General features: G+C 54.4%; 43 protein-coding genes, 1 tRNA gene and 1 pseudogene (1 of these 45 running past the window's edge). 28 read left to right on the top strand and 17 right to left on the bottom strand.

Annotation, left to right across the window (positions count from 1 at the left end; translation table 11 throughout):
- Positions 1-1,478, top strand: partial view of a carbohydrate binding family 9 domain-containing protein gene (locus F5984_RS21000; RefSeq protein WP_152126184.1) — the 3' portion only. It extends 694 nt beyond the left edge of the window; only the last 1,478 of its 2,172 coding nucleotides appear in the window; its start codon lies beyond the left edge, outside the window; the stop codon is at positions 1,476-1,478.
- 200 nt (positions 1,479-1,678) lie between these two features.
- On the opposite strand, the gene F5984_RS20995 is transcribed toward F5984_RS21000, so the two are convergent.
- The 4 genes from F5984_RS20995 to ligA all read right to left on the bottom strand — a co-directional run bounded on the left by F5984_RS20995 (position 1,679) and on the right by ligA (position 9,827).
- On the bottom strand, positions 1,679-5,158 hold the full coding sequence (locus tag F5984_RS20995; protein ID WP_152126183.1) for a PVC-type heme-binding CxxCH protein: 3,480 nt from the start codon (positions 5,156-5,158) through the stop codon (positions 1,679-1,681).
- 10 nt (positions 5,159-5,168) lie between these two features.
- Positions 5,169-6,401 (bottom strand): GDSL-type esterase/lipase family protein, encoded by a 1,233-nt coding sequence (locus tag F5984_RS20990; protein WP_246169215.1) that lies wholly within the window; start codon positions 6,399-6,401, stop codon positions 5,169-5,171.
- A gap of 324 nt (positions 6,402-6,725) precedes the next feature.
- On the bottom strand, positions 6,726-7,622 hold the full coding sequence (gene dapA, locus F5984_RS20985) for a 4-hydroxy-tetrahydrodipicolinate synthase (RefSeq protein WP_152126182.1): 897 nt from the start codon (positions 7,620-7,622) through the stop codon (positions 6,726-6,728).
- Positions 7,623-7,700: 78 nt separating this feature from the next.
- The gene (gene ligA / locus F5984_RS20980) at positions 7,701-9,827 is read right to left on the bottom strand and encodes an NAD-dependent DNA ligase LigA (RefSeq protein WP_152126181.1); all 2,127 of its coding nucleotides are present in this window, start codon (positions 9,825-9,827) and stop codon (positions 7,701-7,703) included.
- Between the two features lie 244 nt (positions 9,828-10,071).
- Between ligA and rpe the strand changes: the two genes are divergently transcribed.
- Together rpe and F5984_RS20970 are read left to right on the top strand one after the other, a co-directional pair.
- On the top strand, positions 10,072-10,755 hold the full coding sequence (rpe, locus tag F5984_RS20975) for a ribulose-phosphate 3-epimerase (RefSeq protein WP_152126180.1): 684 nt from the start codon (positions 10,072-10,074) through the stop codon (positions 10,753-10,755).
- Positions 10,756-10,795: 40 nt separating this feature from the next.
- Positions 10,796-12,217 carry an alpha-amylase family glycosyl hydrolase gene (locus F5984_RS20970; RefSeq protein ID WP_152126179.1) on the top strand — a complete coding sequence of 474 codons (1,422 nt, stop codon included), beginning with the start codon at positions 10,796-10,798 and terminating at the stop codon, positions 12,215-12,217.
- Between the two features lie 371 nt (positions 12,218-12,588).
- Here the strand turns inward: F5984_RS20970 and F5984_RS20965 are convergent, their stop codons facing one another.
- A complete protein-coding gene (locus F5984_RS20965) occupies positions 12,589-13,263 on the bottom strand; it encodes an ABC transporter ATP-binding protein (RefSeq protein WP_152126178.1) in 675 nt (224 codons plus the stop codon).
- Positions 13,264-13,465: 202 nt separating this feature from the next.
- Here F5984_RS20965 and sucC point away from each other — a divergent pair, with 202 nt between their 5' ends.
- Complete coding sequence (gene sucC, locus F5984_RS20960) at positions 13,466-14,683, top strand: ADP-forming succinate--CoA ligase subunit beta (protein WP_019986885.1); 1,218 nt, start codon at positions 13,466-13,468, stop codon at positions 14,681-14,683.
- A 109-nt stretch (positions 14,684-14,792) separates the two neighbouring features.
- Here sucC and F5984_RS20955 read toward each other — a convergent pair whose 3' ends face one another.
- Together F5984_RS20955 and F5984_RS20950 are read right to left on the bottom strand one after the other, a co-directional pair.
- Positions 14,793-15,653, bottom strand: a complete 861-nt coding sequence (locus tag F5984_RS20955; RefSeq protein ID WP_152126177.1) for an N-acetylmuramoyl-L-alanine amidase-like domain-containing protein — start codon at positions 15,651-15,653, stop codon at positions 14,793-14,795.
- A gap of 36 nt (positions 15,654-15,689) precedes the next feature.
- Positions 15,690-17,396: an alpha-amylase family glycosyl hydrolase gene (locus tag F5984_RS20950; protein ID WP_152126176.1), complete on the bottom strand. Its 1,707-nt coding sequence runs from the start codon at positions 17,394-17,396 to the stop codon at positions 15,690-15,692.
- 149 nt (positions 17,397-17,545) lie between these two features.
- Between F5984_RS20950 and F5984_RS20945 the strand changes: the two genes are divergently transcribed.
- From F5984_RS20945 to F5984_RS20930, 4 genes are all read left to right on the top strand, one after another.
- A complete protein-coding gene (locus F5984_RS20945) occupies positions 17,546-19,408 on the top strand; it encodes a glycoside hydrolase family 13 protein (RefSeq protein WP_152126175.1) in 1,863 nt (620 codons plus the stop codon).
- A gap of 420 nt (positions 19,409-19,828) precedes the next feature.
- The gene (locus F5984_RS20940; RefSeq protein ID WP_152126174.1) at positions 19,829-21,169 is read left to right on the top strand and encodes a TolC family protein; all 1,341 of its coding nucleotides are present in this window, start codon (positions 19,829-19,831) and stop codon (positions 21,167-21,169) included.
- 11 nt (positions 21,170-21,180) lie between these two features.
- A complete protein-coding gene (locus F5984_RS20935) occupies positions 21,181-22,287 on the top strand; it encodes an efflux RND transporter periplasmic adaptor subunit (protein WP_152126173.1) in 1,107 nt (368 codons plus the stop codon).
- A gap of 104 nt (positions 22,288-22,391) precedes the next feature.
- On the top strand, positions 22,392-25,574 hold the full coding sequence (locus tag F5984_RS20930) for an efflux RND transporter permease subunit (protein WP_152126172.1): 3,183 nt from the start codon (positions 22,392-22,394) through the stop codon (positions 25,572-25,574).
- A 64-nt stretch (positions 25,575-25,638) separates the two neighbouring features.
- Here the strand turns inward: F5984_RS20930 and F5984_RS20925 are convergent, their stop codons facing one another.
- On the bottom strand, positions 25,639-26,073 hold the full coding sequence (locus F5984_RS20925) for a response regulator (RefSeq protein ID WP_185155602.1): 435 nt from the start codon (positions 26,071-26,073) through the stop codon (positions 25,639-25,641).
- A 279-nt stretch (positions 26,074-26,352) separates the two neighbouring features.
- On the opposite strand from F5984_RS20925, the gene F5984_RS20920 reads away from it, so the two are divergent.
- Positions 26,353-27,072, top strand: coding sequence for a glucosamine-6-phosphate deaminase (locus tag F5984_RS20920; RefSeq protein ID WP_152126171.1), 720 nt, complete (start codon positions 26,353-26,355; stop codon positions 27,070-27,072).
- A 33-nt stretch (positions 27,073-27,105) separates the two neighbouring features.
- A complete protein-coding gene (locus F5984_RS20915) occupies positions 27,106-28,440 on the top strand; it encodes an NCS2 family permease (RefSeq protein WP_152126170.1) in 1,335 nt (444 codons plus the stop codon).
- A 1-nt stretch (position 28,441) separates the two neighbouring features.
- On the opposite strand, the gene bla is transcribed toward F5984_RS20915, so the two are convergent.
- Together bla and menD are read right to left on the bottom strand one after the other, a co-directional pair.
- Positions 28,442-29,170, bottom strand: a complete 729-nt coding sequence (gene bla, locus F5984_RS20910; protein ID WP_152126169.1) for a subclass B1 metallo-beta-lactamase — start codon at positions 29,168-29,170, stop codon at positions 28,442-28,444.
- A 96-nt stretch (positions 29,171-29,266) separates the two neighbouring features.
- The gene (menD, locus tag F5984_RS20905; RefSeq protein WP_152126168.1) at positions 29,267-31,003 is read right to left on the bottom strand and encodes a 2-succinyl-5-enolpyruvyl-6-hydroxy-3-cyclohexene-1-carboxylic-acid synthase; all 1,737 of its coding nucleotides are present in this window, start codon (positions 31,001-31,003) and stop codon (positions 29,267-29,269) included.
- 221 nt (positions 31,004-31,224) lie between these two features.
- Here menD and F5984_RS20900 point away from each other — a divergent pair, with 221 nt between their 5' ends.
- From F5984_RS20900 to F5984_RS20860, 9 genes are all read left to right on the top strand, one after another.
- Positions 31,225-31,944, top strand: coding sequence for a TetR/AcrR family transcriptional regulator (locus F5984_RS20900; RefSeq protein WP_152126167.1), 720 nt, complete (start codon positions 31,225-31,227; stop codon positions 31,942-31,944).
- Positions 31,945-32,029: 85 nt separating this feature from the next.
- Entirely contained in the window at positions 32,030-33,358 is a 1,329-nt protein-coding gene (locus tag F5984_RS20895; RefSeq protein ID WP_152126166.1) for an ABC1 kinase family protein, read from the top strand.
- Positions 33,359-33,545: 187 nt separating this feature from the next.
- Positions 33,546-34,049, top strand: coding sequence for a deoxycytidylate deaminase (locus tag F5984_RS20890; protein ID WP_152126165.1), 504 nt, complete (start codon positions 33,546-33,548; stop codon positions 34,047-34,049).
- Positions 34,046-34,657 (top strand): acyl carrier protein phosphodiesterase, encoded by a 612-nt coding sequence (locus tag F5984_RS20885; RefSeq protein ID WP_185155601.1) that lies wholly within the window; start codon positions 34,046-34,048, stop codon positions 34,655-34,657. Before F5984_RS20890 ends, F5984_RS20885 begins: the two co-directional genes overlap by 4 nt.
- A 22-nt stretch (positions 34,658-34,679) precedes the next feature.
- Positions 34,680-35,342 (top strand): hypothetical protein, encoded by a 663-nt coding sequence (locus F5984_RS20880; RefSeq protein ID WP_152126164.1) that lies wholly within the window; start codon positions 34,680-34,682, stop codon positions 35,340-35,342.
- Between the two features lie 101 nt (positions 35,343-35,443).
- Positions 35,444-36,478, top strand: a complete 1,035-nt coding sequence (holA, locus tag F5984_RS20875; RefSeq protein WP_152126163.1) for a DNA polymerase III subunit delta — start codon at positions 35,444-35,446, stop codon at positions 36,476-36,478.
- Between the two features lie 16 nt (positions 36,479-36,494).
- Entirely contained in the window at positions 36,495-37,424 is a 930-nt protein-coding gene (locus F5984_RS20870; RefSeq protein WP_152126162.1) for a D-2-hydroxyacid dehydrogenase, read from the top strand.
- A gap of 18 nt (positions 37,425-37,442) precedes the next feature.
- A complete protein-coding gene (locus tag F5984_RS20865; protein WP_152126161.1) occupies positions 37,443-40,679 on the top strand; it encodes a WD40/YVTN/BNR-like repeat-containing protein in 3,237 nt (1,078 codons plus the stop codon).
- Between the two features lie 166 nt (positions 40,680-40,845).
- Positions 40,846-41,388: a hypothetical protein gene (locus F5984_RS20860; protein ID WP_152126160.1), complete on the top strand. Its 543-nt coding sequence runs from the start codon at positions 40,846-40,848 to the stop codon at positions 41,386-41,388.
- A 128-nt stretch (positions 41,389-41,516) separates the two neighbouring features.
- Here the strand turns inward: F5984_RS20860 and F5984_RS20855 are convergent.
- Positions 41,517-41,590, bottom strand: a tRNA-Met gene (locus F5984_RS20855).
- Between the two features lie 109 nt (positions 41,591-41,699).
- On the opposite strand from F5984_RS20855, the gene F5984_RS20850 reads away from it, so the two are divergent.
- The 5 genes from F5984_RS20850 to F5984_RS20830 all read left to right on the top strand — a co-directional run bounded on the left by F5984_RS20850 (position 41,700) and on the right by F5984_RS20830 (position 47,520).
- Positions 41,700-42,092, top strand: a complete 393-nt coding sequence (locus F5984_RS20850) for an START-like domain-containing protein (RefSeq protein ID WP_152126316.1) — start codon at positions 41,700-41,702, stop codon at positions 42,090-42,092.
- A gap of 94 nt (positions 42,093-42,186) precedes the next feature.
- The gene (locus F5984_RS20845; protein ID WP_152126159.1) at positions 42,187-43,695 is read left to right on the top strand and encodes an LptF/LptG family permease; all 1,509 of its coding nucleotides are present in this window, start codon (positions 42,187-42,189) and stop codon (positions 43,693-43,695) included.
- Between the two features lie 266 nt (positions 43,696-43,961).
- Complete coding sequence (gene rpsO, locus F5984_RS20840) at positions 43,962-44,237, top strand: 30S ribosomal protein S15 (protein ID WP_152126158.1); 276 nt, start codon at positions 43,962-43,964, stop codon at positions 44,235-44,237.
- Positions 44,238-44,438: 201 nt separating this feature from the next.
- Positions 44,439-46,574, top strand: a complete 2,136-nt coding sequence (locus F5984_RS20835; protein WP_152126157.1) for a polyribonucleotide nucleotidyltransferase — start codon at positions 44,439-44,441, stop codon at positions 46,572-46,574.
- 82 nt (positions 46,575-46,656) lie between these two features.
- On the top strand, positions 46,657-47,520 hold the full coding sequence (locus F5984_RS20830) for a sigma-70 family RNA polymerase sigma factor (protein ID WP_019986912.1): 864 nt from the start codon (positions 46,657-46,659) through the stop codon (positions 47,518-47,520).
- Positions 47,521-47,587: 67 nt separating this feature from the next.
- On the opposite strand, the gene F5984_RS20825 is transcribed toward F5984_RS20830, so the two are convergent.
- Together F5984_RS20825 and F5984_RS20820 are read right to left on the bottom strand one after the other, a co-directional pair.
- On the bottom strand, positions 47,588-50,089 hold the full coding sequence (locus F5984_RS20825; RefSeq protein WP_152126156.1) for a cation-translocating P-type ATPase: 2,502 nt from the start codon (positions 50,087-50,089) through the stop codon (positions 47,588-47,590).
- Positions 50,090-50,283: 194 nt separating this feature from the next.
- Complete coding sequence (locus F5984_RS20820) at positions 50,284-51,912, bottom strand: NADP-dependent glyceraldehyde-3-phosphate dehydrogenase (protein WP_152126155.1); 1,629 nt, start codon at positions 51,910-51,912, stop codon at positions 50,284-50,286.
- A gap of 157 nt (positions 51,913-52,069) precedes the next feature.
- Between F5984_RS20820 and F5984_RS20815 the strand changes: the two genes are divergently transcribed.
- Complete coding sequence (locus F5984_RS20815) at positions 52,070-53,026, top strand: tryptophan 2,3-dioxygenase family protein (RefSeq protein ID WP_246169213.1); 957 nt, start codon at positions 52,070-52,072, stop codon at positions 53,024-53,026.
- A 139-nt stretch (positions 53,027-53,165) separates the two neighbouring features.
- Here the strand turns inward: F5984_RS20815 and F5984_RS20810 are convergent, their stop codons facing one another.
- A complete protein-coding gene (locus tag F5984_RS20810; protein WP_152126154.1) occupies positions 53,166-53,573 on the bottom strand; it encodes a hypothetical protein in 408 nt (135 codons plus the stop codon).
- Between the two features lie 150 nt (positions 53,574-53,723).
- On the opposite strand from F5984_RS20810, the gene pgeF reads away from it, so the two are divergent.
- Together pgeF and F5984_RS20800 are read left to right on the top strand one after the other, a co-directional pair.
- The gene (pgeF, locus tag F5984_RS20805) at positions 53,724-54,488 is read left to right on the top strand and encodes a peptidoglycan editing factor PgeF (protein WP_152126153.1); all 765 of its coding nucleotides are present in this window, start codon (positions 53,724-53,726) and stop codon (positions 54,486-54,488) included.
- Between the two features lie 81 nt (positions 54,489-54,569).
- Entirely contained in the window at positions 54,570-54,827 is a 258-nt protein-coding gene (locus tag F5984_RS20800; protein WP_019986918.1) for a GlsB/YeaQ/YmgE family stress response membrane protein, read from the top strand.
- A 74-nt stretch (positions 54,828-54,901) separates the two neighbouring features.
- On the opposite strand, the gene F5984_RS20795 is transcribed toward F5984_RS20800, so the two are convergent.
- The gene (locus F5984_RS20795; RefSeq protein WP_152126152.1) at positions 54,902-55,246 is read right to left on the bottom strand and encodes a transmembrane 220 family protein; all 345 of its coding nucleotides are present in this window, start codon (positions 55,244-55,246) and stop codon (positions 54,902-54,904) included.
- Between the two features lie 96 nt (positions 55,247-55,342).
- Entirely contained in the window at positions 55,343-56,065 is a 723-nt protein-coding gene (locus F5984_RS20790; RefSeq protein ID WP_152126151.1) for a tetratricopeptide repeat protein, read from the bottom strand.
- A gap of 235 nt (positions 56,066-56,300) precedes the next feature.
- Between F5984_RS20790 and galK the strand changes: the two genes are divergently transcribed.
- Positions 56,301-57,470: a galactokinase gene (gene galK / locus F5984_RS20785; protein ID WP_152126150.1), complete on the top strand. Its 1,170-nt coding sequence runs from the start codon at positions 56,301-56,303 to the stop codon at positions 57,468-57,470.
- 91 nt (positions 57,471-57,561) lie between these two features.
- On the opposite strand, the pseudogene F5984_RS26795 reads toward galK, so the two are convergent.
- Positions 57,562-57,671: pseudogene (locus tag F5984_RS26795) on the bottom strand (IS5-like element ISMra2 family transposase); the annotation flags it as partial.

Here is a 57,671-nt window from a genome sequence, read left to right as displayed (position 1 = left end):
CCGGGCCGAACATTTCGGTGATTCCGTACGTGCTGGGCTCTACTGCCCGCGATTTTTCAAAAACTGGTCGGCCGGCCCCAGAAGCTACCATTGGGGGCGACGCCAAAGTGGCTCTGACCTCGTCGCTCAATCTGGACCTGACGGTGAACCCCGACTTTTCGCAGGTGGAGGTAGACCGGCAAGTGACCAACCTCGACCGATTCGAACTGTTTTTCCCCGAACGGCGGCAATTTTTTCTCGAAAACGGTGATCTGTTTGCCAACTTCGGCTATACCAATATCCGGCCGTTTTTCAGCCGTCGGATCGGGTTGGGCGTTCCCATCCGGTACGGCGCCCGCCTGAGTGGCAAGCTGAACAAGGACTGGCGAATTGGGGTCATGCACATGCAAACGGGCGAAGTCGACGATGTAAACCTGCCCCGGCAGAACTTCACGGTAGCGGCTCTGCAACGGCGTGTAGCCGCCCGCTCAAATGTGGGGCTACTGATGATTAATAAGCAGTCGATGAACTACGAGCCTCGGGAGAACTTCCCCAGCTATTCGCAATACAACCGCAATCTGGGGCTCGAATACAACCTGGCATCGGCTAATAATCTCTGGACGGGTAAGGCCCTGTACCTGAAATCGTTTTCGCCCAACAGCCAACCCGACAATGGCGTTATGGCGGGCAACCTCCAGTACAATAACCGCAAATGGCTCATCAACGGTCAGTACGAGTACGTTGGTACCAACTACAACCCTGAGGTGGGATACGTACCTCGGCGCGGCTACCAGAAGTTCAACGCCCAGATTGGCTATCTCTTTTTTCCGAAAGGTGGCAGCATTCTGAGCCACGGCCCTCAGCTCAACACCACCGTGTTTATGAACACGAAGCTGGATCGGCAACTCGACAACGAGCACTACATTTTATACGGTCTGCAATTCCGAAACAAAAGCACCTTTGCAGGCTGGGTAGCCTCCAATTTTGTACGACTCCTGGCCGACCTCGACCCCACCAACAGCGGCAAAGCCCGGTTAGGCACCGGTACGCTTCACTACTGGCGGGCCTGGGGAACCGAGTTTGTGTCACGGCCACAAAGCATGTTCACCTACGGCTTTTCGACCCGGTACGGCGGCTTTTACGATGGCGGCACCCGCCTGAACATTACCACCGACATGGCCTACCGGATTCAGCCTTACGCCAGCCTCGCCCTCACTTCCAGCTACAACCGCATTGATCTGCCCAACCTATCTGGCCTGACGACGTTCTGGCTGGTAGGTCCCCGGCTTGATCTGACGATGACCAACACGCTTTTTGTCACAGCCTTTATGCAGTATAATGAGCAAGCCAAGAACGTAAACCTCAACACCCGCGTGCAATGGCGGTACAAGCCCGCGTCTGACTTGTTCATCGTGTACACCGACAATTACCTGCCCGAAAATTTTCGGGTCAAAAACCGGGCGCTCGTATTCAAGCTGACCTACTGGTGGAATGTGTAAATACCACATCTCTTTCAAAACGGCAACGCCCCCGGCAGACCAAATTGGTTACCGGGGGCGTTGCCGTTTTGAAAGCAGATAAGTACCGAGTTAGAATACAATGAACAATGAACAATTAATAGTTTGACAGTCAAGTTAATAACCTACTCCCTATTTTGCATTGTACATTATCCATTATACGTCTATTGTACATTCACTCATCAACGTCCCATTACTAATCGGGTTTGGGCGGGCGCTTTGTCGGCCTCGCCGAGCTGCACATTGAACATGCCCTCCTTTTGCAGATTCCGGTCGATGGCAAGGGTCACGGTATGCATACCCGCGGGTAGTTCGAGCAGGGTGCCCCGGTCGGTCAGTTTGAGGGGACGGTTGCCCACCCAGGCGGTCAGGCCAGCCGTTGTGCTCAGGTCCAGATTCACATTGCCTTTGGTCAGCACCTCCAGGTCGAACCGGACCACACTGTGCCGACGCCCACCAGCCAGTTCAATAACAGGTAACTCGGCCACGGGAACCGAGCCCGCTACGGTGCTGTAGATTGGTTGAGCGGCCAGTTTGGCATTGTCACGGACCAGATAACCCAGCCCTTCGTCGCGGAGTTTACGGCTCAATTCGGGCGAAGGCGCTACCGTGCTCCACCGACGCACAAACCGCGTATTGGGCACGCGGAACTGCCCGGATTCACCCATTTTGGTCAGAAAACTCACCAGATTCATAAACTCCTCTTTGTCCAGAGTAGCCGTCAGTCCGGCAGGCATGAGCGAGCCCGGCACTTTCTCAATCACGTTGATCTGGCTTTTCGGAACTGATACCTCAGCCCCCGTTACGTCGCGCAGAACAATATCGGAGGTGCCGTTGCTGACCAGATACCCCATCAGCTCGGAGCCGTCTTTTTTGGCCACCCGCTGCAATTCATATCCTTCTTTAATGGACTGGCTGGGGTACAGAATCGAGCGAATAATGGTTTCGGCCGGTGAGCTGGTACCAAGGCTACTCAGGTCGGGGCCAATGCGCCCGCCAGCCCCACCAATGGCATGGCACGACTGACAGGCCAAACCCGCACGCCGGTACACCATCTCACCTTTGACCGGGTCGGCGGTTTCTTTCACCACTTTCGCCATGGCCGCAATATCTGACGCACTCAGCTCCTGCGGCATTTTTTCGGCCGGTAATACCCCGCCCGATGCCTCAATTGCCTTAATGAGCTGCGCCACGGTTTCATCACCGCGCCGATTCCAGGGCACATGGCGCTGCATTGCCTGTCGACCCACCGTAGCCAGAGCGGCCGGAACCTTGCGGGCCGTAAGTTCTTCAGCCAGCATACGAGCCCCCTGTTTGTGCACCAGAAACGCCCTAAACAAATCGGTCACGTCGGTGTCGGCGGGTAAGGTACGCAGCAGGTTGCCCGCTATTGGGGCAGCCTCAGCCGGATTAGCAACAGCCAGTTGAGCCGCTGCCGCCAGCCGCAGCTCGACCGGATTTTTGGCACCGGTCATATCGGCCAGGGCTTGGCGGGCAACGTCGCTATTCATGGCGGCCAGTGAGCTGAGAGCCGCTTTACGCAACGTTTTATCGTCTTTACGAGCCAGAGCCGTGAGCGTAGTGGTTTGGTCTTCCATCTTCCACAGGCCCAGCAGCCGAACGGCACTGGCAGCCACCGCTTCGTCGTCGCTATTCATCAAACCGGTTAGCCGGGCGTTGTTACCCGATGGTTTTTCGCCCCGGCGGGCGGCCTCTTCCAACGCGCCCAACTGGGCAGCCACCGTTTTCGAGTCCGCTGTTTGCTGCAACGCCTTGTCGAATACCACCGACAGATCGGCGGGTTTACCAAATTTTGCCAGGGAGGCCAGCACATCTTTCTGGTACTCGGCAGGCACCTGATTTTGACCGTACATCCGGGCCAATTGCGCTACGGCCTCGGGGCTACTCACCGATTTGAGGGCGAAAACCGTTTTCTGGGGTGACCCGAAAAAGTCGGCATCCGTTTTTAGCCGGGGAGCCCAGTACGTCTCTCCTTCGCGAACGGTTTGCCAGAGCGCAAAATCCAGAAACTCATCCATTGGTTTATCCAATGCCGCCAGAGCCGTCCGCACCGCTTCGGGAGTTTTTATCTGTCGCAGGGCAATCACCGCTTCGAGCCGAACCTGTGGGTGCGGATCGGCCACCGCCTTCGTAAGCAGGGCGGGTACATTGGCAACCTTACCCGGCCATACCTGCAAGGCACGCAGGGCCGCAGCCCGCGCCCGGTGGTTTTGCGCGTTCAGGAGCCGCAACAACAACGGTTCATTGGCCACTTCGAGCGTTTGGTACGTCCAGAGTGCTTCGAGCAGGTGGTGCTCATGGTCAGGGTGATTTTTATCCAGCCCATCCACCCATTGCCGCAGGGCCGGGATTAACTCGGCAGCGCCACGTGCTTTGAGCACCTGTTTGGCCTGTAGGCGGGTCCAGTCTTCGGGAAGTTTGAGCATGTCGAGCAACTCACTCACCGACGCTTTGCTCAGGGGGGGCTTTTTCACCAAAGGCCGGTTTTTAGCCACAATACGCCAGATACGACCATGCTCCTGGTCGCGCCGGGGATCGTGAAAATCAACCTCACCGTGCTGAATAATTGGGTTGTACCAGTCGGCTACGTAGATGGCTCCGTCGGGACCTACCGAAATATCAACGGGCCGGAACGCTACGTTATCCGTCCAGAGCAAATCGTCGAGCTGCCGCGAGGCATAGCCGCTCCCCTGCTCTTCGAGTTTAAACCGGTTGATTCGGTTCGCCCGAAAATCATTGGTAACGAGCGTACCCTGCCACGAATCGGGCATGTGCCGCCCCGACACCACTTCGAGCCCGGAGTGTTTGGGCTGCCCTGGGTTCAGGCCGCGCAAAATACGGGCCGCACCGGGTGCGGTAACAAACGTAGCACCGGGAAACGCGTAGTTGATCCCTTCGCCCCCGGCACCGTCGGTCAAAAACGACTGCCCCCATTTATCGAATTGCAGCCCCCAGGGGTTCACAAGCCCTTTGGCATACACATCAAGCTCGCGCTTTTTGGGGTTCATCTGCCAAACCCCACCGCCTTCGAGCCGCTTGATCCCCGAGGGAGTTTCGACGTGGCTGTAGATGTAAATTGACTGATTGAAATACAGTAGCCCTTCGGGACCCCAGCGGAACGTATGAATGAGGTGGTGGGTATCGGCCGTTCCAAAACCGTTCACAATCCGACGTCGTTGGTCGGCTTTACCATCGCCGTCGGTATCGGCAAAGTGCAGAATTTCGGTCGAATTGGCTACGTACACGCCCCCGTCGCCGGGCAAAATACCCGTGGGGGTGAGCAGCCCTTCGGCAAAAATGGTCGACTTGTCGGCCTTGCCGTCGCCATCGGTATCTTCGAGTACAAAGATTTTATCGTTGGCCTCTTCGCCGGTTTTAAGGTGCGGGTAGGCTGTGCTACTCACAACCCACAACCGCCCGTCGGCATCCCAGTTCATCTGAATGGGCTTGGCCACGAGCGGGTCGGCGGCAAAAAGCGTAACCTCGAAACCATCGGCAATCTTAAACGATTCGAGTTCGCGCTTGATGTCGGGCTTCGGAATATCGGTCAGATTCTCCTGATGAACGGTGGCGGTAAGAATCAGAAAAACCGGGACGCTCAACAGGGTTGAGAGGGGCTTGGGAAACCAGCTTGTTTTCATCACGTTCGGTTTACTTCAAAAGGGTAAGTTGATAAACTCTTGGTTTGGGGGTGCGGGTAAGCGAAATCTGACTTTCAAGCCACCGGATAATAAAGTTCTGCTCTTCGAGTCCTTTCACGTGCCGGCCCTGCTCGTACGAGCGAAAGCCGAGAATATACGTGGTGTTGAGCGGCCGGTACTGAAAGTAAAACAGCTCGTTCTTTTTATTGATCAGGTGACGCAGGTCGCGGGCCTGTTCTACGCTGCTTCCCTGCCGAATTTCGACGCCATTGGCCCAATCATTGGCCGATGCCGTCACGACCTCGGCCTTGTCAATATGGAGGGTGTAATAGCCTTTTCTCAAGCCCTTCACGGTCAGAACATTCCCTTTTTCGGGCACAGCCTGCGGGTCGGTGGGTTTGGGCAGTGGCAACAGGCGTTCATCTACGGTAAACTGAATCCGCTCGGCTTTTGGGTCAGCGGTTGCCGCCCGCACCGGCCCCGACGCATCGACCGAAGCCTTACCCACCGTTACCTGAATGGCCTCATTTCGCGCGGGTAGGCCCAGCCGGTCTTCGAGTAGGGTGGCCAGTCGGTAGTAGCCTGCTTCGTTCAGGTGGATACCGTTTTCGGTGATGGTTCGCTTGTCGGGGATAGCCGCCAACGGACCGAACAGATCAACGTACCGTTTGCCCCGGTCGGTGGCTATTTTGGCAATTGCCCCGGCGTATCGCTGCAACATGGCGTTGTACTCAGCCCGGTTGGGAATAGAGTCAGACAACACCGGAATCGTCGACAGCAGCACTGCCTGCGCCCCCAGTTGGTCTACCTTATCCACCAGTTTATTCAAGCCTTCAACAAACCGGGGCAAACCGGCTTCGCCCTCCTGCGCTTCAATGTTGCCGTAACCAATAAACACAACCGTCGGCTGCGCCTTGGTCAGGTGTTCCATGAGTAGTTCGTAGGCCGTGGGCGGGTTGGTAATAGTGCTGCGGGCTACACCGTACACGTTGTCGCCGGTCCAGCCAATGTTCCGAAACGTAACCTCTTTGTCGGGCCAGCGGGTGGTCAGGGCCAGTTCCAGATACCCGTACTGAACGTCGTTTTCAAAGAGGGAATTGCCTACAAACACCACGCGGTCACCTTTTTTGAGGGTAAACGGAGCCGCCGATGGCGAATTGGTCTGGGCGGTAACGGGTTTGGAAACCAGAAGAGTGAATAGAAAAAAACAAATCAGGGAAGCCCCTGCCTTTAACCTTCTCATACGGTATGTTGTAAAGGGGGTAGTCGGTTGATCGACGTACATGTGGTGATCTTGTGTAAAAAGTTAGGAAAGCCTGCAACTACTTGTTTCGCTTACCTCATCCTTCCTAAGCCTGCCCACCAACTACTCGTCGACCAGCGCTCGAAAGCACATTTTGACAGCAAAAGCCCCCAGCAGGGCGTAACAGAAACCACTTGGGTTGTTACGCTCCGCTGGGGGCTTAAAAATTTTGGCGGCCATTCAACGAGTCGTGCACAAGTCGTGCACATTAAATCTCGGGGTACTTGTCTCACTCTTTGGAAACTCGCTCAATCGCTCTATTACTTACGCGACCAGTTCGAGCAGGTGATCCTGCTGAAGCACGGCCCGCTGCCGCTCGCTCAGGCTATCCGATGCTTTCATCAACGGCAACCGAACATGCCCCTCAATGAGGCCCATAATTTCAAGGATGTTTTTCACCCCAACTGGGTTGCCTTCTTCGTATAACAGGGGATCGATACGCAGGAAATGACCCAGTTCTTTCGACGCAAAAGCGAAATCACCGTGCAAGGCAGCATCGACGAGAGCGCTGAACCGGGCTGGTAAAGCGTTGGCAATAACCGACATCACGCCCACGCCCCCGATACTGATGATGGGCACAGCCTGCACATCGTCGCCCGAGATAAGGAGGAAATCTTCCGGCTTGTCGCGGGCAATTTCCATGCACTGCTCAATAATGCACGAAGCCTCCTTTACTCCGATGATGTTGGGGTGCTGGGCCAGCGTACAAACGGTCTCGGCGGTCATGTTGATGCCGGTCCGGGGCGGAATGTTATACAGAATTACGGGTACCGGCGAGGCATCGGCCACACGGGTGAAGTGTTCGATCACCCCCCGCTGACCCGGTTTATTGTAATATGGACAAACCGACAGGATGGCGTCAACGCCTTCGAGGTCAGTTTCTTTAAGCGTGTTCACAACGTCGGGCGTCACATTTCCCCCTACCCCGTACACGATGGGCAGCTGTTTCGGATTATTCTCCTTCAGGTACTGCAACAACTGTTTCTTTTCCGCTTTCGTCACCGTCGGCGACTCGCCGGTTGTGCCTTGCAGCACGATGTAGCGCACTCCTCCGTCTGAGACGTGCTGAATCAGACGGCCAAAGCCGTCAAAATCAATAGAATGGTCGGCGTGAAATGGCGTGACGATAGCCACTCCGACACCGTGAAAGCGATTGTTCATCAATCAGATTTAGTTGTGCAAAGATGGCTCCGACCTGAACCGGGCCACCCCAGCCGTATTATCACAAAGTTACGTCAATTACGTCAACATCGCCATGAACTCGTCCTCACTAATCATCGGAACGTTAAGGCTTTCGGCCTTACTTACCTTCGAGGGACCCGCATTTTCGCCCACAATAAGGAAGTTCAGTTTTTTTGAAACGCCACTTACCAGCTTGCCTCCGTGTGCGGCAATCTCGGCTTCGAGCTGCTCGCGGCTGAAGTTGGCAAACGTGCCCGTGTAAAGGAAGGTTTTACCAGTAAGCCGATCACTGCGCACCTCTACTACTTTGCGCTCACCCACAAACTGAAGCCCAGCCGCCCGCAACCGTTCCACGTAGTCCCGATTGTCGGGGTCGGCAAACCATTTGGCCACGCTTTGGGCAATCCGGGGCCCTACCTCCGGCACCGTTATCAGCACCTCCAGCGGAGCAGCCATCAGCGCGTCCATGGTCCCGAAATAGTCAACCAGTTTTTCGGCCGTTGTTGCCCCTACGTACCGGATGCCAAGTGCAAACAGCACATTGGTAAACGGTTGCTCCCGCGATCGTTCCACCGCTTTCAGGATATTGTCGACGGTTTTCTGACCAAATTTCACGGTGCGGGCTTTGCCAGGTTCCTCTGCCGGGGACCGCCCCGAACCATCGTCGGGCAAACTGGATGTGGCCGGGTAGGTTTTTTCGAGTCCGAGCAGCTTTTCGGTCGTCAGCTCATACAAATCGGCGGGCGATTGCACCAGCCCCCGCTCAATAAGCAACTCAATTTTTCCTTCGCCCAGGCTCTCGATATTCATAGCCCGTCGCTGAATGAAATGCTCGAACCGGGCCTGCCGCTGCGGAGGGCATCCTTTCTCGTTGGGGCAGTAGAAATGAGCCTGAACGCCCCCCCGTTCGTCTTCCATACGCACCAACGGGGTTTGGCAGGCGGGGCAGTTAGTTGGGTAAATAATGGGCCGCACGGCATCGGTGCGCTTGGTCAGGTCAACACCAGTAACTTTCGGAATAATCTCTCCGCCCTTTTCTACAAATACCGTGTCGCCCAACTGAACCCCTAATCGTTCGATTTCATTGGCATTGTGTAACGACGCCCGTTTGACCACCGTACCCGCCAGCAATACCGGAGTCAGATTAGCCACCGGCGTAACGGCCCCCGTGCGCCCTACCTGATAGGTAACGTGGTTGAGCGTTGTACTGGCGGCCATCGCCTTGTATTTAAAAGCAATTGCCCAGCGGGGACTTTTGGCCGTGTAGCCCAACTCGCGCTGCTGAGCGTAGCTATTCACCTTAATAACAATGCCATCGGTAGCCAATGGCAGCTCGAATCGTTTGGTATCCCAGTCGTTGATAAACTGCATCACCTCCCGAATATCGGCACACTTCCGCCACGTTGGCGACACATTGAAGCCCCAGCCTTTGAGCGCAATGAGGCTTTCCTCATGGGTTTTGAACACCTCCTCGTCGGCCAGAAATGAGTACAGATAACAGTCTAACCGGCGCTGGGCCACAATCCGGGAATCCTGTTGCTTAAACGTACCTGAAGCCGCATTACGGGGGTTAGCCAACAGAGGCTCTCCAATATCCTCACGTTCTTTATTGATCCGTTCAAACTCGGCGATAGGCAAGAACCCCTCCCCCCGAACTTCAAACAAGGCGGGCACCGGTGTAGATGCTTCCGGGCTTTGCCCCATGCGGTCGCTCACCCGAAGCGGCAGGGTACGGATAGTACGAATGTTAGCCGTGATGTCGTCGCCCCGAACACCGTCGCCCCGGGTGGCACCTTGCACCAGCACCCCATTTTCGTAGGTCATACTCAGGGCCACGCCGTCGAACTTCAGCTCACAAACGTATTCAAACGTCTGTCCGTCGAGGCCACGCCGAACCCGATTGTCAAACTCAACCAGTTCGGCTTCGGAATAGGTGTTACCAAGCGAGAGCATCGGAAACCGGTGATACACCGTAGCAAACTCCTTGCTGATACCACCACCCACCCGGTTAGTAGGCGAGTCGGGGCGTTTAAATTCGGGATATTGGGCTTCGAGAGCCGTTAACTGCTCCAGCATCCGGTCGAACGTAAAATCGTCCACTTCCGACACGCTGTTCTGGTAGTATTGGTGATTGTAATAATTGAGCTGGTCTGTTAGCCCATTTATCTGCTCCTGGGGCGACATGTACTAGTGCGTTGTATTGGGTAGGCCGGTACCCAACCGATGGGGCACCTCCGACAACAAAGCTACTACCCAACGGCCAACCTTCCATACCTTCTGCCCCAGTTCAGATGGCCAATATCCGACAGCCCACCTCGGGCTTTTCGGCAAAAAAAGTTAGTTTTACGGACAGAAAACCACTTAGTAACCGCTAAGCACGTTTCGGGGGGTAACAGACTTCTTTTTCGCCGTTGCCCCGTTATGAGCTATGAACCAACCGATTATTGCCCCGTCAATTCTGGCGGCCGATTTTGCCAATCTGCAACGCGATGTGGAATTGATTAACCACAGCGACGCCGACTGGTTTCATATCGATATCATGGATGGCGAGTTTGTGCCCAACATTTCGTTTGGCTTTCCGGTGCTGGAAGCCATCCAGAAACACGCCCGAAAACCTCTCGACGTGCATCTCATGATTGTGCAGCCCGACCGCTACCTGGAGCAGTTTGCTAAAGCGGGAGCCGCTACCATCACGGTTCATTACGAAGCCTGTACGCACCTGCACCGCACGCTTACCCGCATCCGCGAACTGGGTTGCAAGGCCGGTGTGGCCCTGAATCTGCAAACCCCCGTAACCGCTATTGAGGACGTACTCGATTCGATCGATCAGGTGCTGGTGATGACCATTAACCCCGGTTTTGGCGGTCAGAAACTGGTACCAGCCTCGATTCAGAAGGTACGTAAAATGCGCCGGTTGCTGACCGAACATCAGAGCCCCGCCCTGATTGAAGTTGACGGGGGCGTAGACCTGAATACGATCACAGCCCTGGCCGAAGCCGGTGCCGATGTATTTGTGGCAGGTACTTCGGTATTCAAGGCCGACGACCCGGCTGCGGCTATCCGGACCCTAAAAGAACGGCCCTTTGCGCCACAACCTTCTCCGATGGCTTAATATTTGTTCTTACCTACGAACGATCTTGCGACTAACCTATATGACGAAGTACTTGCTGGCCAGTGCGCTGAGCCTGTTGATACTAACCGGAGGCTGTAAAAACTCAACGCAAACCGACCAGACGGAAACGAGCACTACCCCTGCCGATACCACTACGGTTCAGTTTGGGCAGGCTCCACCCGCACCCGATTGGGCCAAAAATGCAACAATCTACGAAGTAAACACCCGGCAGTTTTCGCGGGAGGGGACCTTCAAGGCCGTTACAGCGCAATTGCCTCGGCTGAAAGAGCTGGGCGTCGATATTGTCTGGCTCATGCCGATCTACCCCATCAGCCTAAAAAATAAAAAGGGGCCGCTTGGTAGCCCCTATGCTGTAGCCGATTATATGTCGGTCAACCCGGAGTATGGCACCCTCGACGACTTCAAAGCACTGGTGCAGCGAGCCCACGCGCTGGGCCTGCGGGTTATTCTGGACTGGATTCCGAACCACACCGGCTGGGACCACAAATGGATTACCGAACACCCCGATTACTACACGAAAGTAAAAGGAAAAATGACCACCCCACTCGATCCGAAAACCGGCAAGCCGACTGATTGGACCGATGTGGTGGATCTGGATTACGACAACCCGAATCTGCGTAAGGCCATGATCGACGCCATGTCGTTCTGGGTGCGGGAATGCGATATAGACGGGTTCCGGTGCGATGTCGCGGGGTTCGTGCCCGACGATTTCTGGCAGGAAGTCCGCCCGGCCCTCGATAAGATTAAAACCGTGTTCATGCTGGCCGAATGGGAAGACGAACCCGGTCATTTTTCTAGCTGCTTCAACGCCAACTACGCATGGGGTATGCACACGGTCATGAAGGCCGTAGCGCAGGGAGCCCGCCCGGCTACCGTAATCGACTCCATGATCGTGCTTAACCAGAAGCGGTTTCCGAAATGGTTTTACCAGATGCAGTTTTTGCAGAATCACGACGAAAACTCGTGGAATGGCACCCTCACCGAATCGTTCAAAGAAGGAGCCGACGCCTTTGTGGTGCTGAGCCATACCATCGACGGGATGCCCCTGGTTTACAACGGGATGGAATCGAACCTGAACAAGCGGCTGGCTTTCTTCGAGAAAGACTCGATTCCCTGGGGCACGTACAGCAAAACCGACTTTTTTAAGTCATTGCTAACCCTCAAACACCGAAACCGTGCCCTCTGGAACGGTCAGGCAGGCGGCAAAGCTGTCAAGATTCAAACCGGCGACGACGACAAAGTCTACGCGTTTTACCGCAAAAAAGACAATGATCAGGTTACGGTTGTGCTCAACTTGTCGGATAAACCCGTAACCACCCGGCTCGAAGGAGCAGGCTACGAAGGTACCTTTATGGAAATTTTTACCCGCACTTCATCAGAAATGAAACCGGGGATGACCATTACCCTCAAGCCCTGGGAGTATCGGGTGTATACCAACTAATACAACGGGGGTACTTAAGGTCCAAACAAAAGGAGGCCGGTCAGAGTGTGGTAGTTTTACCCCTTCTGACCGGCCTCCTTTTGTTTGGGTACCCTATAAAAAACGAAAAAGCCAAGCGAGACTCTCTCTTGGCTTTCTGATTTACTCAACGTTATGAAAAACTTTTCTTTTCGACGCAATTATATAACAAAAGGGACTATGAAAGGTTTTCCACACTGTAGAAATTTTTCAACAAAAGTATAACTTCCTGTTTATTAGAATCTTAAAAATAATTAAAATCTAATTAATGGACACAACACAGGTTCAACTTCACCTAAAACCCGGACAAAAACACGCCTGAGGATTCACAAAATGAGTCAGTTAGGCCCCTCCTATTCCACCTCGGGAGGGTTGACCTGCCCATCTCGAATGACAATCTTCCGATCAGCCAAATCAGCGAGGGCTTCGTTGTGCGTGACAATGATAAAGGTTTGCCCAAAATTATCGCGCAGGTTGAAAAAGAGCTTGTGTAGTTCTTCCGCATTGTGCGAATCGAGATTCCCGCTGGGCTCATCGGCAAACACAACGGCTGGCTGATTAATCAGCGCACGGGCAACGGCGGTGCGCTGCTGCTCACCGCCCGACATCTGCGATGGGAAATGCCCTCCCCGGTCGGGCAGGCCAAGCGTTTGTAGCAAGGCCTGCGCCCGCTCGCGCACCTCACGTTCGGGTTTGCCCGCAATAAATCCCGGCAGACACACATTTTCGAGCGCCGTAAACTCAGGGAGCAGATTATTAAACTGGAAGACAAACCCAATCTTCTCGTTCCGAAAACGGGCCAATTGATTATCGTTCAACGCAAATACGTTCTGGTTGGCCAGAACAACATCGCCCGCATCGGGCCGGTCGAGGGTACCCAGAATATGCAGCAAGGTACTTTTGCCGGCACCCGACGCCCCCACAATGGACACAATTTCGCCGGAGTGGATGGTGAGGTCGATGCCCCGCAAAACGGGCAATGTACCGTACGAACGTTGAATATTGGAAGCGGTGAGAATGGGGGTCATAAATGAGTTATACGTGAACAACGAACCGTGAACAGCGAACGGTGTACCCTCGAAAGTTACCGGTGAATACGCGTTTGTTATGCATTGATAACTGAAAAAACTGTTCACTGCCTACTGTTCACTGCTTATTGCGTAGTAAATTGCCGCGCAAAATTAGTGTTTTCAACATTCCTTTCGGGCCGCTAAAGCGGTTGCATCCGTCATGAATATACACGAGTATCAGGGTAAAGAAATTTTAAAGCGCTACGGCGTTCGAATCCAGGAAGGCATTGTTGCCGAATCACCCGACAAAGCCGTTGAGGCCGCCAAGCAGATTATGGCGCAGACCAACTCCAAGTTTGTCGTGGTGAAATCTCAGATTCACGCCGGTGGGCGCGGTAAAGGTAAGGTTCAGGGATCAGAGCAGCGGGGTGTGGCCCTGGCTAAATCGGTCGAAGACGTACGCCAGATTTCCGAAAACCTGATCGGCAAAGTGCTTGTAACGCACCAAACGGGTCCAGAAGGCAAGAAAGTAAATAAGGTACTGGTAGCCCAGGACGTATTCTACCCCGGCGAATCGGAGCCTAAAGAAATGTATCTGGGTATCCTGCTCGACCGCTCGAAGGCCTGCAACGTAATCATGGCCAGCACCGAAGGCGGTATGGACATTGAAGAGGTTGCCGAAAAAACGCCGGAGAAAATTGTGAAAGAGTGGATCGACCCGGCGGTTGGTCTTCAGGCTTTCCAGGCTCGTAAAATCGCGTTCGGCCTCGGCTTGCAGGGCGAAGCATTCAAAGAGATGGTGAAGTTCGTAACGTCGCTTTATAAGGCGTACGTTGATACGGATGCCTCGATGTTTGAGATCAATCCCGTTCTGAAAACGTCGGACAACAAAATCTTGGCCGTTGATGCCAAGGTAAACCTCGACGACAACGCCCTCTACCGTCACCCAGATCTGGCTAATCTCCGCGACATCACGGAGGAAGATCCCCTCGAAGTTGAAGCCTCATCGAACGACCTGAACTATGTGAAGCTCGACGGTAACGTGGGCTGTATGGTAAACGGCGCCGGTTTGGCCATGGCCACAATGGACATTATCAAGCTGTCGGGTGGTGAGCCGGCTAACTTCCTCGACGTAGGGGGTGGTGCCAACGCTAAAACCGTTGAGGCTGGCTTCCGTATTATCCTGAAAGACCCGAACGTAAAAGCCATCCTGATCAACATTTTTGGAGGTATCGTTCGTTGCGACCGCGTGGCAACGGGTGTCGTTGAAGCCTATAAAGCAATCGGTGATATTCCGGTTCCGATCATCGTTCGTTTGCAGGGCACCAACGCGGCCGAAGGCGCAAAGATTATCGACGAATCAGGGCTGAAAGTTCAGTCGGCAGTGGAGCTGAAAGAAGCGGCCGAGAAAGTTCGGGCGGTTGTGGCTAACCTGTAATCGTTCGGTTTTTGGATTCATCGTGCACTTGCAGGTAAATCCAAATCAGCCATAAAAAAGGGGCGTAGCAGATTGCTACGCCCCTTTTTTATGGCTAAACGCAACTGGCTCACTCTGCACTGGCTGTGAGCGGGCTACCGGCGGGCTTGAAACGAGCCACCCGAATACCCGATAGCCAGCGATTGGCCAGTACGTACTCGGTAAGCGGCTGGCTCGTGAGTACGACACGCCCCAGATCCGACGATGCGTGCAACAGATGCACCCGGCCATTTTGCCAAACGGCAAACCCACAGTGCTTCATATCGAGGCCGGGCCGCGACGCGGTTAGCATAATAATATCGCCATCGCGCAGGTTGTTCTCTGCCTGACGCAGGTTTTTCTTCGGCACAAACGCAAATCGCTCCTGACTCAGCGCCGTTTCAATCTGAGCAATCTGTTTGTACACCGCTGGGTTCTGCAAAGCCGGATACTTATGCGTTTTGGCCGTCATGTACGACAACGGCTTCGATACCCGCACATGGCCCGTCAGTAATGACGTGACATCCTGTAAAATGCCTTTTCGTTCGTTGTCGCGTAGCCATTCCGAGAAATAGTGCAACCGACTGGCGTACCCGTCTATTTGTCCGTTTCGATACCGGATTCGGGTTAGCTGCTTCCGAAACAGCGTTTCGATTTGTGGGCCATTTTTCTTGTCGGCTACTTCGTGCCACGCCAATGTAAGCGCCATGGCCGTTTCGACAAAGGTGGTGCAATCGAACTCCCCCACATTGACCACCAGTTGCTCGGTGTCGGATTTGTCGAGCGTATGGGGTACGTAGGGTTTACCCAGAAACAGCCGTCCTACGCCTATCACCGTCTCCGAAACAGTTGGCCCTGAGGCCGAAGCCAACTCGCGGGGCTCGGGCAGGGTTTGGGCCATCACAGCGGAGGCCCACAGGATTTGAAACAAAAACAGGTAATAGTTATGCATAGGCTCGGTGGGTTAATGCAAGCATGAAATCGTAAACTACCGGATGTCAAGGATTAAGACGCCAAGCGGAGGCAAAGTCACCGGTACGCCCGACGAAGGGACTACCTCCGCATCAAAATCGGCACCAAATACATCGACAAACCGGTAGGGCGCCGTTTCGTCGAGTTGCATGGTTTGCCAGGCATGGCCCGGAATATGAATCGTAGTGTTGGCCCATTGCTCCCGGTCAAAATTGCACACAATCAATAAGCGCTGCTGCGGGGTGTGCCGCAGGTACGCATACAGCCGGTTGCCATTGTAGCCGGGAGTCTGGTTATTGGCCCACTGCAAATCGTAAAAAGCGCCGTTCTGAATAGCGTCGGACCCATTGACCAGTGCATTCAGCCGCCCATAAAAGGCTTTAAGCCGTTGTCCATCGGGCGAGAGGGCCGTGTTATCAAACCCCGACCGCAGATAGTCCTGCCATTCGGGAATGCCCCAATAATCGAAAATCGTAGTCCGGCCATCGTCGCCACTAAATCCTTCGCTCCCCTCGGCCCGAACCCCCAGCTCCTGCCCGAAATACAGCAACAGAGGCCCCGTGTGTAAGGTGGCCGTAACCACCATTGCCGGTACAGCAATCCAGGGGTTTCCGGCAAAAAACCGCGAGGCAATGCGTTGCTCGTCGTGCGTTTCGAGAAAACGGAGCATATGTTCGCTAAAATCGCCCGACTCCTGCTGCCACACGCGGGTGATGTCGTGGCACGAACCATGCCCTTCCATGAGCCGCCGGAGCGAGTCGTACAAGCCTACTTTATCGTACAGATAGTCGAAGCCCCCTTCGAAGATAAACCGCCGGTACAGACCGGGGTCGTAGATTTCGGCGATGAATATCAGATGCGGATACCGGCTTTTCACCTGCCCAATGGCCCATTGCCAAAACTGGACGGGAATCAGGTGGGCCATGTCGCACCGAAACCCGTCTACCCCTTTGGCGGCCCAAAACAGGAGAATATCGAGCATCTGATGCCAGGTAGCCGGGGGCGGGTCGAAATGGCCAACCCAGCCATTGAACACATCGAGACCGTAGTTGAGCTTCACGGTTTCGTACCAGTCATCAATACTGGGGGATTCGGTGAGTGAGCCGGAACCGGTCACTTTAGCCGGATATTCGCGGATTTGCTGGCGGTCGGGCTCACAAGCCGGCGTCACAAACTGACGGCCGGGGAGGTAATAAAAGTTGTTCTGGGTCGAAAATGCCTGTTGGGTGTCGTCGGCCTCACCCAAATCGCGCACGCCCCCCGGTTTTGTGTCCGAGTGGTACTGCCGCGCTACGTGGTTGGGTACAAAGTCGATGATTACCTTCAGTCCGTGGGCCTGTGTGCGCTTGAGCAGCTCTTCAAACTCGGCCATGCGGTTGGGCACATCGACGGCCATGTCGGGGTCAACATCGTAATAGTCCTTAACGGCATACGGCGAACCCGCCAGTCCTTTAACCACCGACGGGTCGTCGGGGCGGATGCCGAAGGCCGAATAATCCGTGGCAGTGGCGTGTTCCAGAATACCCGTGTACCAGATATGCGTGGCCCCAAACGCGCGAAGGTCCGTGAGGGCACGCTCGTCAATATCGGTAAACTTACCAACTCCGTTCTGGGCCAATGTCCCATTGCGGTGATTGGTTGTGTTCTGATTGCCAAACAGGCGGGTAAATATCTGATAGATGACCAGCTTATCCAGCTTAGGCTTCGCAACGGTGGTATTCATACGGCAAAATTAAGACGGGAATCCCGTAAGTACCTCGAAAACTCGACCAAGTCGTGCACCGGTCACTCGACTACTGGGTTACGAGAGCCGCGCATTATCCGGGTCTCATTTCCCTTTAGTACATTTGTCGGGTATCTTTTACCAATTTTATGAAACAATTCTGTGTAACCCTGCTTTGCCTGCTGGGGCTTTCGGCCGCTACGCTTCTGGCGCAGGATGCTCGTATTCAACGGGTTGACCCAACCAACTGGTGGGTGGGCATGAAAGACCCTAAACTCCAGCTGCTGGTGTACGGTAAAAACCTGAGCAAAGCGAAGGTGAGTACGCGGTATCCGGGCATCACGGTTGGCAAAATCACTTCTTTACCCAACACCAACTACGTCGCGGTTGACCTGACCATTGCCCCAACGACTAAGCCGGGGACTGTTCCGCTCCTGTTTACGGTAGGCGGACAAACCATTACGCACAACTACCGGATTGCCGCCCGCGACCGGAGCCGCGACCGTGTGCAGGGCCTCACCTCGGCCGATCTGGTGTACCTAATTTTGCCCGACCGGTTCTCAAACGGCGACCCCTCCAACGACAAGTTTCCCGATATGGCCGACCCTAACGCCGACCGAAACAACCCATACTACCGGCACGGGGGCGATTTGCAGGGCATTATCAACCACCTCGACTACTTCAACGAGCTGGGCGTAACGGCCCTTTGGCTCAACCCGGTTATCGAAAACGATCAGCCCCTGACCAACGAGGGCGGTGCCATGCGCTCGGCTTACCACGGGTACGGTTTCACCGACCATTACCGGGTAGACCGGCGGCTGGGCGGCAATGAGGCCTACAAGAAACTGGTGAACGAGGCCCACAAAAAAGGCATCAAGATTATTCAGGACGCGGTGTACAACCACGTGGGGGCCAACCATTGGCTGCTCAAGGACATGCCGGCCAAAGACTGGCTCAATCAATGGCCGACGTACACCAATACGTCGTATAAAGATCAGCCCCTGCTGGACCCGTACGCGTCGGAACTGGACAAAAAAGTGACCCTCGACGGCTGGTTTGTGCCTCACCTGCCCGACCTGAACCAGAAAAACCCGGTAGTGGCCAACTACCTCATTCAGCACGCCCTCTGGACGGTCGAAGAGTTCGGCATCGACGCCTGGCGCATCGACACGTACATTTACAACGATTTGGCGTTTATGAACCGGTGCAATCAGGCTTTGCTCGACAACTTCCCGAACATTCACCTGTTTGGCGAGTCGTGGGTAGGCAGCGTACCGAATCAGGCCTATTTCACCCGCAACAACATCGAATCATCGTTTAAATGCAACCTGCCCGGTGGCATGGATTTTCAGGTCTACAACGCCCTGAACGAAACCCTTAAGCGCGACAATCCCGAAACGGTGTACAGTGTACTGGCGCAGGATTATCTGTACAAAGACGCATCGCGCAACCTTATTTTCCTCGATAACCACGACACCGACCGGTATTTCTCAGTGATTGGCGAGGACATGAACAAGTTTAAAATGGGGCTGGTGTTTCTGATGACGAGCCGGGGTATTCCGCAGATTTACTACGGAACCGAAGTGCTGATGAAGAACTTTAAAGACCCCTCTGATGCCGAGGTTCGCCGGGATTTTCCGGGGGGCTTTGCCGACGATAAAGCGAACAAATTCACGGCTGCCGGGCGTACCAAAGTCGAAAACGACGTGTTTGATTTTGTGCGGCAGCTGGGTCAGTACCGCAAGCAGTCGGCGGCCCTGAAAACGGGCAAGCTGATGCAGTTTCTGCCCCAAAACAACGTGTATGCCTACGCTCGTTACACCGACGCCCAAACCGTGATGGTGTTTATGAACAGCGGCAAAAAAGACGCAACCGTTGAAACCGCCCGTTTTGCCGAGCGCCTGAGAGGCTACAGCCGCGCTCGCAATGTGCTGACGGGCGAGGTAATCTCAAACCTCACCACGCTCAACGTGCCAGCCCAAACGGCCCTGCTGCTGGAGTTGCAGAAGTAAGTGATTGAACAATGTACAATGCGTCATTAGGCTATCTGTTGACAATCAGCCACTCATTATACATTGTACATTGTTCATTCTCCATTTAACTCTGCTTGACTACTCAATACACAACCTGCTTCTGTACGGAAGCCTGAAGTAACAACCCAAACCACTGTCCGGGTCTTCGACCACCGACAGGGTTTGGGTTGTCTATTTAAGACGGTCAAAGGCGCGTTAGCCCACAACTTTTTAAAAATTTTCACTAACCCTAACTGGCTGTGTTTCGGGCTTCAGGCTCCCGACAGCCCCCTTTTACCCCCGGCAGGCCGACGGTAGGGCCGCCTGGTTGCTGAACAAAAAGGTAGTACCCGGTAGTTATCGGATAGTACACCCCGTTGACCAACTGGCAGCGGGGTGCCCTTGTTCGTTCACTCCGTTATGAAAAAAAGTTGGTTGACGCTGCTTCTCGGCCTAGGAACCGGATGCCTGCACATGGTTTTTGGTCAAAAATCGACCGATGCTTTAACCCAGCGAGCCCCCCTATCCGATTGCATCCAATACGCACTGGAAAATCAGCCCCTTCTCCGGCAGTCGGTCATTGATCAGAAAATAGCCGACAGAACCGTACGCTCTGCACAGGCAGGCTGGCTTCCGCAACTGAATGCCGGGTACAATCTGGTGCATAACCTACAACTACCGGTCACGCTTATCCCAGATGCCAACACAGGCGAACGCCGACCAGTGGCTCTGGGTGCCCGAAACACGTCGTCGGTATCGTTCTCATTGTCGCAGGCGATTTTTAACCGCGACGTACTGCTGGCCAACCGCACCGCCGATGCCTACCGGGTGCAGGCTACTCAGGTTACGGCCCAGAACAAGATCGATGTGGTGGTGAACGTGAGCAAGGCGTTCTACGACGTGATTCTGACACAACGACAGGTTGATATTCTGAACGAAGACATCACCCGCTTGCAACGCAGCCTGCAGGATGCCACCAATCAGTATCAGAGCGGGGTGGTGGATAAAACCGACGCCCAACGCGCCCGCATTGCCCTCAACAATGCCGTTGCGCAACGCAAACAGTTTCAGGATCAGGTGGGTGCCAAACAGCAAATTCTGAAACAGTACATGGGCTATCCGCCCAACGAGCGAATCAGGCTGACGTACGACACCCTGCAACTTGCCAATGAGGCTGCGCTCGATACCAACTTGCTCGTTGATCCCCAGAACCGCATTGAGTACCAGTTGCTACAAACTCAGGGACGCCTGCTCGACGCCAACGTGCAATACAATCGCTGGGCCTACCTACCCACGGTCAACGCCAACGCCAATTACAACCTGCTGTTTCAGAACAACGCGTTTACGCAGCTCTACAGTCAGGCTTTTCCGAATTCACTGATTGGTCTGTCGGTGCTGTTTCCGATTTTTCAGGGTGGCCGGCGGGTGCAACAGCTACGCATTGCCGAGTTGCAGGTCGACAGGCTCCGGTGGGACCGCACGGCTTTGGTGAGCGCTATTGATGCCGAATACGCCCAGGCCCTGTCGAACTACAAAGGCAATCTGGCCAACTACCTCGCCCTCCAGGAAAACCTCCAGCTGGCGCAGGATGTGTACCGCATTATCAACCTTCAGTACCGTTCGGGGATCAAAACCTACCTCGATGTGACCATTGCCGAGGCCGACCTGCGCACGGCCCGACTCAACGTATTCAACGCTCTGTATCAGGTGCTCATCAGCAAATTAGATGTTCAGCGGGCGTTAGGGACTATTTCGTTTTGATTCGTTTGACCATGAAACCACACATCCAGACTCTGTCTTTGACAGCCATCTGCCTGTTTGCCATTGCCTGTGGTGGGCAAAAAAATGAGCAAAAGCAGGGGCCTCCCCCTCCCACCCTTGTGAGTGCCGTACGCGCTACCAAAGGCGATGCCGTTTACTACGACGAATTTCCGGCCACAATCACGGCCTTGCTCGAAGTCGATGTGCTGCCGCAGGTGGCGGGCAATATCACCGGTGTTTTCTTTCAGGATGGGCAGGTGGTGCGGAAAGGGCAAAAACTGTACACCATCGACCCGCAACAGTACCGGGCAGGATACGATCAGGCCGTTGCGAACCTGAACGTGCAAAAAGCGAATCTCAACCGCGCCCAGAAAGACGCCGACCGGTACAACACCCTGGCGCAGCAGGATGCGGTGGCCCGGCAACTCGTAGACAACGCCAACGCTACCCTCGAGGCCGCCCGGATGCAGGTAGCAGCCGCCCAAGCGGGCATTGACGCCGTAGCCACCAACCTCAAATACACAACCATCTACGCTCCGCTCGACGGCACCATCGGTATCTCGCAGGTGCGTATGGGTGCAGCTGTGGCACCGGGCACCGCCCCTCTCAACACCATCTCGTCGGACAACCCCATTGCCGCCGATGTGCAGGTTGATGAAGGACAAATTGGGCGTTTTTTACGCCTGCAAACCGCTAAAAACACCAGCCGCGACTCAACGCTGGTTCTGGTAATGCCCGACGGTAGCCGCTACCCGTACCCCGGCACGGTCCGCATTGTCGACCGGGCGGTTGACCCGCAAACGGGTACCCTCCGCGTCCGGGTTGCGTTTCCGAACCCAAACCGTCAGCTCAAGGTGGGCCTCAACGCCAACCTCCGGGTAAAAAACAGCACCGGTGAGCCCCAACTGCTTATTCCGTACAAAGCCGTAACGGAGCAAATGAGCGAATACTTTGTATTTGTCGTGGGCGACAGCAGCAAGGTGACCCAGAAAAAACTAACCCTCGGTGCGCGCATCAACGACAAAGTAATTGTCAAAGGCGGCCTCAATGAAGGTGAGCTGGTCGTGACCGAGGGCACCCAGAAAATCCGGGAAGGAGCGCGGGTAAAAGTAAATTAAAGAGGAGTGAGGAGATAGGAGTGAGGAGTGAGAATGCTCCGCCACAAGCGTAAGTGTCAGTATTCTCACTCCTCACTCCTATCTCCTCACTCCTGCACAGATCTATGTTTGCAGAAATCTTCATAAAACGGCCGGTCATGGCCATCGTGATTTCGGTGGTTATTGTGGCCCTTGGCACGCTGGCTCTGCTGAGCCTGCCCGTCAGCCAATATCCCGATATTACGCCCCCCGTAGTACAAGTTTCGGCAACCTACACGGGTGCCGATGCCCAAACGGTGGAGCAAACCGTAGCTACCCCCATCGAAACGCAGGTGAACGGCACCCCCGGCATGTCGTACGTGCAAACCAATGCCACCAACGACGGTCGGATGAGCATGAACGTGACCTTCGACGTGGGCACCGACGTGAATATTGCCGCCCTCGATGTGCAGAACCGGGTCGGTATTGCCCAGCCGCAATTACCTGAGGAAGTGACCCGGCTGGGCGTAACCGTACGGAAGCGTAATCCATCGCTATTCATGCTGGTGGCCATTTATTCGCCTAAAGGCTCGCACAATGTTTCGTTTCTGGACAACTACGCCAACATCTATATCCGCGACGCCCTGTTGCGGGTTGAAGGAGTAGGCGATATTTTCAGCCGGGCCGACGACTTCAGTATGCGAATCTGGATGAAGCCCGACCGGCTGGCCCAGCTTGGCCTCACCGCCGACGATGTCATTGCGGCCCTTCAGGAGCAAAACCTGCAAGTGGCCGGCGGCTCGGTGGGGGCACCTCCGCAACCCAGTTCACAGGCATTTGAGTACACCGTTTTCACCAACAGCCGACTCAGCAAAGAGGAGGAGTTTAACCAGATTGTGGTTCGCTCCGACCCGGCGCGGGGGTCGCTGGTGTATTTGAAAGACGTGGCGCGGGTGCAGTTGGGTAAGTTCTCGTACGCCAACAACTCGTTTGTAGATGGCAACCGGGCGGCTTATCTGCTCATTTACCAATTGCCGGGCAGCAACGCCCTCGAAACGGCCAAAGGGGTATATGCCGCTATGGACAACCTCAAAAAGACGTTTCCGAAAGACGTGGATTACGTGGTGCCGTTTGAATCAGTGTCGGTGATTCAGGTTTCTATTTCGGAGGTTATCAAGACACTGGCCGAAGCGCTGGTGCTGGTGATTCTGGTCGTGTTTCTGTTTCTGCAAAGCTGGCGGGCCACGCTCATTACCCTACTGGCCATTCCGGTGTCGATTATCGGGACGTTTGCCCTGTTTGTGCCACTCGGCTTTACGGTCAATACCCTCACCTTGTTTGCCTTCGTACTGGCCATCGGTATCGTGGTCGACGACGCCATTGTGGTGGTCGAGGCCGTGCAGGCCAACATCGACAAAGGCATGACTCCCTACGAAGCCACGGTGGAAGCCATGCGCGAGATATCGGCACCGGTAATTGCCATTGCCCTCATTCTGGCGGCTGTATTCGTACCGGTGGGCTTTATTCCGGGCATTGTGGGGCGGTTGTACCAGCAGTTTGCCATAACCATTGCCGTGTCGGTGTTGATTTCGGCCTTTGTGGCCCTCACGCTGACGCCCGCCCTGTGTACGCTGCTGCTCCGGCCTATGCACATCGACGCACAATCGAAAGGGCTAAACAAGTTTTTTTACCGGTTCAATGGCTGGTTCGACCGGGTTACCAATGCGTACTCGGCGAGTGTGCAGCGACTTATCAAAGCCACACCCCTTGTGATTGTGGGGCTGGTTGTGCTGTACGTTGGCACCGGACTACTCTTTCGGGCAAAACCAACCGGGTTTATCCCGACGGAGGACGAAGGTCGGTTGATCGTGACCTACGAAATCCCGGAAGCAGCCTCTACTACCCGCAGTCTGGAGGTACTCCGGGCGGTGATGGATACGCTCAAAAAGCAACCGTATGTAGCCCACTTCTCGGCATTGGGTGGCCTCAACGCCATCACGTTCGCATCGAAATCGAACAGTGGTACGGTGTTTATTCAGCTGAAACCCTGGGCCGAACGCAAGGAGCGAAGTATGCAGGCCGACTCGCTGGTGCCGAAGCTACAACGGGCGCTCGCGGGCCTGTACGACGCCCGGGTGCAGGTAGTGCAGCCCCCCGCCATTCCGGGCCTGGGTCAGTCGTCGGGCTTCACGTTTCAGATTCAGCAACGTGAGACCGCCGACGATGTGCGGGCGTTCGATGCGGTGGTGCAAAACTTCCTCGCCGAAGCCGCCAAGCGACCCGAAATTGGCCGGGCGTTCACGTATTTCACGGCCAAAGCACCCGCCTACCGAGTTGAGGTTGACAGGGAGAAATGCAAACGACTGGGCGTTTCGGTGTCTAATGTCTACCGAACCATTCAAACGTTTTTGGGGAGCCAGTACGTCAACGATTTCATTATCTACGGCCGTAAATTCAGGGTTGTGGCCCAGGCCGACACCCTGTACCGGAGCGACGTTCGGAACCTGAATCAGTTTTACGTCCGCAATGCAAGTGGGCAGCTTATTCCGATCAGCAACGTCATTCAGACCAAAGTGATTGAAAATGCCCCACTCATTTCCCACTTCAACCTGTTTCGGTCGGTGGAGCTGAACGGCGGGGCTAAACCGGGGTACAGCAGTAGCCAGGCCAACGATGTCCTCCGCGAGGTAGCGGCTCAGGTGTTGCCCGCCGGATACTCGTACGACTTTTCGGGCCTTAGCCGCGAAGAAATCAGCGCGGGGAATAGCTCAGTCTACATTTTTGCGCTCAGCATCGGATTTGTGTTTCTATTTCTGGCAGCTCTGTACGAAAGCTGGTCGGTGCCGTTTTCGGTGTTGCTTTCGGTACCAATTGGTGCCTTGGGGGCTATTCTGGCCTTGACCCTTTTCCCCTACCTGACCAATAATATTTACGCGCAGATTGGTCTGATTACGCTCATTGGTCTGGCCGCTAAAAACGCCATTCTGATTGTGGAGTTTGCCAAGGAGCGCGTAGACCGGGGCGAAGACCTCCTAGAATCGACCATCGAAGCGGTTCGGTTGCGGCTCCGGCCTATTCTGATGACCTCGCTGGCGTTTATTCTCGGCGTAGTGCCGCTGGCAATTGCTTCTGGAGCAGGTGGCGTAGCCCGCGTTACAATTGGCCGTACGGTACTGGGCGGGATGCTGGCGGCTACCTCGCTGGCCATTTTTGTGGTGCCGGTGCTGTACGTGGCCATTACGCGGCTTGCTTACGGGAAAAAGGGCCTCGAGGCTCTCCGGCAACGTCGGAAAAACAAACCAGAAGACCCTGCCCCCAGCCATTCCTAACAAAAAGCCCGGCACATTCACGTGTCGGGCTTTTTGTTCATACTTAAGGTCAGTGTGCCTACACCTATTCGTGCTCGGCAAAACGGTTAGGGTGCAGGCAATCAGACCAATACCGCACAATGGCATCCAACTGAGTGCGCATTTCTTCTACGCTTTGTTTCTTTTCGAAGAACCCCTGAATAGTTAGTTCGTAGGCTTCCTCAACCAGATGCCGGTACACCGGATGGGTAAAAAATATAAATGGAATTGCCCGCCGACGTAGCTTGCTGTCGGCTTCGATCTGTCGGCGTAGTTCAAGACCATTAACCACCTGCATACTCACTTCCGAAATAATCAGGAACGGTCGCTCGGGGGTTATTTTCAGGTACTCGATAGCCTCATGTCCATCGTTAAAAAAAATAATATCACTCATGGGAGCCAGCTCCTCTAAAATTGGCTTGAAGATCAATTGGTCGTCTTCATCATCGCTGATGAAAACTATCGGTCCTTTCTGATACATATTTCTTACGTATTTGTTATCCAACCAATACAACCGGAAACGTCCAAAAATGATTGGAGAAGGTTTCAAATCCCGTCATTATCCTATTCATTGCCCCACTTCAATGTGGCTCACCCGTATTTCACCCACTTTGGGAGCAAGATTGCGCACGTCCAACGCTCGTCACGAACGATAAATCGCCGTGAATCCGCTATTCTGCACGTTGATTGCGGGGCGCGTTTGCGCAAGGTGCCGTTCGTGACTTACTTGCAACCGATTCTGAACGAACGCCCATTTCCTATGCCTTTACGTGTATTTTCGGACCCAACGGCCTTAGCCGACCACGCAGCCCGACACATTGCCCACCTCCTCACCCGCAAGCCCGACGCAACGCTCTGCCTGGCCTCCGGCGAAACTCCCATTGCTACCTTTCGGGCCCTGGTTGAGCTGGCACAGTCGGGGCATGCGAACCTCGACCGGTGTACGTTTGTTGGGCTCGACGAATGGGTGGGCATGGGACCAACTGATGAGGGGAGTTGCAGTTATTACCTGTTTCGGGACTTGTTTGCGCCCCTTCAGATCCGGCCGGAGCAAATTCATTACTTCGACGCCAAAGCCGCCGACCTCACCGCCGAATGCCGCCGTATCGACGCTGTGATTCACGAGCGGGGCGGCCTCGATTTACTGCTGGTTGGTATCGGTATGAACGGACATATTGCCCTCAATGAACCCGGAACGCCTTTTACCAACTACTGCCACATCTCTGAATTAGCGGAAACAACCATAACCGTCGGGCAGAAATATTTTTCCACCCCTACCGCTTTATCGCACGGCATTACGCTCGGCCTACAGCACCTGATGGAAGCCCACGAGGTGATTCTGATGGCGTCGGGTGAGCGCAAGGCCGAGGTGATCCGGCAGGCCCTACACGGCCCCGTGACGGAGCAGTTTCCGGCCAGTATCATCCAAAAACACCCCAATGCGCACATCTGGATCGATGCCGCGTGTGATAACGGTTGATACATTAGATACCTCCAACTTTCTCTAAACACCATGACGTACTCCCGTCGCACCGAGGTTCTGGCCGGTGTATCTTCGTTTCTGGCTACGATGTACATCATTGTGGTCAATCCGTCCATTCTGAGTCAGACCGGCCTGCCGTTCAGCGGGGTTCTCACGGCTACGGTGCTGCTGTCGTTTTTCGGGAGTCTGATGATGGGTCTCTACGCCCGCAACCCAATCGTGGTGGCTCCGGGCATGGGGCTCAATGCGTTTTTCACGTTTACGGCCGTCAAAGGCATGGGTTTGAGCCCACAGGTAGCTTTGGGGGCCGTTTTCTGGGCGGGTATCCTGTTCTTGCTTTTGTCGGTGGGGCGTATCCGGTCGGCCATTGTAGGGCTTATTCCGGTGCCGTTGCGCTACGCTGTATCGGCAGGCATCGGGCTGTTTATCACGCTTATTGGCTTCGAAAACGCCCGGTTTATTGTAGGCAACCCAGCCACCCTCGTCAGTATCGCGTCGGTGCACGACCCGATTGTGCTCACGTTTGTGGCTGGGCTGTTGCTCACGGCCGTTCTGGTGGTGCGGCAAGTGCCGGGGGCCATCATCATCGGTATCGTACTGACCACGCTGGCGGCATGGCCCATTGGGCGGTGGTGGGGCGATGCCTCGGCTATCAACTTCGGCCAGAAAGCTTTGGTCAACTACAACGGTTTGTTTGCCGCGCCTGATTTCAGCCTGCTCGGTCAGTTAGACCTTGTCAACTCGCTGCAATGGGCGTTGTGGCCAGTCATTTTTGCCTTTGTTTTCACCGACCTGTTCGATAGTATTTCGACGTTTGTGGGCGTGGCCGAAGCGGGCAATCTGTACGACCCACTACCCGAGCATCAGCCATCCAACGAACCCGTTGTCCGGCAACCGCGCAACCTCAACCGCTCGTTACTGACCGATGCCGTAGCCACTACGCTGGCGGGTGTGTTAGGCACCAGCCCCGGTACGGCCTACATTGAGTCGGCAGTAGGCATTGCGCAGGGGGGCCGCACGGGTTTGGTGGCCGTTGTTGCCGCGTGTTTGTTTCTGCCCTTCCTGTTTCTGTCGCCCCTGTTGTCGGTAATACCGGCCATTGCTACAGCCCCGGCTTTAGTGCTGGTTGGCGCGTTTATGATGCAGCCCATCACGCGCATCCATTGGGATCAGCTCGACGAGGCCATTCCGGCGTTTCTGGCGTTGGTGCTCATTCCGTTCAGCTATTCCATCACGCAAGGCATTATTTGGGGCTTTCTGAGCTGGACCGTGATTAAACTCGCCGTAGGCAAACGGCACGAAGTTCCCACCGGACTGCTCATCATCGACGCGTTCTGTCTGCTGGCTCTCTGGAGTGGTCACTGACCTATTTTTTCATTTCCAGCAATCGAATCGTGTGTTCCAGTGAGGTGGTTTTGTCCCATTCCTGATGACCGGGAATCACGTATCTGGGTTTCGGGATGGTACGCTGTAGCCGCCGAACCGAGTTAGCCCACTCGCGGAGGTTGGCATCGGCCACGTTGCCTAGGCCCATAGCCGCATAGCTTTTAACAAAACAACCCCCGTGCAGGAGTTTTTCGGTCGGGAACCAAACCACCATATTATCGGCCGTATGCCCCTCTCCGGGGAAAATACACCGGATCGGCAGCTTACCGACCACCAGCGTGGTATCGTTTGGCAAAAGGCCTTCGGGCCGTTCGAAGCCCGCTTTCTCGGATTTATCAGCCGTGAGTGCCGTGCTTACCACCCGCACACCCGCCCGCCGGAGTGTGGCAATTCCCCCCACCCGGTCGTCGTGAAAATGGGTGACAATACAAAGCCGAACGGGCTGATGCAGGTTTTGCTCCACCCATTGAAGCAGTTGTTCGGTCTGATTCTGATCGGTCAGAACATCCCAGCCGGTATCTACCAGCACCACACCATCGGCTGTTTTGGCGATAATTCCGTTCGACGGTACCAACTCACCCCCGTACGTCCGAAACGTGGTATGCACGTAAAGGCGATCCGTAACTGGCGTCACCTCTATTTTGGGCGGTGTTTGGGCTTTGCTGAGCAAAACCATCACCGAAAGCAGAAAAATAAGTAGCGTTTTCACAGAAGATAGTTGATGTTATTTTTGGCTTGTTCGTCTGTGATGAGAAGATCGAACATAAAAGTGCAGCGACGGTCTGAGCACGCAGCCAGGGGGATCTCACCCCTCCCTCAGCCGTTCTTTATACCGTTTAAACTCCTGCTCGTTGACCCGTTTATCGGTTCGAATCTCAAGAAGTTTAGCCGTTTCTGAAGGCGAAAAAAAGCCCTGTAATGCCTGTTCAAGCCCGGCAGGGTTATCGGCAAACAGATACGCAATTTGAGCATCCTCCGCCGTGCGGGCGGCCGTCAGCGGCTGTTCGGTTTCGAAAAACTCGTCGAGTTCGGGCTGTCGGCTTGGCCCGTCGATCATCCTGAAAATATGCCCCGCGTGGTTGTTGAGCAATACAATCCGCAGATTCGGCGGCAACTGAGCGTGCCAAAGGGCGTTGCGGTCGTAGAAAAAGGCCACGTCGCCAATGAGCACCGTCACGGTCCGGTCGGTTTGCAGAGCTGCCCCAACTGCTGTGCTCAAACACCCATCAATGCCGCTAACCCCCCGGTTGGCGCACACAGCCACCTGTCGGTCGGCGGGTAAGCCACACAGGTTGGCGTATCGCACCGGCATACTATTGGCCAGGTGCAGCACCGAGCCGTGAGGTAGGGTGTCCATCAGGGCTTGCGTGGCTGTCCAGTCGGTAAACGCCGAGTAGGCCAGCGACTGCGCAATCACGCGGGCGGCCCGCCGGTCGGCCTGCTGCCAAAGCTCCCGAAACGCAAACGACTCCTCGCTATCGTCGTCGCCCTGCCGAAACCGCTGGTAATCCAGGTCGGCAAAGAGCTTCTCCAGAAACGGCAGGGGCTCCATCGGCACAAGCGTCGAAAGCGACCGGAACGGGTCGGAAATACGGCTGGCATCCGGGCCGATGTGCCAGTGCCGACCCCGCGCCGGGTGCTGCCGGAAGTATGTTTTCAAGTTGCGCGTCAGAAACGACCCACCGAGTGTGATGAGCAAATCGGGCCGGAGGCTATCGAGCAGGGTTTCGTCAGCACCCGACAAAAACGTATCGGTACGGGTGATAAACAGGCCGTTCTGCCCAATATTGCCGGGCAGCTCGCCCACCACCGGCACCCCCAGCTCCTCGCTGATTTTGTGCAGAACCGCCAACAGAGCCGGGTTGTAGGGCATTTGGCCCACGGCAATCAGTTTCCGGTCGGTATCGTCCCACTCGTCGAGGAGCCGATGCCAGACATCGGTTGGCAGTTGCGCTGTGGTCGCCAGAGTTTCGATCAGGCGCACCGGTTCAAATGTCAGCTCATCGCCCGGTGCCGGGTAAAACGGTTCGCGCAGGGGCACGTTGATATGCACCGGCCCGGCAGGTGCCAACCGGCTCAGGTTCACGGCTTCATTGACTGACCGCTCAATAAACCAGCGGCTGTCAGCATGGGTATAGTCGGCGGGGAGGTCGTAGCTCCGTTTTACGTGCGGGCCAAACACCCCAGCCTGCACCATCGTTTGCCCGTCTTGCTGGTAGAGCCACTCGTGCGGCCGGTCGGCGGTGAGCAACAGGAGCGGCACTTCGGCAAAGTAAGCCTCCGCTACGGCCGGGGCCAGGTTATACACGGCACTGCCCGACGTGCAGATAACCGCCACCGGGCGGCCCGACTGCATGGCCATTCCCAGAGCAACAAACCCCGCCGACCGCTCGTCGGCCACCACGCGGGTACGCAAACCGGGATGCCGGGCCACCGCAATAGTCAGTGGGGCCGACCGCGACCCCGGTGAGATCACCACATCCGTAATTCCTTTTCGGTAAATCAGCTCGGCAATATTGACGATGGGTTGTAATACAGGCATAAAACGCTACAATCTGTTTATCTGGACGTTACGCACTTTACTCTAAGAAAAACTACCGAAGCCACTCCGCAAACTACCCGGCCCGACGGGGCAATACTTTACCCGGACCGGGGCCGTTCTTCTGTCGGGCGGTTTAGTTCTTTGCTAGAAGAACTACGGTTCTGTGCTCTTATCCCAGATTTTTAAAAACTTTTTGCCAAAACAGGCCGTTCAATAACTATATGGAAACGCTCGAAAAAATCCGTAAAGCGTACACTGAGTACGTACTCGAGAACGGCATACAACCACCCTCCGTTTATCAGTTTGCAAAGAAACTGAAACTTCCTGAAGCCGAGTTTTATAATTACTATTCTTCGTTTGATGCGATCGAGGCCGACATCTGGCTGGCGTTTTTTACCGACGCCCGGCAGACCGTAGAGGCCGACGAAACCTACCAGACATACTCGGTTCGGGAGAAACTGCTGGCGTTTTACTACACCTGGATCGAACTGCTCAAAGCGCAGCGCAGCTTTGTTGTGTATAGTTATGGCCGCGTACGGGGGCAAATGACCGCACCCGACGGGAATGTTATGGGCAACCCAACGCGCCCCGGCTCACGAATTGCCCTGGCCCGAATGCGCGCCCGCGGCACCATGGCGAGCGGAAGCCGTACCCTGTTTCCGTTTAAAGATGCGTTCTACGATTTCGCCAAAGACCTGCTGGCCGAGGGCCGCGAAAGCCGCGAAGTGGAGCAACGCCCCTTTGTGACCAACCGCTACCCCGATGCGCTGTGGTTGCAGACCCTCTATATTCTCGATTTCTGGGTCCGCGACGTGAGCAAAAGCTTTGAACAAACCGATACCGCCATCGAAAAAACCGTCAACACGGCCTTTGACCTGATTGGCCGCTCCCCCCTCGACTCGGTGCTCGACCTGGCGAAATTTATCTACCAAAATAAATGAGTGATTGAGCGATTGAGTGATTGAGTGGTAAACTGATGCAGTACTAATCCCTCAATCGCTCATTCACTCATTCACTCAACAAACCATGAAAGAACAATCGTCTATCCCTACCACCAAAGTAGCCCGTGCGGGTCAGTTTGTAAAGGCGGGTATCAAGGTCGGTGGCAACTACCTCAAGCACTACAGCAAAAAACTGGTAAACCCGGACCTGACCAAGGACGAATTGCATCAGGACAATGCCGCCGACATTTATGGTGCCCTGAGTGAGCTGAAAGGTTCGGCGCTGAAAATGGCGCAGATGCTCAGTATGGACCGGGGTTTACTGCCCACGGCCTATACCGATAAGTTTGCCATGTCGCAGTACTCAGCGCCCCCCCTGTCGGGCCCGCTCGTGGTTAAAACCTTCCGTACGTATTTTGGCAAGTCGCCCTCTGAACTGTACGACAAGTTCGAGATTAAATCGGTCAACGCAGCCAGCATTGGGCAGGTGCATCAGGCCTGGAAAGACGGTAAACGCCTGGCAGTCAAGATTCAGTACCCCGGTGTAGCCGACTCGGTTAGCTCAGACCTGAAAATCGCCAAGCCCCTCGCGGTTCGGCTCCTGAACCTCGATGAGCGGCAGATTGACCGGTACATGGACGAGGTGGAAACCAAGCTCCTCGAAGAAACCGACTACGAGCTGGAGCTGAAACGGTCTATCGAAATTTCGGAGGCCTGCGCGCATATCGACGGGCTGGTGTTTCCGAAGTACTACCCCGCCCTGTCGAGCAAGCGGATTCTGACGATGGACTGGCTCGAAGGGCTGCACTTGAAGGAGTTTCTGGCCACGAATCCGTCGCAGGAAGTCCGCAACCGCATTGGTCAGCTATTGTGGGATTTCTACGACCATCAGATTCACTCGCTCCGGCAGGTACACGCCGACCCCCACCCCGGTAATTTCCTGATGCGCCCCGACGGTACGATGGGCGTTATCGACTTCGGCTGTGTAAAGGTGATTCCGGATTATTACTACGATAACTACTTCCGGCTCATCAACCCCGACACGCTGGAAGACAAGGCGTTGACCCAGCAGATTTTTGAGAATCTAGAGTTTTTGCACCCCGTCGACTCGGCAAAGGATCGGGCCTTTTTCTCGGACCTATTTGTGCAGATGATTCACATGCTGGGCGAGCCCTTTGCGGTGGAGACGTTCGACTTTGGCAACGACGAGTACTTCAACAAGGTGTACGCCTTTGCCGACGAGTTGACCCGGCTCGAAGAGCTACGCACCTCGAAAGTCGTTCGGGGCTCCAAAGATGGCCTGTATATCAATCGGACCTACTACGGTTTGTACGCCATGCTCAACGAACTGAAAGCCGTTGTGGTGACCCGCAAGCCCGATTGGCTCCGGTCGAAGAAGGTACTCGCGGTTTGACCGGCGGCCTTTTTGTCTTATCATTGCAGTATGACAAACGGGCCCGACAGTCGCTGGGAAGGGCGATTTAGCTCAGGCTCATTTTTGATTTCTGGTCTCTTTGGCTTCAGCCGGTTTCCCAGATCAAACTATTTTGATGGGAGGTTCCTTAACATTGAGGGCCTCCCCAAAAACTACAGCTCGCCTAATGCCCCGCCCTAATTTCGAAGATATTTTTATGGAGTTAGCCGTGAACCTGGCCAAACGGTCGCACTGCATCAAAGCGCAGGTTGGGGCCGTACTGACCAAAGACACGCGCATCATTTCGATTGGGTACAATGGCCCTCCGGCCGGTACGCACAACTGCGACATTGAGTTTCCGGAAGTGGGTTGCCCCCGCGACTCCAAGGGCTCTTGCTCCCTCGCCTTACATGCTGAACAGAACGCGATTCTGTATGCAGCCAAAAACGGCTCCGACATTGCCGGCTCTACGCTGTACGTAACCCTGTCGCCCTGTATTGCCTGCGCCCGAATTATCTACAGCATGAAAATTGAGCGGGTCATTTACCTGCACTCCTACGCGCAATACAAAGGCATTGGCACCGATGAAGGAGTCGATTTTCTGCGTCGGTTTGGGGTTCAGGTGGAAGAGTACGTGCCCGGTGAGGGCTTCACGCTGCAATCGGACCCACCTCTGTCCCGGCGCGTATGAACCTACTGGCGCACGGCTACTTATCTGTAGTGCCTCAGACCCGCCCAACAGCAGGCCTGATGGTGGGCAACTTTCTGGGCGACTTTATCAAAGGCGCCCCCGACCACCCGCGCCACCAACTCCAACCCGACGTGATTGCGGGTGTCCGGCTCCACCGAATCATCGACGCCTTTACGGACGCCCACCCCGATGTAGCCCTCGTGCGTGATTTACTGCACCCACGCTGCCACAAATACGCGGGCGTGGCCGTTGATGTTTTCTTCGACCATTTTCTGGCCCGGCAATTCACCATTCTCACAGAGCTGAGTTTGGCCGAGTTTATCCCGACGTATTACCAGACCCTCCAACAGCACGAAGCTAATTTCCCCGAACCGGCCCGCCGGATGTTGAGCGCCCTGATTGCCCACAACTGGCTGCCGCACTACGCCACGTTCGAGGGGGTCGACCGGTCATTGCGGGGCATTGCCCGCCGGACCCAATTCCAGTCGGGGCTCGACACGGCCGTGCTCGACCTGGAGAAATTTTACGAACCTATTGGAGAGGCTTTCGGGCGGTTTTGGCCCGAATTAGTGGCGGAGGTCGCCCGGTTTGGGGAGAAAGAATCGTAACTTCCCCCAAACGCTTTCTCGCATGAACGCTAAACGTTTTGGGTTTCTATGGCTGATGCTACAAGCAGGGCTGGTGTACGGACAGGCCCGCCCCGACAGTTTTTACGTCTTCGTTGGCGAACGCATTGCCCTCAAAGCCCTGCCTCGCGAACCGATTACCGAAGAAATTATCCCGATGATTATTGGTAAAGACACCACGTACGGAAAAACGTATGCTGTGCCTTTTCGGTCGGGATTTGTAGCCACCTACAGAGTTGTGAAGCCCGTATATGGCTCATTGGCGAGAGACACGGTCGAGTTCACGGATTATACCCACTATGGCCGACCTTTATTTGCCCCCTACAAACATGTGCTGCTGTTCATTTCGAGGCAAAACGGCAAGCTAATTTCTGAAGTAAATCTATACACCGCGGTGTACCCAACCACCAACGGGCGCTGGGCCGGCGATGCTAATACGTACCTTTACAATCAACTCGTCAACGTCCATACAGCCATCAAACCTGAGCCCATCGAGTTTACCGAGGAGGTATCAATCGGTCTTGATGGGCGTCGGGCCGAGTTGTTTCCGCCCCCCTACTACCGAATTGAAGGCAACAAAGCCATAGTGGTTATGGGTAACTATATCGAAGACTTGTTTTCACTGTACAAAGCGGGAATCCTGAAAAACAGAGGAATATTTGACTGAAGGCTCCAACCACAGACCAGTAGTCTCGAAACCTTGCCACCCCCTACCCAAACCTGGCGGGTCAGGTCGTATCTTTGTCGTTCAAACCCCCGATTGCCCGCATGATTCCCGCCGTCGAAACGCTGCTGAAAGACATCCGAAACAAACGCATTGCCCCGGTTTATCTCATTCATGGCGATGAGCCTTACTACCTTGACCTAATTGCCGATCAGCTTGAAAAAGTAGCTATCCCGGTTGCCGAAAAAGGGTTTAACCAGTTCGTTCTGTTCGGTAAAGACACCGACGTCGGGGCCGTTATCAACTACGCCCGGCGGTATCCGTTCATGGCCGAGCGTCAGCTGGTGCTTGTGAAAGAAGCTCAGCAAATGGGGGGGCTGAACGATAAATCGAGTGCTCAGCTGCTCGAAGACTACGCCCTCAACCCCTTGTCGAGCACCATTCTGATGCTCTGTTTCAACAAAGAAGACGGCAAATCGGGCGTCGATGAGCGAAAAACCTGGGTTAAAGCCTTTGGAAACAAGGGCGTACTGCTGGGCATCAAAAAACTCTACGAAAACAAACTCGTCGACTGGGTAGCCGATTACTGCCACAAGCAGGGCGTAAAAGTAAGCCCCAAGGCGTGTCAGTTACTGGCCGATTCGATTGGTAACGACCTGAAGCGGCTGGCGGGCGAAATCGACAAAATTCTGCTCAACCTGAGCGTCAACGAAGAAATTTCGGCGGCCACCGTCGAACGACTCGTGGGCATCAGCCGGGAGTACAACGTATTTGAGCTACAAAAAGCCCTCGTGCAGCGCGATGTGGTGAAAGCGAACCGAATTATCGATTATTTCGGCCGTAACCCAAAAGACAATCCATTGGTTGTGATTCTGGCGCAACTTTACGGTTATTTTGCCAAGGTGCTACTGGTGCAGTCATCGCGCGATCAGTCTGAGAAGGGGCTGGCCTCGGTGCTGGGCGTCAATCCATTTTTTGTGAAAGACTACCTCGCGGCCGCACGCACGTTCCCGATTGCTAAAGTTGCCGACATTGTGCACGCCATCCGCCGGGCCGACGCCCGCTCCAAAGGTATCGACTGCCCTACCATGAGCGAAAGCGACATCCTGCGCGAACTGGTGTTTGATGTACTTCATTGACCAAATAGTCTCCGTCATGAACCTTTTCATACATACCGCCCTGAACGAAACCAACCGGGCCGCCCTACGCGCACAGGTTGGCCCCGGCCACACCGTTACGTTTCGCAACGAACTGACCGACACCGACGCTCAAACGGCATTCCAGCAAGCCGATGTACTTATGGGCAACCCGCCTACCGAATTGCTCGACCGGGCTCCCAACCTGAAATTCTGGCAACTCGACTCGGCGGGCTTCGATAAATACAGCGGCCTGAATCTGAGCATCCCGGTAAGCAACATGGGCGACTTTTTTGCCTGGCCCTGCGCCGAAACCATCGTTGCTGGCATTTTGGCCCTCTACCGCCGAATCAACGAACTGGCCGTGTTGCAGCAGAATAAAACATGGATTGGCGCGCCCCTCCGCTACGGCATGAGCCTGTTACACAAACAGCAGGTTGTAATTTTAGGGGCAGGCACCATCGGGCAGGCCGTGCGAACCATCCTGACCGGTTTCGAGTGCTCTATCAGCCTGATGGCCCGCACCGACCCGAGTGCCCAACTCCACACCCGCGAGGAGTTGCTGGCCGTGCTGCCCCATACCGACCTGCTTATCAATTGCCTGCCCGGTTCCGTACACTCGTTTGTCGATGCGGAGGTGTTTGCCGCCATGAAACCGGGTTCCGTATTTGCCAATGTAGGCCGGGGCAACACTGCCGACGAAACAGCCCTCATCGACGCCCTGCAACGGGGGCATCTGAGCGGGGCCGCTCTTGATGTAACGGTGCAGGAGCCGCTGCCTGCAGATAGCCCCCTCTGGACCATGCCCAACGTAATGCTCACGCAACACACCGCTGGGGGCCAACGATTTGAAGATGAAGGCAAAATGGCTTTATTTGTCCGTAACCTGAAACACCTCGAACAAGGCGAACCGCTCGAAAACCCGGTTCAGCTGAGCCGTGGCTATTGACACTCCAAACAACAATCTATGCTAAACTCCTGTACTGCCCTATCCGTAACCGTACTGGCTGGGCTACTCCTGGCCAACCCCACGCTGGCCCAGCGCAAAAAGACGAAAGCGCCGACCGCGACTGTAGCGGCTTCGGCCGCGCCCGCTACCAACAAACTCCTCGAAGGGATGCGGTGGCGTAACATTGGCCCATTCCGGGCCGGGCGAGCCCTGGCGGCAGCCGGCCACCCCGACCAACCCCTCACCTACTATTTCGGAGCCACCGGCGGGGGCGTCTGGAAAACGGTGGATGGGGGTGCCAACTGGACGCATATCTCCGACAGTACGTTCAAATCGTCGTCGGTGGGTGCCATTACCGTGGCCCCCTCCGACCCCAACGTGCTGTACGTAGGCATGGGTGAGGCCGAAATTCGGGGGAACATTGCTAATGGCGACGGGGTCTACAAATCGACCGATGCCGGGAAGACGTGGAAACACATAGGTCTCAAAATGGCCGACGCCATCGGCAACATTGAGGTACACCCGCAAAACCCCGACATTGCCTACGTGGCGGCCCTCGGCAACCCGTTTGCCCCCAACAAGGAGCGGGGTATTTTCCGTACAACCGATGGCGGAAAAACGTGGCAGCACATTCTCTCGAAAAACGACAGCACCGGTGCGGCCTGCATCAAAATGGACCCGAGCAACCCACGGGTGTTGTACGCTTCGCTTTGGCAGGCCTACCGCAACAGCTACCAGATGAGCAGTGGCGGTCCGGGCTGTGGCCTGTACAAATCGACCGACGGGGGCGATACCTGGGTAAGCCTGAACAACCGGCCCGGGATGCCCAAAGGGATGCTTGGCAAAATCGGCATTACGGTATCCCCGGCAAACCCGAACCGGTTGTATGCCATGATTGAGAGTGCCAAGGGAGGCCTGTACCGCTCCGACGATGCGGGCAACAGCTGGCAGCTGATTAACGAAGACAAAAACCTCTGGCAGCGGCCCTGGTACTACATGATGCTGGCCGCCGACCCGCAAAACGAGAACGGGCTGATTGTGCTCAATGTGAGCGCCCTCAAATCGACCGATGGCGGTAAAACCTTCACCAATATCCCGGTGCACCACAGCGATACGCACGACATCTGGTGGAACCCTAAAAACCCGCAGAATTACATTATCGCTGACGATGGCGGTGGCGAGGTAACGTACAATGGCGGGGCTACCTTTTCGGATATCGACATCCCGACAGCCCAGTTTTACCACGTAGCCCTCGACAACGATTTTCCCTACAACGTGTACGGGGCTCAGCAAGACAACTCATCGATTCGGATTGCGAGCCGCACCACGGGCTACTCCATCGGCCCAAGCGATTGGTGGTCGGTAGCAGGGGGCGAGTCGGGGTACATCACCCCCGACCCTAAGGATGTGAACGTGACGTTTGGCGGCAGCTACGACGGTTTGATAACCCGCTACGACAAAAACAACGACCAGAATCAGGTGGTCAACGTGTACCCCGAATACAGCATGGGGGCACCGTCGTCGGCCCGGAAATACCGGTTCCAGTGGACCTACCCCATTGTTTTTTCGCCCCACGATAACAACGTCCTGTTCTGTACCTCGCAGTTTGTGCACCGCAGCACCGACAACGGCCATTCGTGGGAAGACATTAGCCCCGACCTGACCCGCAACGACCCCAAAACGCAGGGTGACACCGGCGGCCCAATCACCAAAGACAACACGGGTGCCGAGACCTTCCCCACAGTGTACTCGTTTGCGGAGTCGCCCCTCGAAAAAGGCGTGTACTGGGCCGGTTCTGACGATGGTCTGATGCACATCAGCCGGGATGCGGGCAAAACCTGGCAAAAAATTACCCCTTCTACCAGTCTCGTGCCGGAGTGGGCCCTGATTAGCATTATCCACCCCTCCGACCATACCACGGGCAAGGCCTACGTAGCCGCTAAACGCTACATGTCGGGCGACCGTAAGCCGTACCTGCTCAAAACCACCGACTACGGCAAAACCTGGACCCCCATCACGAACGGGATTCCGGCCGACGAGTATTGTCATGTGGTGCGCGAAGACCCCAACCAACCCGGCCTGCTTTATACCGGTACCGAACGGGGCGTGTATGTATCGTTCAACGACGGGGCTTCGTGGCAACCGCTTAACCTGAACCTGCCCATTACGCCTATACGCGATTTGCAAATTCACAAACGTGAGAAAGATCTTGTGGTAGCTACACACGGCCGCTCGTTCTGGATCATGGACGACGTTACGCCCCTCCATGAGATGGCCGCCAACACAGGCTCACCGATTGCCGATAAAACCGCCCATTTGTTCAAACCCCGCCATGCGTACCGGATGGATGGGGGCGCAGGTGGCCGACGCGGTGCCCCCACCGATCAGGGAGAAAATGCACCCAACGGTGTGCTGGTGCGGTATGCACTAAACGCGAAACCCGACAAAGAGGTGAAGCTGTTGTTCATGACTACCGTGGGCGACACCATTATCTCGTACTCCAGCCAGAAGGACAAGAAAGGGCAGCCACTGAAAGTAATCAAAGACTTTTACGAAGATGCTGACAATGAACGCGCCGACGTGGTAGCCACTAAACCGGGTCTGAACACCTTTTTGTGGGATATGCGCTACCCCGACGCTACGGCCGTAGAAGGCACCAACATCATGTGGACCGGCCGCGGAACCGGGGCTAAAGTAGTACCCGGCATGTACAAAGTGCAGTTGCTAATTGATAACAAGGTGGTAGGCGAGCAGCCCATTGAGATTCGGAAGAACCCAAAAATCAATACCAGTGCCGACGATTACCGCGCTCAGTTCGAGCTGTTGCAGAAGATAAACAACAAAATTTCGGAAACGCACAAGGGCGTAAATCAGATCCGGCAGATTCGCAACCAGATCAACGGCTACCTGAAAGACGTGAAAGACCCATCGGTGGCTGAAAAGTTCAAGAAAGCAACCAAACCCATGCTCGATGAACTCGATCAGCTGGAGTCGACGCTGATGCAGCCCAAATCGAAGGCGTTTCAGGACGCGTTGGCTTACCCCATTCGCCTGAACGACAAATTGGCCGGGGTGGCCTCGGTGGTCTCATCGGCCGATACGAAGCCCACCAAGGCGTCGTACACGGTGTTTGAAGACTTATCGAAGCAAGCCGATACCGCCTTGGGCAAATTGAAAGAGTTAGTCCAAAAGCAGATTCCGGCGTTCAACCAAATGGTGGCCGAGCAACGCATGCCCGCTATCAACGCGCAGTAAATAACGCGCCGTTAGGGTACTAATTCGGGGTTGGGGTTAGGTCATACAAAGGCCCGACTCCAACCCCGAATTGTTCTGCCCCACCCTACCAAAAAAAGGAGCCATAAAAGCTACTTTCTGTTGTAATACACCTATATTGACCCCGTATCATTCACCATTTCCACACATGAATACAATTCTACGCCTTAAAACATGGCCGTTGTTTATCCTCACAATGGCTCCAATGATTCTCCTGAAAGCTATTCCGTTTGATGATTCGTATATCGATGCCACTGTTTCGCAGATTGGTAGTGCCTGGGTGACGCTTGTGCGTGTTATATGGTTTTGGGCTATCGTCAATTTTCTCACCAAAACAAGCCACCTTCCGCGCCAGACCGAATTTAGTCTGTTCATGTTGGCCCTGTTTATTCAGATTCTGACCGTTGCCGAGCCAGTACTGCGGTTACAGCTGTTTTATGTAGCCCCCCACCTGCTGACCAATATCCCCGTTGAACTATTCGATACCTACGGAACGATCATTTACCTCGTAGCTCTCCTGTACAGTATCTACTTTGTGGCGAATGGGTTGAGCTATGCCGAATCCGTATCCCAACCTTCAAACAGCGATCGGGTAGCCAACTTTTTACTCCTTCTGTTCTTCCCCCTCTGTATCATTGGGTTACAGGAGCGACTCAATCTGTGGCCTAAAAAGTTCGGGGCAAACGGGTAGGAAAGTGCACATCGGTTTGTACCTTCTGGCATGTTTGGCCTGAAATTGGGCGCGTGAGCAATTGCCTCCCCAGCCAAACACCAAACAAAAAAGCAGTTACAGGACTGACCTATAACTGCTTTTTGTAGTAGCGGGGAGCAGGATCGAACTGCCGACCTTAGGGTTATGAATCCTACGCTCTAACCATCTGAGCTACCCCGCCGTTTTGTAGTGCAAAAGTACGGAAAATTATTTTGTGCGCAAGGGGTAGGTTTGTCTTTCGCATCAAAAAAATTTTACCTTTGCCCATAGCCCTATGCTACCAAATTGATATGGAGAAGTTTAAGTTTGTGACCGAATACGAGCTTCGGGCCTCGCCCAAAATGCTGTTTCCTTATATTAGCACGGCCTCGGGCCTGTCGCAGTGGTTTGCAGCCAAAGTAAATACCCTCCCCGAACACCGGTTCGACTTTCTCTGGGATAACGAGAGCCACATTGCCCGTCAAGTGTCGCTCCGCCAAAATAAAAGCGTCCGCTTCGAGTTTCTGGACACCGCCGAAAATGGGCACGATAATAACTATGTGGACTTTCGGGTCGACCAAAGCGAACTGACACAATCCACGTATCTCCGCATAACCGACTACTCGACCAACACCGACCCGGAAGACTTACAAGACCTTTGGGATGGCCTGATGGAAAAACTCCGCGAGATTGTCGGTAGTTAAAAATGTATAATGGGCGATGAATAATGAACAATTCATCGGGGCAGGCGCGTTCTGCTAACGAACTCGTTTTCCATTCTACATTAACCATTATCCATTGAAAAAAATAGACAAGCTTATCCTCTCATCGTTCTGGGGACCGTTTGTGCTGACCCTCTGTGTGGTCATTTTTATCTTTCTGATGCGCTTGTTGATGTTCTACATCGACGATTTCGTATCGAAGGATGTTGACCTGATAACGTTTGGGCGGGTTCTGTTTTTCTTTTCCCTGTTGACCATTCCTACGGCTCTGCCGCTGGCTACGTTGCTATCGTCGCTCATGACGTATGGTAACCTGGGTGAGTTTTTTGAACTGACGGCGATGAAAAGTGCGGGCATTTCGCTCACACGCGCCATGCGCCCGCTGCTCATTGTAGCCGTTTTGATCAGTGGCTTTTCCTTCTGGTTCAACAATGTGGTAGCCCCCTGGGCCAACCTTAAGGGGTATAGTCTGCTATACGATATTAAAACTGCTAAGGCCACGTTGAACCTGAAAGAAGGCATATTTTACAACGACCTGCCGGGTTACAGCATCAAAGTCGATAAGAAGATTACCACCGACCCCAACAGCACTACCGGCGACCTGCTCAAGGGGCTTATCATCTACAAACACGCCACTTCGGGGATTGAGTCGGGTAACCGGGAGGTAATTCTGGCCGATTCGGGGCGTATGTACACCGACAAAGACCGCTCGTATCTGGTATTTGAGCTTTATAATGGCAACGACTATCAGGAGCAGTCAGACCCAAACAATGTTAGCTACGCCAGCAACGGCACCCCTAACCAATCCTCTCAGTTTATCCGTAACAGCTTTGGGCATTATAAGCTGGTTATCGGCCTCGAATCGTTTGGCATTCACCGCACCGACGAGCAGCAGTTTGAGTACCACGAGTACATGAAAAATCTGGGCGAGCTAACTACCATCACCGATTCTCTTAAGAAAGATTTCCGCAGTACCGCCCTCAACGTAGCCAACTCCTCACGGCAATACTACAGTTATCAGTTCCGGAATGAGGGCCCCACAGCTACGCCGGTTAGCTCAACCACTGTATTGAAAGATGGCCCCTGGGTCGACTCGGTGATGAAGAAGAGTAGCTATCGCCCTCATGAACTGGCCGCTACAGCTCTATTACAGGCGCAGAGCGTGCAGAGTTACGCTAACTCCAACGTCGTGTATCTACAGGAGAAACAACGGCAGGTTTATAAATATGAGCTCGAGAAGCACCACAAGTTTACGCAGGCGATCTCGGTGTTCATCATGTTTCTGATTGGGGCTCCGCTGGGTGCCATCATCAAAAAAGGAGGCTTTGGCCTGCCTGTGCTTGTTTCCATCATCTTCTTCATCCTACTCTACGTACTCACCCTCAATGGCGACAAATTTGCCAAAGATGGGGTGCTTTGGGTACCGGCCGGTGCCTGGATGGCCAACGTGCTGCTACTACCCGTAGGGCTGTATTTTATGTATCAGGCCCGGCACGATTCCCGGCTGTTCGATAAAGATGTGTACGTGATTGCCTGGGAGCGGCTTCGCCGGAAGTGGGCAGCAAGCAGGGGCGGTAAGCAGTAGGCAGTAAGCAGAGAGAGGAGTATGCAGTGGCAGTAGGCAGTGGCTGACGCGTAAATAGTACTGTCAGCTGCTAGTGAAACTGTCTACGCTAACTTTACTGCCTACTGCCACTGCATACTGCTAACCTTTCTGCCTACTGCCACTGCCTACTGCTTACCGCCCCTGCCTACTGCTAACTTTTCTGCCTACTGCCACTGCCTACTGCCACTTTTTTCGTACCTTTGCGCGTTCATTTAATTTTTTCTTATACTTTAAGCTGTCTGAAGATGTCATTACCGACCGAAAAGAAGCAAGAAATCTTTGCAACCCAGGGCTTCAAGAAATCCGCTGAAGACACGGGTTCGGCCGAATCCCAGATCGCACTCTTTACGTACCGCATCTCTCACCTGACCGGACACCTGAAAGCGCACAAGCACGATCATGGTACCCGTCAAGGTCTGTTGAAGCTCGTAGGTAAGCGTCGCCGTCTGCTCGATTACCTCATGCGCAAAGATATTAACCGGTACCGGGCCATTATTGCAGCGTTGGGCATCCGGAAGTAATCCTGCAACCAACGCACACGGGGAATCTGCCACTGGTAGATTCCCTGCTTTTTGTTCTTATACCAGAAGTAAACGGTTTCGCAATTCGTTATTTGTTCAGACGAGTATGTTTGCCTCAACGCATCGCCCGTTCTTAACTTAAAACCAGGAAACCAGTTCAGTAAGCGGTCAAAGCTGTAGTAGCGTGTTTCAACGAACGGTATGTTTCAAATCACCACCCAATCAGTACCCCTGCCCGATGGCCGGGAAATAACCATCGAAACGGGCAAGCTCGCCCGTCAGGCCGACGGAGCCGTAGTGGTTCGCTTAGGCAATACGATGTTGCTGGCCACGGTTGTATCGGCCAAAGACGCCAAAGAGGGCGTCGACTTCCTCCCCCTGTCTGTTGATTATCAGGAAAAATTCGCGTCAGCGGGCCGGATTCCCGGCAGCTTTCAGCGTCGTGAAGGCCGGTTGTCGGACCACGAAATCCTGATTAGTCGTTTGGTTGATCGTGCCCTCCGCCCGATCTTCCCCGAAGATTACCATGCCGACACACAGGTCATGATCACCATGATCTCAGCCGACTCCGAAGTACTGCCCGATCAGTTAGCAGCCCTGGCGGCTTCGGCAGCTTTAGCGGTATCCGACATCCCGTTCAACGGTCCTATTTCCGAAGTACGGGTTGCCAAAATTGATGGTGCCTATCACATCAACCCCAAAACCTCCGACCTATCGCGGGCTTCGCTCGACCTGATCGTAGGCGCTACCGCACAGGATATCTGCATGGTAGAAGGCGAGATGAATGAGTGCTCAGAAGAAGAAATTGTAGAGGCTCTGCGTGTTGCTCACGACGTGATTAAGCAGCAGTGTGCGGCCCAGAAAGAGCTGGAAGCGAAAGTAGGTAAAACCGAAAAGCGCCAGTATAGCCACGAAACGCATGATGAGGAGTTGCGCGCGGCCGTTCGGGCGGCTTGCTACGACAAAATCTATGCGGTAGCCCAGTTGCAGCAAACCAACAAGAAAGCCCGTAGCGAAGGGTTCAAAGCCGTTCGCGATGAGTATATGGCTTCGTTGCCCGAAGGCACAGAAGTAAACGAAGCTCTGGTGAAAACCTATTTCCACGATCTGGTGTGGGAGGCTTCGCGCCGGTTGGTACTCGATGAGCGTACCCGCTTGGATGGCCGTAAGCTCGACGAAATCCGTCAGATCACCTGCGAGCCGGACTTCCTGCCGATGGCCCACGGCTCAGCCCTGTTTACCCGTGGCGAAACCCAATCACTGACCACCGCAACGCTTGGCACCAAAATGGACGAGCAGATTGTGGACATGGCCATGTATCAGGGTTACAATAAGTTTCTGTTGCACTACAACTTCCCCGGTTTCTCGACGGGTGAGGTGAAACCCAACCGCGGACCAGGTCGGCGTGAGGTTGGCCACGGTAACCTGGCTCACCGGGCGCTCAAAAAAGTAATGCCTCCCGATGCCGACAACCCGTACACAATCCGGGTGGTATCGGATATTCTGGAGTCGAACGGCTCATCGTCCATGGCAACGGTTTGCGCCGGTACCATGGCCCTGATGGACGCCGGTGTGAAAATCAAAGCGCCTGTGGCCGGTATTGCTATGGGTCTGATTTCAGACACCGAGCCCGGCTCAAACAAATACGCCGTATTGTCGGATATTCTGGGTGACGAAGATCACCTGGGTGACATGGACTTCAAGGTAACCGGTACCGAAAACGGTATTACGGCCTGCCAGATGGACATGAAAGTAAACGGCTTGTCGTACGAAGTGTTGACCGAAGCCCTGCAACAAGCACGGGCGGGCCGTCTGCACATCCTCGGCGAAATGAAGAAAGCCATCGCCGAAGTTCGTTCGGACCTGAAACCACATGCGCCACGGGCCCACGTGATTCGGATCGATCAGAGCCAGATTGGTGCCGTAATCGGACCCGGTGGTAAAGTCGTACAGGAAATTCAGAAAGAGTCAGGTACCACGGTTGTTATCGAAGAGCGCGACAATGCCGGCTATGTAAGCATCTTTGCTACCAACAAAGAAGGCATGGATAAGGCTATTGCTCGCGTGAAAGGCATTGTGGCCGTACCCGAAATTGGCGAGGAATACGTTGGCAAGGTGAAAACGATTATGCCGTTTGGTGCCTTTGTTGAGTTCCTGCCGAACAAAGACGGACTTTTGCACATTTCCGAGATTAAGTGGGAGCGTCTCGAAACCATGGATGGGGTACTGGAAGTTGGCGAAGAAGTACGCGTAAAACTGGTTGATATCGATAAAAAGACCGGAAAATACCGTTTGTCGCGCAAGGTTTTGTTACCGAAACCGGAGAACAAAAACTAAAAGCGAATTGTTACTTTTTTGTGTAATTGACCGTCAAATCCTTACGTTATATTACCGCACAATCTAAAGGGGTGTACGTACCATGAGACAGCTAAAGATTTCAAAACAAATTACCAACCGCGAAAGTCAGTCGCTGGATAAGTACCTCCAGGAGATTGGTAAGGTTGACCTGCTGACGCCCGATGAGGAAGTGATTCTGGCGCAGAAGATCCGCGAAGGCGACCAACTGTCGCTCGAACGGCTCACTAAGGCCAACCTGCGTTTTGTGGTATCGGTAGCGAAGCAGTATCAGAACCAGGGTCTGTCATTGGGTGATCTGATTAATGAGGGTAACCTCGGTTTGATCAAAGCCGCTCAGCGTTTCGACGAAACCCGTGGTTTTAAATTCATCTCTTACGCCGTTTGGTGGATTCGCCAGTCGATTCTGCAAGCGTTGGCCGAGCAGTCTCGTATCGTGCGTTTGCCCCTGAACCGGGTAGGTTCACTGAATAAGATTTCGAAGACCTTCTCGGATCTGGAGCAGAAGTTTGAGCGCGAGCCGTCGCCGGAAGAATTGGCCGCCGTACTCGACATTACGCCCGCCGAGGTGGTTGATACGCTTAAAATTTCAGGTCGTCACGTTTCGATGGACGCGCCGTTTGTGCAGGGTGAAGAAAACAGCCTGCTCGACGTGCTCGAAAACGATGGTGAAGACAAACCAGACTCAGGTCTGATCAACGATTCGCTCCGCAAGGAGGTGCAACGTGCCCTGTCGACGCTAACCCAGCGTGAAGCCGACGTGATTACGCTGTATTTCGGTCTGAATGGCGAGCACGCCATGACGCTCGAAGAAATCGGTGAGAAGTTTAACCTGACCCGTGAGCGGGTTCGGCAAATCAAGGAGAAGGCCATTCGTCGGCTCCGCCATACGTCGCGCTCGAAGGCGTTGAAAACGTACCTGGGTTAGTTTTTACAACCTACAAAAAAGCCGCTCCGAAGTTTTGGAGCGGCTTTTTTGTGTTTTCGGCCCTACCCTACGCGGGCTGATTACGTAACCAGATTTTGTAAAACTCGACCCAGATAACACCCAGCAGCGATGCCCCGGCACAAACGCCCAGTTCGGCAAGCGATAGGGTGGTAAACTGCCCCAGATTCCGCAAAACCGGCCAGCCGATGAAACCAGCCAGCATCAGAGCCGTCAGAAAAAGCATGATCCAGAGCAACGTATTGGGTCGCTGCAAGGTGGTAAACACCGACGCCCGGCTCGAACGGCTCACGAGCGTCAGCCAGATATTACTAATCACCAGCGTGGCAAAGGTCATGGTACGGACGTGCTCCAGCGACGCACCGGCATGCATTTGTGTATAGTATACACCAAGGGTAGCCAGAGCAATACAGAGCCCCTGCACTACCCGGAAGCCTAACTCACGGGAGGTGAAAAACGTATCGCTCAGTTTGCGGGGGCGTTGCTTCATTAGGTCCGTTTCGGCCGGTTCGTTTTCAAAAGCAATAGAGCAGGTTGGCCCCATGACCAGCTCCAGAAAAATGACGTGCACGGGGTTGAACAGGTTAATGAACTTCCAGCCGAGCAGCAGTGGCACGGTCACGGTCAGGATTATCGGGATATGAATCGAAACGATGTACCCTACGGCCTGCTTCAAGTTCTGGTAAATTCGGCGGCCCTGCGCAATAGCGTCGACCATACTACTAAGGTCGTCCTCAACCAGAATCAACGAGGCCGACTGTTTAGCCAGCTCAGAACCCCGCTGCCCCATAGCTACCCCAATATGGGCCGCTTTTAGCGCCGGACCGTCGTTGACGCCATCGCCCGTCATAGCCACTACCTCACCAGCCGCTTTCAGGGCCCGAATCACGCGGAGCTTGGCTTCGGGGTACATCCGGGCAAACACGTTGACCGAAGCGGCCTGCGCTTGCAGGGCTTCGTCAGACAAAGCCATCACTTCATTGCCGGTCAATACAGCCTGCGCGTCGCGCATACCCACCTGTTCGGCAATGGCACGGGCCGTTTCGGCGGAGTCACCGGTAATCATTTTCACCTGAATACCAGCCTCATCAAACTGATTCAGCACGGCGCGGGCATTGGCCTTGGGCGGATTTTCGAGGGCAATCAGGCCCTTAAATTGCCAGTCGAAATCGTCCTGCTCGGCGGGGTAAGCCCCCGTAGTCACCTTGGCCCCGGCTACGCCCAGTACCCGGTACCCTTCGGTGGCTAACTGATGAGCCTGTTGTTTGATCTGCTCCGCTACGGCTCCATCCAGCCCACACACCCGAATAATTCGCTCCACAGCGCCCTTACCGGCTACGCGGGCCGTTTGCTCACCCAGCGGATACAGGTGCGTCATCATAGGCGGTACGCCACCCAGCGGGTACTCGTAAATAAGCGGCCCGTCGGTTGCTATGGGTTTATCGGGCAAGGCCACCCAGGCGTCGGTAATGGCTTTTTCCATCGGGTCGAATGGCTCAGGTTCACTCGCCAGCCGGGCGTAAGCCACTACCTCTGCCCCCGTCGGAGCCAGTGCGTCGGGCAGTTTCGTTCGGGTTCCATTCCGAAAATCGTACACTACCGCCAGCCGCATCCCCTCCTGCGTGATGGTACCGGTTTTGTCGGTACAGATAACCGTTGCGGAGCCTAAACTCTCAACGGTTTGAGGTTGCCGGGTTAACACGCCCGACCGAATCATACGGGCCGCGCCCAGAGCCATAAAACTGCTGAAAGCCACCGGAATCTCTTCGGGCAATACTGACATGGCAATGGTCAGGCCAAGCAGCAACGAGGTAGCCCACTCGCCCGATTGCGCGAAATTGATACCCCAAACCAACAGAAACGCTCCAAAACCTGCATAGGCCATCCGTTGTACAAACTGGCCAATCTGCCGCTGAAGGGGCGTTTTTTCCACTTCTACCGTTTGTAACGACCGACCCAGCTTACCAAGCGAGGTGCTGTCGCCCACGGCCGTAACCCGCACATAGGCACTCCCCGAAACCAGTATGGTACCGGCATACACCGGATCTTTGTCGGGTACCGACTTGGCAACCGGCACCGACTCACCGGTCAGCACCGATTCATCAATCGAACAATCATTTGCCTGCACCAGTACGCCATCGGCGGGGGCGGTTTGGCCTTCGGTCAGCCAGATCAAATCACCCACGACAATTTCTTCTATCCCGACAGTTATCTGTTCACCGTTGCGAACTACCGAGATGGTTGGTTCGGTCAGTTTGCGCAGGGCTTTCAGAGCCTGATCACTGCGGACGGTCTGGTACACCGAGATACCGGCTACCAGCACCATAGCAACAGCGAGGGTGATTCCTTCCTGCCACTCACCCAGCAATACATAAATCAGACTGGCCGCTGCCAGCAGCATAAACATGGGCTCGGTAACCACCTCTTTAACCAGTATCCAGCCCGTTTGGCTTTCGGCAGTCGTGATTTCATTAGCGCCATACTGCTGCCGGGCAGTTGTGACCTGTTCTGTAGATAGGCCCGTAAGAGCCGCAACCGATTGTGTATTCATAACCTCTACAAACGTCGAAGGGGGGATTTGTCGGCTAATATTAACAAAATTGGTTCGCCGGGCACCCTATCTATCCGTCTTATTTACCTATAAACGGGGTAATTTATAGCCAATATAAAAAGCCGCTCCTACGTAACGGAGCGGCTTTGATTTACCCAGTCAACAACCAGGCCGTGTACAAAAGCGAAAGTTGGCTAGAAAATAAAGTTCGTCGACAGGAATTTCGACTCGTGCTCCCGAATAATCTGGTTCACAATTGCCTTGTTGGCCGTAGTGTCTTTAGTAGCTACTACGGTTCGGATTGAAAACGCCCGCAGAGCATCTTCGACTGACAACGTACCTTCTGCCGAATCTTTCCGGCCCGTGAACGGGAACGTATCGGGGCCACGCTGACACTGCGCATTAAGGTTTACCCGGCTCACCTGATTCACCAACGGATCGATCAGGCGGGCCAACTCATCGGGGTCGGAACCAAACAGGCTAACCTGCTGCCCGTGATCCGACGAGATAATGTACTCAATTGGCTGCTCCACATCGTTGAACGGTACAATGGGGACCACTGGCCCAAACTGCTCCTCGCGGTAGAGTTTCATACCTTCGGCAACGGGGTACACCACAGCGGGGTAGAACAGTGAACCTGCGCCCGTTCCGCCCCCGGCATTGACAACCCGCGCGCCCTGCGCTTTGGCATCAGCAATGCACTCGGTCAGGTAGTCGGGTTTTTGCGGTTCGGGCAAGGGGGTGATGTTCGTCCCTTTTTCCCAGGGCATACCAAACTTCAGCTCATTGACAGCCTCGCTGAACTTCTCGAGAAACGCATCGGCCACCGACCGATGCACCCAAATTATCTTAATCGCAGTGCAACGCTGCCCATTAAACGAAAGGGTACCCAGAATGCACTCTTTCACGGTCAGGTCAAGATCGGCATCGGGCAAAACCACGGCCGCATTTTTAGCGTCGAGGCCCAACACCGCCCGGAGCCGGTTACTCTTGGGGTGCATTTTCTTCAGGCTATCGGCCACCCGGCTCGACCCGATCAGGGTGAGCACATTGATTTTGCCCGACTGCATCAGGGCCGGCACCACGGATGCGCCCCGGCCGTAAATGGTATTGACAACCCCGGCGGGGAAACACGACCGGAACGCTTCCAACAACGGATAATGCAGGAGCGTACCGTGCTTGGGTGGCTTAAACAAAATAGTATTACCCATCAGGATTGCCGGAATAAGCGTCGTGTAGGTTTCGTTGAGCGGGTAGTTGAATGGCCCCATACACAACACAACCCCGAGCGGAGAACGGCGAATCTGCCCAATGATCCCCTCCGTGATTTCGAATCGCGAGCCGGCCCGGTCAACGTCTTTCAGGGCATCGATGGTATCGTAGATGTACTGTACGGTCCGGTCGAATTCTTTTGTCGAATCGGCCAGCGTTTTACCGATCTCCCACATGAGCAGGTTCACCACCTGTTCTTTCTGCTCGATCATACGACCCACAAAATTCTGCATGCAGCTGATCCGGTCCGCTACACTCATGGTGGGCCACTCACCCCGGCCATTGTTGTAGGCCGTCACGGCCGCATCAAGGGCTTCGAGCGCCTGGGTATCGGTCGTTACGGGGTAACTGCCAATAACGGGTCGCTCCAGCGTACCATCCGACTGACGGAGCATAACTGGCGACAACACATCGACCGTTGGGCCATCCCACGCCCGCATCTGACCGTTGATCAGATACTCACGCTGGTGGAGAGGTTCAAACTGGTAGGCACTCGGGATCTGGTCGAGGGCCGGAAAAGCCGCCGACAGTTGTGATTGGGTAATGTTCATGTAATTATTCAGGTTTACCTGACGAGACCGGGCTGGATTGGGACAGAATCGACTCGAATTTCAGGTTCTTACTATAAAGACAGCGACCTAAATTAGTTCACGATCGATGGTGTAAAAAAACTACCTTTACCCGTATTAACCGTCCTGCAATTACCGTATGCCTTTACCACAGGATACCGAACTCCACCCCGAACTGGTGGAGAAACTTCATCAACTTTCCGAAAAATATGCCGCCATGGGGCAGGATATGACTTCCTACCTCGACGGACTGCTGCAAGCCGATTACCTCACGTATTGGGACTACGTACACCTTGAAACCCTGCTCTCGCTTCAGAATCCGAGAACAGCCTACCCCGACGAGCTGATTTTTATCACGTATCACCAGATCACCGAGCTGTACTTTAAACTGGTGAAGCACGAGCTGACGCAGATCGGCTACCATCCGGCTCTGACCGCCGATTTTTTTACCGAACGGATGGAGCGGATCAATCGCTATTTTGCCATTCTGGAGCAGTCATTTGCGATTATGGTTGAGGGCATGGACAAAGACCAGTTTCTGAAATTCCGAATGGCCCTGCTGCCGTCGAGCGGGTTTCAGTCGGTGCAGTTCCGGCACATCGAAATCATGTCGACCCATTTTCGGAACCTGCTCAGCCCAACCGCCCCTATTCCGACCGACGCTCCACTCGACCAGTTGTACGAGTTTATTTACTGGAAGCAGGGAGCTACCGAACTGGCCACCCAACAAAAGACACTGACCCTAAAACAGTTCGAGAAAAAATACGGTGATTCGCTCGTACGGCTGGCCACGGAGTACCAGTCGCGCAATTTGTACGCCTGCTGGTTGGCCCTGCGTGAAAAAGGCGAACAAACCGACGCCCTCGCCCGCGAGCTCCGTGACTTCGATCAGCGGGTCAATGTGCGGTGGAAGCTGTCGCACCTGCGGTCGGCGGTGCGCTACCTACACAAAACCCCCGAAGCAGTTGCGGCTACCGGCGGCACCAACTGGCAACGGTACCTGCCTCCCGTGGAGCAACAACGGTTTTTCTTCCCGGATTTATGGACTCCCGATGAACTCCAGAACTGGGGCCGGGCCGTTGGGGATGGTCAATAGTGCACGGTTTACTTTTTTGGCAACGTGCCAGTAGTTAAACCTGAACGATTGTCATTCAGCTAACGCCCCACTGAATACGTTTGCTTCAACGCATAAAAAAAGGGCCTGACGGCCCTTTTTTTATGCGTTAGTAACCAGCTCATTCCAGGACAATCGTACGGGGCGAAGCCTCAGGACGCGTAGTGATAGTAACTTGTTTTGAGGTCACATCCCGACCGTTCGATACCTCAACCGAGTACTGACCGTCGGGCAGTTCGTTCACACGGAACTTCAACGAGACCCGGTCTTTATTACGACCTACCGTTTGCACGGCCATCGTCTCGCCCGCCTTATTTTTGAAGCTGATATGGACTGGGCCACCTTCGCCTTTTTCCAGCATGACGTTAATCACGGATTGGCTCGTTGACGGGTAAACGGCCGTTTGGTAATCGGCAAAGCGATCGGCTTTGCTTTTTTTGCCGGGCTTTTCGGGAGCAGCGGTAGCGTTGGCGAATGATACAACACCCAGGGTCAGGGCCAGTGCGAGCGATTTGATGAACGTTTTCATGTGCGTATAGTAGTTGTTGTTTTTTGCCTTATTGACGATACAAAGATATAGGCCGTAGACAGTACCTTGCATTACAAAGTACATAAGCGGTTTATTTCGGAACACGAACGGTAATCTGTCTGTTTACCTGAGCCAACGGTTTCCTTTTTTATGTTCTCAACCTCCGAAAAGCCCCTATTTCGGGCACCTGCCCTGTTCAGCTCGTTTTCAACACTCATCGCGGCCGAGAGTACACGGCATGGGGGCGTCAGCCCGGCTCCCTACCAATCGCTCAATCTGGGCCTGAATACAGCCGACAACCCGCGCTTTGTCGAAGAAAACCGGCTCCGTTTTTTTTCGGCCTTAGGTATTAACCCCGAACGGGTTGCTACCTCGCATCAGGTGCATGGTAAGGAAATTCTGGAAGCTACCCAACCGGGCCGTTACGACGGGTACGATGCCCTTATGACGAACCAACCGGACCTGTACGTAGCCGTAAGCATTGCCGACTGCGTGCCTATTCTGGTATATGATGGCAAGAACAAAGCGGTTGCCGCCATTCATGCGGGCTGGAAAGGCACCGTGGCCGAGCTGGTTCGGCTCACGCTTGAAACCATGCAGCAGCAATATGGCACCCGCCCCGGCGACTGCTACGCGTACGTGGGTACGTGCATCGACGAAACATCGTTTGAAGTAGGCCCCGAAGTTGCCGAGAAATTTGCCCCGGAGTTTAAGCGGGTCGATGAATTTACCCAACGGACATTTGTCAATCTGCGCTCAGCAAACACCCGTCAATTAACCAATTTCGGCATTCCAACGGCCCAAATTGCCCTATCAACCTATTCGACCGTACTGAATAATGAAGATTATTTTTCGCACCGGTACGAAAACGGGCAAACCGGCCGATTAATGGCGGTAATTGGCTTAAAATCTTAAACATTTCGATAACTCGACCGTTCTTAACGGTAGATTACCCTATGGCAGGGTAACGATTCAACTCTCAACGTTAATAAAGTCATGAGCTTCTTAATCTCCATTCTGGTTGGTGCCATTGCCGGTTGGCTGGCCGACCTCGTTTTCAAGCGGTTTTCGTTCTCTCTGTTAACCCAGATCCTTCTCGGTATCATTGGTGGTTTAATTGGTGGCTGGATTTTCGGTAACACGTTCACGACGGGTGCCAGCGGTATCCTCGACCGGATTCTGACCGCCTTTGTAGGTGCTGTCATTATTCTAGGTATTGCCGCCCTGATTAAAGGAAGTCGCCGAACGGTGTAACCAACTGAGCATATAGCATACACGAAAAAAGGGGCTGATGAATCAGCCCCTTTTTTCGTGCGAATACGTATAGTTTATCCTTTTTTCTGAACCAGCCACCCGAGCACCCCCATAGCAACAGCGCAGATACCCAGGCCACCCGATTCGCGGGCCAACTCGATATTAAGCGTTTTCATACCCATCTCGTCGAGCAAGAAGCCCTCAAAATGCGGAGGCCACTGATACACAGCCGCCACTACGTACATGGCCGCCATCAGCCAGAAGAACCAGGGTCGGCCGGTGCCAAACAGAGCCATGACACTCGCTACGGCCGCCAGCCCATAAATAGGTATCCAGAGTTCGGGGTCGGGGTCATTGTACTGAAACCCAGCGAACAGGGCAAACAATAGCGCAAAAACGATGGAAAGTGATTTCAACATAAGGATGTACGGTAAAGAAATTCAAGTACTCGGACTAAGGAAAGAAGCACAAAAAACCGGCTCACCTACTCCATTTTATACGCTAGCCTTTCACGATTAAGGACAATACTGCGCAACGGCATTGACGGCATCAGCATACCCCAGCTGTTTAGACTGCTTGAGGCTCAAACAAGCGGCATCGCGCTGATTGTTGAGCAGCTGAGCCAGTCCCAGGCCATAAAACGCCTTCCCAAATGCCGGATCAGCCTCGACTGATTTTTGAAAGTCGGCCAGAGCGCCCGGCAAATTTTTCTGGTTGAAATACAGATTCCCCCGATTGTACAGGGCCAGGGCATTTTTGGGATTTAACTCAATGGCTTTCGTAAAGTCGGTAATAGCGGGCTGCACCTGACTCTGGGTGGCAAACAGCTGCCCCCGGTTCAGATACAGATCCGAACTGGCCAAACGCGCCGTATCGGGCACGAGCCGAATGGCATCGGAGTAATCTTTCAGGGCCCCTTCCAGATCGTTTTGGGCTATTTTGAGCAAAGCCCGGTTGTAATAAGGCCGGTAAAAGTTGGGGGCCACCTGTATGGCCTGATCGTAATCAAGCTGGGCATTACTGTACTCTTTCTGCTCGAAATACGCGACACCCCGCGTGTTCAGGGCTTCAGCATTTTCTTCATCAGCCTCCACTGCCCCATTCAGGGCCGCAATGGCTTCACGGGTTTTACCTTCTTTCAGGAGTGCCCGCCCCTGTTCGAGATACGCGTCCGACGACGTGCAGGCTTGCAGCAAAAGCAGAATACAGCCTGCGTACCATGTATTTTTTAGATTCATTATTAACTTGATCATCAATGGTTTTTCGGTTTAAACACCAAAAAACCGGGTCCAAACAATCACAAAAGTACAACGAGACCTTTACAAACCCCGAAAATTGGTGTATGTTTGCATCGGCAAATCGGTGCTACCAGCTCCCGCTGAATCCCCCAGGTCTTGACCGAAGCAAGGGTAGGTGGTCGTAGCGGTGAGACATTCGATTTGCCTTTTTTTGTGTCCTTTCCCTTCCCTCCCCATGGAATTGACCCACACGCTCCGCGAGGCATTCATAGCCCGGTTCAACGCCCATCCAACCCTTATCTGCTCGCCCGGCCGGGTAAATCTGATTGGTGAACATACCGATTACAACGAAGGATTTGTGTTACCGGCCGCCATCGATAAAGCGATTTATCTGGCTGTAGGCCCCCGCCCCGATGACCAATTGCACCTGGTAGCTGCCGACCTGAACGAGACATTTACCGGTTCGGTTACGGCCCTCCAGAAAACAAACTCCTGGGCCGATTATCTCTTGGGCGTTGTGAACGAGTTTGCGCAGGCCGGTTTGCCGGTAGGCGGTATGAACATCGTTTTTGGTGGTACTATCCCGATTGGCTCAGGCTTATCGTCGTCGGCGGCTCTCGAAAATGGCGTCGCCCTCGCCCTTGACCACCTATACAACCACGACCAAACGGACCGCCTGCACATGGTGAAGCTAACGCAGCGGGCCGAAAACCGGTTTGTGGGCGTGCAGTGCGGTATCATGGATCAGTTTGCGAGCATGATGGGGCGGGCCAACCATGTTATTAAACTCGACTGCCGTTCGCTCGAATACGCCTACGCTCCCTTGCAAATGGAGGGTATTCGGATTGTTCTCTGCGACTCACGGGTGAAACATTCACTGGCGGCATCGGAATACAACACCCGCCGGGCCGAGTGCGAGGCCGGGGTCCGAATCGTTCGGGCTGCGTACGGCGACGCTATTCACAGCCTCCGCGACGTAACCATGGACATGCTCGACGCCCAACTACGCGACCAAGAGCCCCTGCTTTACCGGCGCTGTGCGTATGTGGTGCAGGAAAACGAACGGCTTCTGAGCGCCGTGGGTCACTTAGACGCCGGTAATCTCGAGGCATTCGGGCAACTAATGTACGGATCACATGAGGGGTTGAGCCATTGGTACGAGGTAAGCTGCCCTGAACTGGACACGCTGGTCGATATTGCCCGCACGGTGCCGGGAGTACTCGGAGCCCGCATGATGGGCGGAGGTTTTGGCGGTTGCACGATCAATCTGGTCCGGGCCGAGGCACTCGAAACCTTCACCAACACCATGCTGGAGCAGTTCCGGGCGCGCACAGGCACCGAAACGCTGATTCATACCTGCCAGGTTCAAAATGGCACACACCTCATACCAACGGGTACGGTGTAGAGGGTAAACGGTGAACGTTTGCCGGGCCGTTCGGTTATGCCGCTTTCTAAAGTCCAACGTTTAATAGTCCTCGACTAGAGTGTGTGGACAATCAGAGCAACAAAATCATACTTGAAGCCAGATGAACCATCGCCAAGAAGCTGCTGGCTGTTTTTTCGTAGCGAGTTGCTACCCGGCGATACTGTTTCAAGCGGTTAAAAT

This window comes from Rudanella paleaurantiibacter, assembly GCF_009184635.1.
Lineage (GTDB): Bacteria > Bacteroidota > Bacteroidia > Cytophagales > Spirosomataceae > Rudanella > Rudanella paleaurantiibacter.
Note: the sequence above shows the minus strand (reverse complement) of the source record. Positions and strands in the feature narration are given on the sequence as shown.

Coding starts and splice junctions, on each gene's coding strand:
- F5984_RS20995 (WP_152126183.1), bottom strand. CDS start 5,158: ATGAAAACAAGCTGGTTTCCCAAGCCCCTCTCAACCCTGTTGAGCGTC.
- F5984_RS20990 (WP_246169215.1), bottom strand. CDS start 6,401: ATGAGAAGGTTAAAGGCAGGGGCTTCCCTGATTTGTTTTTTTCTATTC.
- dapA (WP_152126182.1), bottom strand. CDS start 7,622: ATGAACAATCGCTTTCACGGTGTCGGAGTGGCTATCGTCACGCCATTT.
- ligA (WP_152126181.1), bottom strand. CDS start 9,827: ATGTCGCCCCAGGAGCAGATAAATGGGCTAACAGACCAGCTCAATTAT.
- rpe (WP_152126180.1), top strand. CDS start 10,072: ATGAACCAACCGATTATTGCCCCGTCAATTCTGGCGGCCGATTTTGCC.
- F5984_RS20970 (WP_152126179.1), top strand. CDS start 10,796: ATGACGAAGTACTTGCTGGCCAGTGCGCTGAGCCTGTTGATACTAACC.
- F5984_RS20965 (WP_152126178.1), bottom strand. CDS start 13,263: ATGACCCCCATTCTCACCGCTTCCAATATTCAACGTTCGTACGGTACA.
- sucC (WP_019986885.1), top strand. CDS start 13,466: ATGAATATACACGAGTATCAGGGTAAAGAAATTTTAAAGCGCTACGGC.
- F5984_RS20955 (WP_152126177.1), bottom strand. CDS start 15,653: ATGCATAACTATTACCTGTTTTTGTTTCAAATCCTGTGGGCCTCCGCT.
- F5984_RS20950 (WP_152126176.1), bottom strand. CDS start 17,396: ATGAATACCACCGTTGCGAAGCCTAAGCTGGATAAGCTGGTCATCTAT.
- F5984_RS20945 (WP_152126175.1), top strand. CDS start 17,546: ATGAAACAATTCTGTGTAACCCTGCTTTGCCTGCTGGGGCTTTCGGCC.
- F5984_RS20940 (WP_152126174.1), top strand. CDS start 19,829: ATGAAAAAAAGTTGGTTGACGCTGCTTCTCGGCCTAGGAACCGGATGC.
- F5984_RS20935 (WP_152126173.1), top strand. CDS start 21,181: ATGAAACCACACATCCAGACTCTGTCTTTGACAGCCATCTGCCTGTTT.
- F5984_RS20930 (WP_152126172.1), top strand. CDS start 22,392: ATGTTTGCAGAAATCTTCATAAAACGGCCGGTCATGGCCATCGTGATT.
- F5984_RS20925 (WP_185155602.1), bottom strand. CDS start 26,073: ATGTATCAGAAAGGACCGATAGTTTTCATCAGCGATGATGAAGACGAC.
- F5984_RS20920 (WP_152126171.1), top strand. CDS start 26,353: ATGCCTTTACGTGTATTTTCGGACCCAACGGCCTTAGCCGACCACGCA.
- F5984_RS20915 (WP_152126170.1), top strand. CDS start 27,106: ATGACGTACTCCCGTCGCACCGAGGTTCTGGCCGGTGTATCTTCGTTT.
- menD (WP_152126168.1), bottom strand. CDS start 31,003: ATGCCTGTATTACAACCCATCGTCAATATTGCCGAGCTGATTTACCGA.
- F5984_RS20900 (WP_152126167.1), top strand. CDS start 31,225: ATGGAAACGCTCGAAAAAATCCGTAAAGCGTACACTGAGTACGTACTC.
- F5984_RS20895 (WP_152126166.1), top strand. CDS start 32,030: ATGAAAGAACAATCGTCTATCCCTACCACCAAAGTAGCCCGTGCGGGT.
- F5984_RS20890 (WP_152126165.1), top strand. CDS start 33,546: ATGCCCCGCCCTAATTTCGAAGATATTTTTATGGAGTTAGCCGTGAAC.
- F5984_RS20885 (WP_185155601.1), top strand. CDS start 34,046: ATGAACCTACTGGCGCACGGCTACTTATCTGTAGTGCCTCAGACCCGC.
- F5984_RS20880 (WP_152126164.1), top strand. CDS start 34,680: ATGAACGCTAAACGTTTTGGGTTTCTATGGCTGATGCTACAAGCAGGG.
- holA (WP_152126163.1), top strand. CDS start 35,444: ATGATTCCCGCCGTCGAAACGCTGCTGAAAGACATCCGAAACAAACGC.
- F5984_RS20870 (WP_152126162.1), top strand. CDS start 36,495: ATGAACCTTTTCATACATACCGCCCTGAACGAAACCAACCGGGCCGCC.
- F5984_RS20865 (WP_152126161.1), top strand. CDS start 37,443: ATGCTAAACTCCTGTACTGCCCTATCCGTAACCGTACTGGCTGGGCTA.
- F5984_RS20860 (WP_152126160.1), top strand. CDS start 40,846: ATGAATACAATTCTACGCCTTAAAACATGGCCGTTGTTTATCCTCACA.
- F5984_RS20850 (WP_152126316.1), top strand. CDS start 41,700: ATGGAGAAGTTTAAGTTTGTGACCGAATACGAGCTTCGGGCCTCGCCC.
- rpsO (WP_152126158.1), top strand. CDS start 43,962: ATGTCATTACCGACCGAAAAGAAGCAAGAAATCTTTGCAACCCAGGGC.
- F5984_RS20835 (WP_152126157.1), top strand. CDS start 44,439: ATGTTTCAAATCACCACCCAATCAGTACCCCTGCCCGATGGCCGGGAA.
- F5984_RS20830 (WP_019986912.1), top strand. CDS start 46,657: ATGAGACAGCTAAAGATTTCAAAACAAATTACCAACCGCGAAAGTCAG.
- F5984_RS20825 (WP_152126156.1), bottom strand. CDS start 50,089: ATGAATACACAATCGGTTGCGGCTCTTACGGGCCTATCTACAGAACAG.
- F5984_RS20820 (WP_152126155.1), bottom strand. CDS start 51,912: ATGAACATTACCCAATCACAACTGTCGGCGGCTTTTCCGGCCCTCGAC.
- F5984_RS20815 (WP_246169213.1), top strand. CDS start 52,070: ATGCCTTTACCACAGGATACCGAACTCCACCCCGAACTGGTGGAGAAA.
- F5984_RS20810 (WP_152126154.1), bottom strand. CDS start 53,573: ATGAAAACGTTCATCAAATCGCTCGCACTGGCCCTGACCCTGGGTGTT.
- pgeF (WP_152126153.1), top strand. CDS start 53,724: ATGTTCTCAACCTCCGAAAAGCCCCTATTTCGGGCACCTGCCCTGTTC.
- F5984_RS20800 (WP_019986918.1), top strand. CDS start 54,570: ATGAGCTTCTTAATCTCCATTCTGGTTGGTGCCATTGCCGGTTGGCTG.
- F5984_RS20795 (WP_152126152.1), bottom strand. CDS start 55,246: ATGTTGAAATCACTTTCCATCGTTTTTGCGCTATTGTTTGCCCTGTTC.
- F5984_RS20790 (WP_152126151.1), bottom strand. CDS start 56,065: ATGAATCTAAAAAATACATGGTACGCAGGCTGTATTCTGCTTTTGCTG.
- galK (WP_152126150.1), top strand. CDS start 56,301: ATGGAATTGACCCACACGCTCCGCGAGGCATTCATAGCCCGGTTCAAC.